This window comes from Fontibacillus phaseoli (genome assembly GCF_003337355.1).
Taxonomy (GTDB): Bacteria; Bacillota; Bacilli; order Paenibacillales; family Paenibacillaceae; genus Fontibacillus; species Fontibacillus phaseoli.
Map to the genome: position 1 here is coordinate 1 of NZ_QPJW01000015.1, position 57,671 is coordinate 57,671.

Annotated in this window: 59 protein-coding genes and 1 riboswitch (1 of these 60 running past the window's edge); of the genes, 11 read left to right on the forward strand and 48 right to left on the reverse strand. The window is 51.5% G+C overall.

The window, feature by feature from the left end:
• Positions 1–411: 411 nt before the first annotated feature.
• The 3 genes from DFP94_RS22275 to DFP94_RS22285 all read right to left on the reverse strand — a co-directional run bounded on the left by DFP94_RS22275 (position 412) and on the right by DFP94_RS22285 (position 2,747).
• Complete coding sequence (locus tag DFP94_RS22275; protein WP_114498683.1) at positions 412–1,293, reverse strand: diacylglycerol kinase; 882 nt, start codon at positions 1,291–1,293, stop codon at positions 412–414.
• 312 nt (positions 1,294–1,605) lie between these two features.
• A complete protein-coding gene (locus DFP94_RS22280; RefSeq protein ID WP_114498783.1) occupies positions 1,606–2,385 on the reverse strand; it encodes a sirohydrochlorin chelatase in 780 nt (259 codons plus the stop codon).
• 71 nt (positions 2,386–2,456) lie between these two features.
• The gene (locus DFP94_RS22285; RefSeq protein ID WP_114498684.1) at positions 2,457–2,747 is read right to left on the reverse strand and encodes a YerC/YecD family TrpR-related protein; all 291 of its coding nucleotides are present in this window, start codon (positions 2,745–2,747) and stop codon (positions 2,457–2,459) included.
• Between the two features lie 250 nt (positions 2,748–2,997).
• Here DFP94_RS22285 and DFP94_RS22290 point away from each other — a divergent pair, with 250 nt between their 5' ends.
• Positions 2,998–3,486 carry a hypothetical protein gene (locus tag DFP94_RS22290; protein ID WP_114498685.1) on the forward strand — a complete coding sequence of 163 codons (489 nt, stop codon included), beginning with the start codon at positions 2,998–3,000 and terminating at the stop codon, positions 3,484–3,486.
• A gap of 16 nt (positions 3,487–3,502) precedes the next feature.
• Here the strand turns inward: DFP94_RS22290 and corA are convergent, their stop codons facing one another.
• The 4 genes from corA to DFP94_RS22310 all read right to left on the reverse strand — a co-directional run bounded on the left by corA (position 3,503) and on the right by DFP94_RS22310 (position 7,516).
• Positions 3,503–4,462: a magnesium/cobalt transporter CorA gene (gene corA, locus DFP94_RS22295; RefSeq protein ID WP_114498686.1), complete on the reverse strand. Its 960-nt coding sequence runs from the start codon at positions 4,460–4,462 to the stop codon at positions 3,503–3,505.
• A gap of 92 nt (positions 4,463–4,554) precedes the next feature.
• Positions 4,555–5,544, reverse strand: coding sequence for an inorganic phosphate transporter (locus DFP94_RS22300; RefSeq protein WP_114498687.1), 990 nt, complete (start codon positions 5,542–5,544; stop codon positions 4,555–4,557).
• Between the two features lie 87 nt (positions 5,545–5,631).
• Positions 5,632–6,246, reverse strand: a complete 615-nt coding sequence (locus DFP94_RS22305) for a DUF47 domain-containing protein (RefSeq protein ID WP_114498688.1) — start codon at positions 6,244–6,246, stop codon at positions 5,632–5,634.
• Positions 6,247–6,436: 190 nt separating this feature from the next.
• Entirely contained in the window at positions 6,437–7,516 is a 1,080-nt protein-coding gene (locus DFP94_RS22310) for a DUF3048 domain-containing protein (RefSeq protein WP_114498689.1), read from the reverse strand.
• Between the two features lie 148 nt (positions 7,517–7,664).
• Here DFP94_RS22310 and DFP94_RS22315 point away from each other — a divergent pair, with 148 nt between their 5' ends.
• Positions 7,665–8,174, forward strand: a complete 510-nt coding sequence (locus DFP94_RS22315; protein ID WP_114498690.1) for a DoxX family protein — start codon at positions 7,665–7,667, stop codon at positions 8,172–8,174.
• Positions 8,175–8,194: 20 nt separating this feature from the next.
• Here the strand turns inward: DFP94_RS22315 and DFP94_RS22320 are convergent, their stop codons facing one another.
• From DFP94_RS22320 to DFP94_RS22330, 3 genes are all read right to left on the reverse strand, one after another.
• Positions 8,195–8,986 carry a DODA-type extradiol aromatic ring-opening family dioxygenase gene (locus DFP94_RS22320; RefSeq protein ID WP_114498691.1) on the reverse strand — a complete coding sequence of 264 codons (792 nt, stop codon included), beginning with the start codon at positions 8,984–8,986 and terminating at the stop codon, positions 8,195–8,197.
• Positions 8,987–9,093: 107 nt separating this feature from the next.
• Entirely contained in the window at positions 9,094–9,921 is an 828-nt protein-coding gene (locus DFP94_RS22325) for an alpha/beta hydrolase (protein WP_114498692.1), read from the reverse strand.
• 116 nt (positions 9,922–10,037) lie between these two features.
• On the reverse strand, positions 10,038–10,259 hold the full coding sequence (locus DFP94_RS22330; protein ID WP_114498693.1) for a hypothetical protein: 222 nt from the start codon (positions 10,257–10,259) through the stop codon (positions 10,038–10,040).
• Between the two features lie 327 nt (positions 10,260–10,586).
• Here DFP94_RS22330 and DFP94_RS22335 point away from each other — a divergent pair, with 327 nt between their 5' ends.
• Positions 10,587–11,288, forward strand: a complete 702-nt coding sequence (locus DFP94_RS22335) for a DUF1129 family protein (RefSeq protein ID WP_114498694.1) — start codon at positions 10,587–10,589, stop codon at positions 11,286–11,288.
• An 84-nt stretch (positions 11,289–11,372) separates the two neighbouring features.
• Here the strand turns inward: DFP94_RS22335 and DFP94_RS22340 are convergent, their stop codons facing one another.
• The 25 genes from DFP94_RS22340 to DFP94_RS22455 form a co-directional block, all read right to left on the reverse strand.
• Positions 11,373–12,746 carry an erythromycin esterase family protein gene (locus DFP94_RS22340; protein ID WP_114498695.1) on the reverse strand — a complete coding sequence of 458 codons (1,374 nt, stop codon included), beginning with the start codon at positions 12,744–12,746 and terminating at the stop codon, positions 11,373–11,375.
• 27 nt (positions 12,747–12,773) lie between these two features.
• Positions 12,774–13,526, reverse strand: a complete 753-nt coding sequence (locus tag DFP94_RS22345; protein WP_114498696.1) for a hypothetical protein — start codon at positions 13,524–13,526, stop codon at positions 12,774–12,776.
• A complete protein-coding gene (locus DFP94_RS22350; RefSeq protein ID WP_114498697.1) occupies positions 13,523–14,221 on the reverse strand; it encodes an ABC transporter ATP-binding protein in 699 nt (232 codons plus the stop codon). The genes DFP94_RS22345 and DFP94_RS22350 overlap by 4 nt, the downstream gene beginning before the upstream one ends.
• A 29-nt stretch (positions 14,222–14,250) precedes the next feature.
• Complete coding sequence (locus DFP94_RS22355; protein WP_114498698.1) at positions 14,251–14,625, reverse strand: GntR family transcriptional regulator; 375 nt, start codon at positions 14,623–14,625, stop codon at positions 14,251–14,253.
• 39 nt (positions 14,626–14,664) lie between these two features.
• Positions 14,665–15,429, reverse strand: a complete 765-nt coding sequence (locus DFP94_RS22360; RefSeq protein WP_114498699.1) for an ABC transporter permease — start codon at positions 15,427–15,429, stop codon at positions 14,665–14,667.
• Positions 15,422–16,390, reverse strand: a complete 969-nt coding sequence (locus DFP94_RS22365) for an ABC transporter ATP-binding protein (protein WP_114498700.1) — start codon at positions 16,388–16,390, stop codon at positions 15,422–15,424. The genes DFP94_RS22360 and DFP94_RS22365 overlap by 8 nt, the downstream gene beginning before the upstream one ends.
• A gap of 653 nt (positions 16,391–17,043) precedes the next feature.
• Complete coding sequence (gene ilvA / locus DFP94_RS22370) at positions 17,044–18,306, reverse strand: threonine ammonia-lyase IlvA (RefSeq protein WP_114498701.1); 1,263 nt, start codon at positions 18,304–18,306, stop codon at positions 17,044–17,046.
• A gap of 169 nt (positions 18,307–18,475) precedes the next feature.
• On the reverse strand, positions 18,476–18,697 hold the full coding sequence (locus DFP94_RS22375; RefSeq protein ID WP_114498702.1) for a hypothetical protein: 222 nt from the start codon (positions 18,695–18,697) through the stop codon (positions 18,476–18,478).
• Positions 18,698–18,775: 78 nt separating this feature from the next.
• The gene (gene purD / locus DFP94_RS22380; RefSeq protein WP_114498703.1) at positions 18,776–20,047 is read right to left on the reverse strand and encodes a phosphoribosylamine--glycine ligase; all 1,272 of its coding nucleotides are present in this window, start codon (positions 20,045–20,047) and stop codon (positions 18,776–18,778) included.
• 195 nt (positions 20,048–20,242) lie between these two features.
• On the reverse strand, positions 20,243–21,790 hold the full coding sequence (gene purH, locus DFP94_RS22385) for a bifunctional phosphoribosylaminoimidazolecarboxamide formyltransferase/IMP cyclohydrolase (RefSeq protein ID WP_114498704.1): 1,548 nt from the start codon (positions 21,788–21,790) through the stop codon (positions 20,243–20,245).
• Positions 21,791–21,882: 92 nt separating this feature from the next.
• Entirely contained in the window at positions 21,883–22,506 is a 624-nt protein-coding gene (gene purN, locus DFP94_RS22390; RefSeq protein ID WP_114498705.1) for a phosphoribosylglycinamide formyltransferase, read from the reverse strand.
• Entirely contained in the window at positions 22,506–23,549 is a 1,044-nt protein-coding gene (gene purM / locus DFP94_RS22395; RefSeq protein ID WP_114498706.1) for a phosphoribosylformylglycinamidine cyclo-ligase, read from the reverse strand. Before purM ends, purN begins: the two co-directional genes overlap by 1 nt.
• 683 nt (positions 23,550–24,232) lie before the next feature.
• Positions 24,233–25,711, reverse strand: a complete 1,479-nt coding sequence (gene purF / locus DFP94_RS22400) for an amidophosphoribosyltransferase (RefSeq protein ID WP_114498707.1) — start codon at positions 25,709–25,711, stop codon at positions 24,233–24,235.
• Positions 25,696–27,939, reverse strand: a complete 2,244-nt coding sequence (gene purL / locus DFP94_RS22405; protein WP_114498708.1) for a phosphoribosylformylglycinamidine synthase subunit PurL — start codon at positions 27,937–27,939, stop codon at positions 25,696–25,698. The genes purF and purL overlap by 16 nt, the downstream gene beginning before the upstream one ends.
• The gene (gene purQ, locus DFP94_RS22410) at positions 27,917–28,606 is read right to left on the reverse strand and encodes a phosphoribosylformylglycinamidine synthase subunit PurQ (RefSeq protein ID WP_114498709.1); all 690 of its coding nucleotides are present in this window, start codon (positions 28,604–28,606) and stop codon (positions 27,917–27,919) included. The genes purL and purQ overlap by 23 nt, the downstream gene beginning before the upstream one ends.
• Positions 28,607–28,609: 3 nt before the next feature.
• A complete protein-coding gene (purS, locus tag DFP94_RS22415) occupies positions 28,610–28,855 on the reverse strand; it encodes a phosphoribosylformylglycinamidine synthase subunit PurS (RefSeq protein ID WP_114498710.1) in 246 nt (81 codons plus the stop codon).
• Positions 28,856–28,915: 60 nt separating this feature from the next.
• The gene (locus DFP94_RS22420) at positions 28,916–29,815 is read right to left on the reverse strand and encodes a phosphoribosylaminoimidazolesuccinocarboxamide synthase (protein WP_114498711.1); all 900 of its coding nucleotides are present in this window, start codon (positions 29,813–29,815) and stop codon (positions 28,916–28,918) included.
• Between the two features lie 235 nt (positions 29,816–30,050).
• Positions 30,051–31,352, reverse strand: a complete 1,302-nt coding sequence (gene purB / locus DFP94_RS22425) for an adenylosuccinate lyase (protein ID WP_114498712.1) — start codon at positions 31,350–31,352, stop codon at positions 30,051–30,053.
• On the reverse strand, positions 31,349–32,581 hold the full coding sequence (gene purK, locus DFP94_RS22430) for a 5-(carboxyamino)imidazole ribonucleotide synthase (RefSeq protein ID WP_114498713.1): 1,233 nt from the start codon (positions 32,579–32,581) through the stop codon (positions 31,349–31,351). The genes purB and purK overlap by 4 nt, the downstream gene beginning before the upstream one ends.
• On the reverse strand, positions 32,578–33,084 hold the full coding sequence (purE, locus tag DFP94_RS22435; protein WP_114498714.1) for a 5-(carboxyamino)imidazole ribonucleotide mutase: 507 nt from the start codon (positions 33,082–33,084) through the stop codon (positions 32,578–32,580). The genes purK and purE overlap by 4 nt, the downstream gene beginning before the upstream one ends.
• Positions 33,085–33,436: 352 nt before the next feature.
• A riboswitch (purine riboswitch) is annotated at positions 33,437–33,538 on the reverse strand.
• 547 nt (positions 33,539–34,085) lie between these two features.
• Positions 34,086–34,520 carry a universal stress protein gene (locus DFP94_RS22440; protein WP_114498715.1) on the reverse strand — a complete coding sequence of 145 codons (435 nt, stop codon included), beginning with the start codon at positions 34,518–34,520 and terminating at the stop codon, positions 34,086–34,088.
• A 90-nt stretch (positions 34,521–34,610) separates the two neighbouring features.
• Positions 34,611–34,874, reverse strand: coding sequence for a DUF1294 domain-containing protein (locus DFP94_RS22445; RefSeq protein WP_114498716.1), 264 nt, complete (start codon positions 34,872–34,874; stop codon positions 34,611–34,613).
• Between the two features lie 106 nt (positions 34,875–34,980).
• Positions 34,981–35,118: a hypothetical protein gene (locus DFP94_RS25650; protein WP_181873264.1), complete on the reverse strand. Its 138-nt coding sequence runs from the start codon at positions 35,116–35,118 to the stop codon at positions 34,981–34,983.
• A gap of 102 nt (positions 35,119–35,220) precedes the next feature.
• On the reverse strand, positions 35,221–37,356 hold the full coding sequence (locus tag DFP94_RS22450) for a DNA topoisomerase III (RefSeq protein ID WP_114498717.1): 2,136 nt from the start codon (positions 37,354–37,356) through the stop codon (positions 35,221–35,223).
• A gap of 191 nt (positions 37,357–37,547) precedes the next feature.
• Positions 37,548–37,958 carry a DUF4183 domain-containing protein gene (locus DFP94_RS22455; protein WP_114498718.1) on the reverse strand — a complete coding sequence of 137 codons (411 nt, stop codon included), beginning with the start codon at positions 37,956–37,958 and terminating at the stop codon, positions 37,548–37,550.
• Positions 37,959–38,197: 239 nt separating this feature from the next.
• Here DFP94_RS22455 and DFP94_RS22460 point away from each other — a divergent pair, with 239 nt between their 5' ends.
• On the forward strand, positions 38,198–39,181 hold the full coding sequence (locus tag DFP94_RS22460; protein ID WP_114498719.1) for a ketoacyl-ACP synthase III: 984 nt from the start codon (positions 38,198–38,200) through the stop codon (positions 39,179–39,181).
• On the opposite strand, the gene DFP94_RS22465 is transcribed toward DFP94_RS22460, so the two are convergent.
• A complete protein-coding gene (locus DFP94_RS22465) occupies positions 39,182–39,775 on the reverse strand; it encodes a hypothetical protein (protein ID WP_114498720.1) in 594 nt (197 codons plus the stop codon). It lies immediately after the preceding gene.
• A gap of 196 nt (positions 39,776–39,971) precedes the next feature.
• Here DFP94_RS22465 and DFP94_RS22470 point away from each other — a divergent pair, with 196 nt between their 5' ends.
• Complete coding sequence (locus DFP94_RS22470; protein ID WP_114498721.1) at positions 39,972–40,184, forward strand: hypothetical protein; 213 nt, start codon at positions 39,972–39,974, stop codon at positions 40,182–40,184.
• 91 nt (positions 40,185–40,275) lie between these two features.
• Here the strand turns inward: DFP94_RS22470 and DFP94_RS22475 are convergent, their stop codons facing one another.
• Positions 40,276–41,199, reverse strand: a complete 924-nt coding sequence (locus DFP94_RS22475) for a DMT family transporter (RefSeq protein WP_114498722.1) — start codon at positions 41,197–41,199, stop codon at positions 40,276–40,278.
• A 262-nt stretch (positions 41,200–41,461) separates the two neighbouring features.
• Between DFP94_RS22475 and DFP94_RS22480 the strand changes: the two genes are divergently transcribed.
• Positions 41,462–42,319: a sulfurtransferase gene (locus tag DFP94_RS22480; protein WP_181873265.1), complete on the forward strand. Its 858-nt coding sequence runs from the start codon at positions 41,462–41,464 to the stop codon at positions 42,317–42,319.
• A 289-nt stretch (positions 42,320–42,608) separates the two neighbouring features.
• Here DFP94_RS22480 and DFP94_RS22485 read toward each other — a convergent pair whose 3' ends face one another.
• The 7 genes from DFP94_RS22485 to DFP94_RS22515 all read right to left on the reverse strand — a co-directional run bounded on the left by DFP94_RS22485 (position 42,609) and on the right by DFP94_RS22515 (position 48,042).
• Entirely contained in the window at positions 42,609–43,550 is a 942-nt protein-coding gene (locus tag DFP94_RS22485) for a phosphotransferase family protein (RefSeq protein ID WP_114498723.1), read from the reverse strand.
• 136 nt (positions 43,551–43,686) lie between these two features.
• On the reverse strand, positions 43,687–43,893 hold the full coding sequence (locus tag DFP94_RS22490) for a hypothetical protein (protein ID WP_147273879.1): 207 nt from the start codon (positions 43,891–43,893) through the stop codon (positions 43,687–43,689).
• Between the two features lie 610 nt (positions 43,894–44,503).
• Complete coding sequence (locus DFP94_RS22495) at positions 44,504–44,956, reverse strand: VOC family protein (protein WP_114498725.1); 453 nt, start codon at positions 44,954–44,956, stop codon at positions 44,504–44,506.
• Between the two features lie 336 nt (positions 44,957–45,292).
• Complete coding sequence (locus DFP94_RS22500; RefSeq protein WP_114498726.1) at positions 45,293–46,060, reverse strand: ABC transporter permease; 768 nt, start codon at positions 46,058–46,060, stop codon at positions 45,293–45,295.
• Complete coding sequence (locus DFP94_RS22505) at positions 46,061–46,822, reverse strand: ABC transporter ATP-binding protein (protein WP_114498727.1); 762 nt, start codon at positions 46,820–46,822, stop codon at positions 46,061–46,063. It lies immediately after the preceding gene.
• 12 nt (positions 46,823–46,834) lie between these two features.
• Complete coding sequence (locus DFP94_RS22510) at positions 46,835–47,698, reverse strand: pentapeptide repeat-containing protein (RefSeq protein ID WP_114498728.1); 864 nt, start codon at positions 47,696–47,698, stop codon at positions 46,835–46,837.
• 14 nt (positions 47,699–47,712) lie between these two features.
• Positions 47,713–48,042 (reverse strand): PadR family transcriptional regulator, encoded by a 330-nt coding sequence (locus DFP94_RS22515; protein WP_114498729.1) that lies wholly within the window; start codon positions 48,040–48,042, stop codon positions 47,713–47,715.
• A gap of 383 nt (positions 48,043–48,425) precedes the next feature.
• Between DFP94_RS22515 and DFP94_RS22520 the strand changes: the two genes are divergently transcribed.
• Positions 48,426–48,791 carry a hypothetical protein gene (locus DFP94_RS22520; RefSeq protein ID WP_114498730.1) on the forward strand — a complete coding sequence of 122 codons (366 nt, stop codon included), beginning with the start codon at positions 48,426–48,428 and terminating at the stop codon, positions 48,789–48,791.
• Positions 48,792–48,835: 44 nt separating this feature from the next.
• Here the strand turns inward: DFP94_RS22520 and DFP94_RS22525 are convergent, their stop codons facing one another.
• The 3 genes from DFP94_RS22525 to DFP94_RS22535 all read right to left on the reverse strand — a co-directional run bounded on the left by DFP94_RS22525 (position 48,836) and on the right by DFP94_RS22535 (position 51,432).
• Positions 48,836–49,525 carry a zf-HC2 domain-containing protein gene (locus DFP94_RS22525; protein WP_181873266.1) on the reverse strand — a complete coding sequence of 230 codons (690 nt, stop codon included), beginning with the start codon at positions 49,523–49,525 and terminating at the stop codon, positions 48,836–48,838.
• Between the two features lie 2 nt (positions 49,526–49,527).
• The gene (locus tag DFP94_RS22530) at positions 49,528–50,010 is read right to left on the reverse strand and encodes an RNA polymerase sigma factor (RefSeq protein ID WP_114498732.1); all 483 of its coding nucleotides are present in this window, start codon (positions 50,008–50,010) and stop codon (positions 49,528–49,530) included.
• Between the two features lie 126 nt (positions 50,011–50,136).
• On the reverse strand, positions 50,137–51,432 hold the full coding sequence (locus DFP94_RS22535) for a DUF1963 domain-containing protein (RefSeq protein ID WP_114498733.1): 1,296 nt from the start codon (positions 51,430–51,432) through the stop codon (positions 50,137–50,139).
• A gap of 236 nt (positions 51,433–51,668) precedes the next feature.
• Here DFP94_RS22535 and DFP94_RS22540 point away from each other — a divergent pair, with 236 nt between their 5' ends.
• Positions 51,669–52,463, forward strand: coding sequence for a hypothetical protein (locus DFP94_RS22540; protein ID WP_114498734.1), 795 nt, complete (start codon positions 51,669–51,671; stop codon positions 52,461–52,463).
• Positions 52,464–52,599: 136 nt separating this feature from the next.
• On the opposite strand, the gene DFP94_RS22545 is transcribed toward DFP94_RS22540, so the two are convergent.
• Positions 52,600–53,667: a suppressor of fused domain protein gene (locus tag DFP94_RS22545; RefSeq protein ID WP_114498735.1), complete on the reverse strand. Its 1,068-nt coding sequence runs from the start codon at positions 53,665–53,667 to the stop codon at positions 52,600–52,602.
• A 649-nt stretch (positions 53,668–54,316) separates the two neighbouring features.
• On the opposite strand from DFP94_RS22545, the gene DFP94_RS22555 reads away from it, so the two are divergent.
• The 3 genes in view from DFP94_RS22555 to DFP94_RS22565 are tightly spaced (at most 29 nt apart) and all read left to right on the forward strand, a layout consistent with a single transcriptional unit that may run on beyond the window.
• Positions 54,317–55,060 carry a hypothetical protein gene (locus DFP94_RS22555; protein ID WP_114498737.1) on the forward strand — a complete coding sequence of 248 codons (744 nt, stop codon included), beginning with the start codon at positions 54,317–54,319 and terminating at the stop codon, positions 55,058–55,060.
• A gap of 13 nt (positions 55,061–55,073) precedes the next feature.
• Positions 55,074–56,762: a vWA domain-containing protein gene (locus tag DFP94_RS22560; protein WP_114498738.1), complete on the forward strand. Its 1,689-nt coding sequence runs from the start codon at positions 55,074–55,076 to the stop codon at positions 56,760–56,762.
• Between the two features lie 29 nt (positions 56,763–56,791).
• Positions 56,792–57,671, forward strand: partial view of a toxic anion resistance protein gene (locus DFP94_RS22565; RefSeq protein WP_114498739.1) — the 5' portion only. The gene runs 260 nt beyond the window's last position; 880 of the gene's 1,140 nt are visible here — the first part of the coding sequence; it begins with the start codon at positions 56,792–56,794; its stop codon lies beyond the right edge, outside the window.

The following is a 57,671-nucleotide window of genomic DNA, read 5'->3' on the forward strand; positions in this document are numbered from 1 at the left end:
TGGAGAGAAACGAAGTAAATGCGTTTAAAATTGCCGTATAACTCCGTCTAACTAAGGTTTGATCCTAAAGTGTCCAATATTCGGGGGCCCGGCCGTATTTTTATGAAAAAAGGACTTTTGCGCGTGGATCCCTCAATTTAGCTGTAGGTTCTACAGTTAATGCTTCACATTTAGCCGATTTCTCAAAATTACCTGTACAAAATCCAGTTAATTGTCGCCCTACTTGGCCTATGGGACACAAAGCGCCCATTAACCAGCCCCAACGGCCAACATTGGCCTCGACCGGCAACCCTCGGGGATGAGAACCACCTCTCATCCGCACAGATCTAGTTAGTTTAACTAACAAAGAGCTACCTTCGCCGAGTACCAGACACTTCTAGCATAGATTACCTTTTACGCCGAACCTCTTCGCTAGGCGAAGATCCGCAAATGCTGCGGCAAAATCTCGAACACGCCTGGCAGTTCCCCGCCGAGCTCGCCGTCGAGGTTGAGCAGCACGTTATCCGGAGAAGTCACTTCCATCCGCTTCGTCTTAAAGTAAATGACGTGCGGATCATTGAAATGATCGCCGCGGAGCGCCATCGTCACCAGACGGATAAACTCCGCCAGATTGCATTTCTTCACGGCGATGACATCGAGCAAGCCGTCGTCAATTTCCGCGCCGGGAGCGAGTTTCTCGAAGCCGCCTACGGAATTGCTGTTGGCGATCAGGAACAACATGAAATCGCCCTCCATCAACTCATGGCCCTCGGCGTCGATGATGAGATGAGTCGGCGACAAGCTGGCCATCTTCTCGATTCCCTTCATGTAATAAGCCAACTGGCCGATCAGGGTTTTGAGCCGGCTCGGCACTTCATAAGTTAACTCTGTCAGGGAGCCTCCGCCGGCAATATTAATGAAGTGGCGCCCGTTCACCTTGCCGATATCGATCGGCCTGGTCTTATTCTCGATCACCAGGTCGCAATAATCCTCCCAACGCTTAGGGATCTTCATGGCACGCGCAAAATCGTTGGTCGTGCCGAGCGGAAAAATACCCAACGGGGGCAAGTTATCCTTCCCGGCCAGTCCGTCCACGACTTCATTTAAAGTGCCGTCGCCGCCGGCCGCGATAATGATGTCGTATCCGCGTTCCACCGCATCCGCCGCTTCGCGCGTGGCGTCCCCTTCCCCTGCCGTAGCATGGCAGGAGGTTTCAATTCCGGCCTTATCCAGCCGATCAAGGACGTCGGGCAATAGCCGACGCATTTCTTCCCGCCCGGAGGTCGGATTATATATTAGCCTAGCTCTCTTCATTCCATTAACGCCACCTGTTTTTTTATAGAGGTTGTTCATAAACTCATCTTTTAATCACGAGGCAGTTCGAGAAGCTTAATCGACTTCGAATCTTGAATTCAGCCGGGCCTAGCCTATGCTTTCGAAGTCGTTTTCTACGAAAACGTGTAGCTCCGCTACTCAGTTCCTAGCTTCATCCGACCTAAAGCGTTTTGAAAAAACGCTCATCGGAAGCATAAGCTTCGATGCTTAAAACCTGACTTTCTGAACTTTCATTATGGAGATTGTTCATTGTAATAGTTGTTCAGTAACTATTAACCACCTGAACTCCCATTATAAACTCAATGACTTCATTATATTCAATATTTGCCCATACATCCAGCGGGCGAGGAAAGGATGCGGCAGCAAGGCATCTCCGGAATACCGGAAAATCAGGCCGGTGAGCCTGGAAGGAATGGCCGTCTTCGTAAAATAACCCGCGCTCAGGAAGAGCGGTGCCACGATGACGTCATAGCCGCGCTCTTCGCTCCAGTAGCTCACTTTGCGGCGTAAGCTGTCGGGATTGAGCAAGGCAAAGTCGGCACCCGCCAGGCCGCTGAGTTTGCCCGTGCGCGCCGCCAGCGAGGAAATGCCCCGCTCCCAACGCTGCAGGAAACCTTCATGAATGCTGCCGTGGCCCACCAGCAGCAATATCTCCCGCTCCGGCTTGCTCGACAAGGCCTTGACCTTGTCCCAGACCATCTCGGCGATGACGGGGTCGTCGTCGACCGGATCGCCAAAAAACACGCGGGCGGAGATGCGGAGACGCTTCATGTCGGTCTCTTTCTCCGGCGTGTTCTTAACGCCAAGGGCGTATGCAATTTCATCGATATGCGTGCTTCCGGACGATACGAACAAGGGAATGACGATCAGATCGCTCACTCCCTGCGCCTCCAGCCGGTCGATACCATCCTGAATAAGCCTGCCTTCTACAATTTCAAGAAAGGAGGCTTCGACCGGCAAAGTATCCGGCAGGTCAGCCGCCGCCGCAGCGACGGCTTCATCCACCAGACCTACCCACTCAGGGTCGGGCGAACCATGGCTAATAACCAGCACGCCGGGTTTGAACGGCATGTCCGCATTTCCGGCATGGTTCCCCCCGGACAGAGTCTCCTCCCGCCCCTGTTGGCTAAAAAAATCCATACTTAACGTCCCAAACGGTCCAGCGACATTTTATAACCGTCATTGCCGTAATTCAAGCAGCGTTTGACCCGGGAAATCGTCGCCGTACTGGCGCCGGTCTCGGCTTCGATCTGGTTGTACGTGTTCCCCTTGCCAAGCATTCTCGCTACCTCAAGACGCTGGGAGAGCGATTGGATTTCATTGACCGTGCACAAATCGTCAAAAAAGATATAACATTCCTCGATGTCTTTCAGAGTAAGAATCGCTTCGAATAATTGATCAATCGTTTTATCATTCAATTTCTTAAGCTGCACTAGATAATCATCCCCTAATGTTACTGTAACCACATTCTCATTGTACTGTAGCTGAGTCCCCCTTTTCAAGCATTAACGATTTCACGCATCACAGAAAGAACGCCCAAATCCGGCAATTGCCTATCAAACCGGGACATTCGTCTATACGCCTTTACCTCCGGGCACATACAGTATAGTAAACAAACGCCTAAAAAGGCGGGTTTACCGGGTTCAAATTTCAACAAAATTTTAAAAAAAGGAAAGTGATACAATGCCACATTACCGATCTCCCCACCGGAGCGCTACGCCGCCTTCCTATCCATACAGCGACTTTTATCCGGGGATTAACTCTTTTGAATCCTCAGACTTACCGATCAAAGCCGAGGCCTCCGCACTGGCTCCCTTCTCTCCGGCGGCCGGAGGTTCACTCACTACGTTGCCCGCAGCGGCAGCCGATACGGCGGCCAGTACGGCAAGCGGATTCTCCTTGGCCAATATCGGCGGCATGATCGAACGGCTGGGCGGCATCGAAGGGATTCTTGCCACGATGGGAAAAGTGCAGAAAGTCATGCAGACCGTGCAGCAATTCGCCCCGATGGCCAAAATGTTCGCCGGATTGCTTCCAGGCGGAAAAGGGCCCAAGGTGCAGGGCGGAAATCTCGACGAGTATAAGCCTCAACGCCGTCGCCGGAGCAAAAAAGGCCGCAAGAGCTCCTCTGGCTCCCGCAGCCGCAAAAAGACGGTCAAACGCCGCCGCTGAACCTGCGGCGGCGTCTTTACTTGAACCAGCCGCGTTTCAGAAACGCGAGAATCATCCAGACACTTAGCAAGACCATGATCCCCAACACTGCAAAATAGCCGTAGCGCCAATGCAGTTCTGGCATATGTACAAAGTTCATCCCGTAAATTCCGGCGATCAAAGTCAGTGGCATAAATACGGTAGTGATGACGGTCAAGGTCTTCATGATTCCGTTCATACGGTTGGAATTCAGCGAAATATAGGAGTCGCGCAGATCGGCGGTCATCTCCCGGTCACTCTCGATCATTTCCCCCAGCTTCAGCAAATGATCATAGATATCGGCAAAATAGGCCCGCGGCTCCTTTTCCCCTTGAATATGCTGCGAATTCAAAATGCGGTACATCAGGTCCCGCATCGGCACGATTGTCCGGCGAAGCTTGAGCAGCCTGCTGCGCAGATCAAACACCTGGTTCATCAGGAGCTCGACGGACTCGCGGCTACCCCGCTTTTCCAGTTCATCCAGTTCGTCCTCGACCGCATACACGCAGGGAAAATATTGATCCACTAGCGCATCAATGACCATATAGGCCGCGGCAAAGGAACCGCGCGCCCAGGTTTTCCGGTTTTGCGCCCTTATAGCGAGACTGTCCCATGCTTCATCAATTTCTTTCAGCCTCTGATGATGGAATGAAACCAGATATTTGGGTCCGATAAACAGATTCACTTCAACCGTTCCCAGCGACTCCGGATCCAGAGCATGGAGGACAAGAAACTGGTAATCCTCATAGTAATCTACTTTCGGCCGCTGCAAAATGTGCAGGCAATCCTCGATAGCCAGCGGGTGAAAATGAAAAAAGCTGTCCAACTTCTCCGCTTCTTCGGCGCTCGGCGCATTAAAATCCACCCAGCTCCAGCCATATTTCGAATCTCCGATCGCCTCCAATGGAATTTCCGTTTCCACCTTATGGTCATGCGTAATCCCCATCACTCGAATCACGGCGACTTCTCCTCTCACTTTTCATACGTAAATACGAAGAAAAGCCAACCTCGGTCAGATTGGCTTTGTATTCATAGGTTTAATTCGCAGGTTTAGAACAGAATCTTATATATTAGGCCTGAAAGTACGGCCACGATCGGAATCGTGATCACCCAGGCAATAACGATCCGCCCGGCCAGCGACCATTTGACGGCGGAAAACCGCTTCGCCGATCCTACGCCAAGAATCGCCGAGGTGATGGCATGCGTGGTGCTGACCGGCAAGTGAAGCAGCGTGGCGCCGAATATTACCGAAGCGCCCGTTAGGTCGGCCGCAAATCCGTTGATCGGTTCGATTTTGAAAATTTTCGTGCCCATCGTTTTGATGATTTTCCAGCCGCCGATCGAAGTTCCCAGAGCCATTGCGGTTGCCGCGGAAAGCTTAACCCACAGCGGAACTTCCATATGATCCTGATACTTGGCCGTAACCAGCGCGAAGGTGATAATCCCCATCGCCTTTTGGGCATCGTTGGTCCCATGGGTGAAGCTCTGGATCGCCGCCGTAATGATCTGCATCGTACGGAAGCCTTTATTGACCGTATGCGGACTGCGTTTGGCAAAAATCCATTTTAATATCATCATAATGATGTAACCGACAACAAATGCGATAAGCGGGGAGAAAACCAAACCTTCGATAATCTTCGTAAAACCGCTCATGTTCAGCTTGTCCGGTCCGGCGCCGACATAGACGGCTCCAGCCAGGGCGCCGATCAGCGCATGCGACGAAGAAGAAGGAATCCCGAACCACCAGGTAATGAGGTTCCAGATTATCGCCGCGAGCAGCGTCGCAATCAACACTTCCAGCCCGTTGTCCAGCTTGGCGGGGTCCGCCACGCTGCCGCCGATTGTCTTCGCCACCCCGGTAAACATAATCGCCCCGAGAAAGTTCATGACAGCCGCCATCATGATTGCCGTCCGCGGCTTCAAAGCCCGCGTAGAGACTGAAGTAGCGATCGCATTTGCCGTATCGTGAAACCCGTTGATAAAGTCGAAAGCGAGCGCCAGTATGATAACGATGAGAATAATTAGTATACTCGTATCCATATCTTTTTTGCACAGACCCTGGTTTCTCTATATATGAATCCGCGCAATCCCAACCTCCCGAAAATCGATTGTAAATCCTGGCTAAACTTATGAATTGCGCATAATAATGGATTCCAGCATATTCGCTACATGTTCGCAAGCATCGGTCGTCGTCTCCAGACGCTCATAGATTTCTTTCTTTTTAATGAGAACGATCGGATCCGTCACTTTTGCAAACAATTCATTGATGCAGATTCGCAGCAGTTCGTCGCCTTGATTTTCCAGGTCATTCAAGCGAATCGTATATTCGCGGATGGCCAACAATTTCTTTTGGGAAAGCAGATGGATCGCTTTTTGGATTTCATAAGCCGAGTTGCGCAAAATTTCCGCAAAGTGGATAATATGCTCATCGGGCTCGTTAAGATGATACATGTAAAAACGGGATGTCGTCGCTTCCAAACCGTCCATGACATCGTCCAGCGTTGTCGTGAGGTTCATGATGTCATCTCGTTCAATGGGAGTAATAAACGTCTTGTTTAATTCGACAATAATGGTGTGTGTGTATTCGTCGCATTTGGACTCAAATTCCTTCATTTGCTTGGCAAATTGAGCCACATCCTTAAATTCTGTCACCTGCTGGGCGAAATAATCCGCCGAATGCACAATCGTATCGGCCATGTTCTCTAAAGTTTGGAAAAAGATGTCCTTTTTCTTCACTCGCATCTCGGTTCCCCTTTTCTCTACGTGTCATTTTTACACTCCTGTAACACACTTGAATATTCTAACACAACTCGTCATTCTATAGGAAATAATGTCGCAAACATTTCACGTTCATTTGCTTATATTTACCCTTGCTTTCCCATTCTTATCCTTGAGTCTCCACAATCATACAAGATTTTCAGACACTGACTGCCTACTTGATCGTCACATGGCTGTCGAAGTCCGGATGATCCGGAACGACATTAAAATAGGTAGTTCCAGGAACAAAGGGAACCTCCACATTGTCTTTCACGAAACGGATAACGTCATCCGGCCGGTGAATCCACTGTCCCCGGATTACCTTGCCCTGCTGGAACAACAGCGCTTCTCCTCCCAGATTGAGGTCGACGCCCAACCGTCCGACATCGTCGAGCACTTTATGCTCAGCGCCTAACACGACGACATTGGCGGCGGTCAACGTCTCCCCCGTGTCCAGATCGGTATGCGGACTGCCATTGATGGACCTTTTATATAATTGAGACCCCGTATCGTATTCATAGGTTACCTTGTAATTGTCCAGTTGGAACTTGATCTCCACCGAGCTTGCCGGCTCCCCGGTAATAAGTTCGTCCTTCTCCCGGAAAGGATAGGCCGGAACCTCCAGATCCTCGGTATCATATTTGCGCTTGGCCGCGCCTTCCAGCAGCTTCTCAACGTTCGAGTATAAATTATGCGGCGCTTTCCGCGATTTATCCCGCCAGAAATAAGCCCCGGCATTCGTGATTTCATCCAGGTCTTCTTTGTGCTGTTGCTGCAGAACAGCGTACGCGTCGTTGCTTGCACCGGCATGCACCAGAACCCCGTGATAGCTTTCACCCAACCCGATCATGTAAGGACGGATGCTGCGGATCGGACCGATTTTGGCTTCTTCGGCATGACTATGAAAAATCGACACTAGGCGGGTCACTCCACCCTCCGCCAACACTTCAAAAACGATATCCGCTCCGCCCAGACCCGACTGAGGCCGTGCGGCAGGAGCATTATTGATCATGATCGCCAGCGGGCGCCGGGTCAACGGTTCCTCCAACGGCATACCCGTTAGCGGAGCCGTATATGCAGAACCTCCGGTTTCCTCAGAATCGGCAGGCGGTTCGTTATTTTCGCTAATCACCGGGACCGAAGACTCGTCCGCCGGAAGCGAGACTCCTTTATTCTGGCCGCAAGCCGAAAGAAACAGCAGGAACGCCGACAACAGCAGGAACAAAAAACTGATTTTTGTGATGGATAATTTCATAATTCCTCCGTCTGACTATGTATTACTTTCATTATACGTCGAATAAAGTCGCGCCGAAAAGAAATAATTGTAATCGAATAGCAAGAAAAGTCGAGCAATTATTTAAAATTTTAATTATAGTATAAATATAATAAAAGGAGGTATGTAGATGTTTGTCCATTGGTTGAGGAACAACGTGATCGCTTCATGGCTGCTCGCCGTGATCCGGATCTACGTCGGATTTGAGTGGTTGACTTCAGGCTGGGGAAAACTTACAGGCGGATTTGACGCCAAGGGGTTTTTGATCGGAGCGATTGAAAAAAGCGGCGGTGAACACCCTGCCGTGCAAGGATGGTGGGCTTCGTTCCTTGAGCATTTTGCCCTGCCGGGCGTAGGATTGTTTAATGTGCTAGTGCCCGTGGGGGAAGTACTGGTCGGGCTTGGCCTGATCGTGGGGCTCTTTACCTGGACGGCCGCCTTGTTCGGCATGATCATGAACTTGGCCTTCTTGTTCTCGGGAACAGTCAGCAGTAATCCGCAGTTGCTTCTCTTGCAGATCTTTATTACTGTTGCAGGGGCAAACGCCGGCCGAATCGGACTCGACTATTTTGTACTCCCCTATTTACGGAGGCTGTTTGGCCGGAAAAGCGATTACGGTTCTTTTCCCGGAACCCGGTAACTAAAGGGTCAATCGACCCTTTAGTCCTGGCCTCCAAACATCCAACAATTTAAGCTCAGGCTCCCGTACTCGTAGTCCTGGTAAAGTTTGCGGGCTTTCCGCTCATTGTCCGCGGCTCCCATGGCATACAACAGCGGGATAAAATGTTCATTGGCATAGGATGGAACAGCTTCCTTAACGTGGGGAGCTTTTTTGTCGTAGTCAAACAAGGTGCGAAGATCCCAACGGCTCAGCTGTAACCCGATCCAGTCGTCAAAAAGGACGGCCCAGGACGACGGCGCTGCCCCTTCTGCACCAAGCAGGCGCAAATTGTGAACAAGCCCGCCGCTGCCAATGATGAGTACATCTTCCTCGCGCAGTTTAGCGAGCATCTTGCCGATTGCATATTGCTCTGCAGGGGAACGCTTCGAGTCTACGGAGAGCTCCACTACGGGGATATCGGCATCCGGGAACATGGCGCGCAGGATCACCCAAGCCCCGTGATCAAGACCTCTTTCCAAGACGGATTGGTAGGGCAAATTGTTGGACTTGAACAGGGAACCTATTTCCCGGCTAAGCTCCAGGTCTCCGGGGGCCGGGTAATGGATCGCATACATTTCATCCGGAAATCCGTAAAAATCATGTACCGTCTGATGCAACCTCTCTTCGGTGACCTGCTGAACCGGCGAATCCCAATGCGCTGAAAAAAGGATCACCGCCCGCGGCCGCTTCAGCTTCTCCTGTCCCAATTGCCGAAGAAATCGAGTGTAATTGTTATCTTTTGTCGCCAGGGTAGGGGACCCATGGGCTAAAAACAATGCAGGCTGAGCCATATGTTCGGCCTCCCGTCAATGCAAATGGTATACTTCCATTTTATCCTGAAAGGAAGTCATTTACCACTTTCATGAAAAAAGCATTTTTCGGTAGCCTATTCTTATTCTTAAATCATCCAATGCTGCCAGTCGCTTTGCTTCGCTTCAATTCCGCCAAGCCACTCGCACGTCTTCCGGAGCAGTTGTTCCCGGGTATCTGCGGAGGAATACGTATGGTCCGCCTGGAAAATGATCTCTTTGTCGCAGCGGCCTTCCGGCCGCATCCAGAACACCTTTTGATATAGGAACGCATAGTCGGTCGGAATGGAATCGTCGGAAGTACCATGAATAACCAATACATCGCCCGTAAATTTGACCGCTTCCTGAAATGGTTGATAGGTACCGAGCGATTCGAAAAACACGGGGGTCAGCCCATAGCCCAAATAATCGGCCGATCCTTCCTTGATCGACTGGTCGTACACTTTGCGTCCGGTAATTTTTACGATATCGTTAAACGGATAACCGACGGCGGACCAGAGAACAAGGTTTTTAACCCGCCGGTCCCGGGCGGCTGTGAGCAGCGCGACCATGCCGCCAAGGCTGTGACCGATCAGCGTCACCCGGGTCGGATCGATGTCGCCGATGCCGAGCGCGTAATCCAGCACCGCTCTGGTTTGGGCGATCATGGAGTCGATTCCTTCCCGCCCGTAGTCGCCGCTGCTCTCTCCGCAGCCGATATAATCGAATCTGACGACCAGGTGACCTTGTTCCGCAAGGTCCCGCGCAGTCTTCACGAACAATCGGTCTACCCCGATCCGGCTCCCGACAAATCCGTGGCAAATAACAACGAGCGGAACACGATCCTTGCACCGCCCCGTAGACTTAACAGCTGCTGCATAGTGAACGCTGGCCGCAATCTGTTCTTCGCCATGATGAATAATGATTTGCCGTTCCATTTCCATTCCCCCTGTACTTGCAATGCTAATTTTATATTAATCCGATAAGTTTAATGTGAATAATATTTAAACTTATCTTAGCATCGCCCCAACAGGGTGTCAATCCTCTTCCTAATTCATTCATACGATTGGCTAAAATAGCTCTTGGTCAGTTCATTTCCTTCCCATTGATTCATAAAGAGATAGTCCTCAGGCTGGCTCGGGCCCGCAGATAGTTCATCTCCCGTAATTGATTCCATTGTTTCTTCTTCGCCCACGACTTCCTCCAGGCCCCCCCGGGAATGGCTGTTTAATAAATAACGGCGGGTCAGTTCCGATTCATATTTATCGTTGTCCATACCTCTGATGCCTCCTTCTACTTTTGCTGTAGTTTCGACAGGGAGGAAGACATTTTATTCCCTGTTCAAAAAATAGACAAACTTCCGCCCCGCAAAGCTCCCGAACTTCTTCTTTTCCCCTGGTTATGGCTTATATATCTTACTTTGGATGCGAAGTTCCTGGATCCTGATTCTTCAGTCATATAAGGCCGACCACGAACGGTCACTTCCGAGGACCCTTGCGAAAGTGACAAAATTTGCAGTATACTACTGGAGAAAATCGGAAAATTTAAATGCAAAATGGGAGATTCAATCAAGATTTGCACAGCTTGGGAGGAGAGGAAATCATTGTACATTCATGAGATGATTCATGAAACTAAAATGTTAAGACAGCAAATGAACCCGGCTAATGAGTCCTATTTCGGGGAAATGGTCATGTACATCCGATCCGGTTCGAGTTCCTTGACGGAAGCAAAGGGAGAAGAAGTGCTGCTGGGATTGGCCAAGCAAATCATTAAGAATCAGGATAAAGGCATTTCCGCCGCAGACCTCTTTGGACCGGACGCAGCCGCCTACTGCGAACAACTCGTGGATGACGTCAACATGCGTAAACCGCGCAGTACGAAGGATAAAATCAAGTATTACACGATGATCCCCTGGGTTGCCTTGACCTGGGTGTTCTTTATCTACATGATTACCGGATTTTTCAGCAAGTGGTTCGGCGGGGAATTGGAATATACCCTGATCAGCAGCGCTTCGTTGCTGCTGATTGCCGGGCTTTCCATCGTGTTGATGGAACTGGTCACCCGATTTCTCGGTCCCACGACTAAAAAACACGAGGAGGAACAACAAGCCACGGTCGCCTCTCGCAAATTCGATCCGAAGGCTTTCGCCATGTACCTCGTCATCGCGGTCGGCCTAGTCGCCATAGGACTGCTATTGGGCCGGATCATGCCCTCCTTTACCGTGTCGCCCTGGGACAGCTTGATCATCTTTGTCATCGGGATCCTGGGGCAGAAATTCATTTTCGGGCGGCGAACCAAATCATAACATCATAACCTGTATCAAAACCTAAAAAGGAGCCCGGCTGCCATGTAATGGCTTCCGGGCTCCTTCTGTTTGCTTGCTGCACATTTATTTGACAGGGGTTGGCGCTTTAACCTTGTCAATGACGATAATTCCGTCGTATTGCTCCTTAGGGATGAATCGCATCACATTCGGCAGAACCTGCTCTGTGGTCATTCCGTCCTCGGAAGCATAGATCTGCCTGAACATCCATGAATTCTGCTGGTTCATCACTTGTTGAGTACTCAAATCAATAAATGAGTTCGCATAACCGCTCTGCATCACCAGGTGCTCGAGGCTTCCTTTTATCGCGGGCTGGATGGTAAAGGGCTTATTCGAAGTAATGGTCGCCGATGAGCCTCGATTCATGTAAAGCCCGATCACGTACATTTTGTCTTTCAGCTTCCGATGCATTAATTCGCCCATGCTCGTAAAGCTGTTAATCCATTTCCCTTCTTCCTTAACCAGCATTTTCGAAGTGTTTTTGGCCAAATGATCATTGTGGGCCCATAGAATCACTTTTTTTCCTGGATACAGCGTCTTCATTACCCACTCCAGATTTTCGGTCATTAAGATGTCCCGGGAGGAATATACGTCCTTTACATCCTCCAACCCACTCTCCAAAAAGGCGACATGATCGCTTAATGATTTCAGAAAAACATCATCGATATGAGGCTGGTCAGGATAATAAGCTTTTAGTTCGTTGCGGTTCCGCTCAACATACTTGATGACCTCCTCGTATTGAGGCACATACTTGTCGATCACGGCCTGCATTTCCTTTAAGTAAGCCGGATCCTTGCTGAAAGGGGCGCCGGGGTATTTATTGAGAACATCGTACCAATCCGTGATCGCCTGCAGTTCCATCTGGAAAAAGGCTTTCCCTTTGTCGAAGTTCAGCTTTGCGATCCCCTCGCCAATAAACTGGGTCAAATAAGCGCTCGTAAACTGGTTGTCATATCCCGCCAGGTACAGCGGGTCGTCCCCCTTGCCCTGCTCCTTGATATAATCGAACAACTCCAAGGTTTCCTTGGAATGCCAGATCGGAAATATCGAAGCGCCCATCATCTCCTCCGCAGAAAGGGAATCCTGAGTCTCGAATACGGCGACCGCATCCCCCATTCCCGATTCGAAAGCGATGACGTCAAAATCCATCTCTTCGTGCAAAAATTTGATTAGTCTTGTTTTTATGCTGCTGTACTCCGCCACGTTGTGAAAATTCTCCCCGAGGCTTACTACCGTCTTGTTCTTCAACAGCGGTTTCAGAAAGGCGAGGTCGCTAAAATCCTCGGACTCCAGCGACTTCAACTCATGAGCGTTTTGCCGCAACCATTCCTTTTGACCACGTTCAGCCGCTGCCGAAGCGTTTGCGGGGACCTGCAGTATGGAACAGGCAACAATTATAGATAACATTACTCCGACCAGTTTATTCAAACCCATTTTCATCTGATTCACACATCTCCCGGCATATCTCTATATTTTTATTTTTTTACTCAACAAATATATAACGGCATAGAACATCATCCCCGCGTACAGGGCTTCCATCAAGAACGGAGCCCAGTCCAGAATAGGACTGCCGCTCGTTATCTGAACAACCTGATCATTCGTACCCGCTTGAAAAACTTTATAGCCTAGAATGGAAGAATCGCTATTCCCGAACAGCAGACCCTCGAACCAGCTCATCAAGGTAATGATCACGAAAAAAGAGAAAATTCCAATCCAAGTTCCGGCTTTTCCCCGCACGCTGATGCTCGCACCGATGGTAATGGACGTGAACAAGATCAGTAATAGAAAAATACAATTCCACGCCATAGCCAATACAAGCAGGAGCCAATCCTTCCAGCTTGCCAGTCCCAGAAAATGATTGAACGACATGCTCGAATAATAGATATATATCAGGGCGTGTACGAGCATTATGACCCCAAACGCAGCAGCCGAAATCATGCCGAGCAGCAGTGAAGAAAGTAAGGTTCGGGCCGGGTGAACCGGCAGCAGTCTGCGGTTGTATGCTTTGATATTGGCTTCAAAGGTTTTGCAAACGAGCACCAGCAGGATAATGCCTGCCGCTAAATACAACATCACCGAGAAGGCGATCATCACCCTCTCGTCCCAACCCTTTATATTTCCGATGACTGCCAACAGGGTTTGAACAATCACCAGAACTACCGCTATGCCTGAAAAGGTATTGGCATTCCGTTTCCAATCGTATTTCAGGAGTTTCATCATTCCGCAAACACCTCTTTGAACATGTCATCCACGCTTTTTCCGTGTTTAAGCCGCAAACCCTCTACTTCTTCCTGTAGAACGACCTCTCCGTCACGGATAAAAATCACTTCATCAAAAATCCGTTCAATATCCCGAACGAGATGGGTCGAGATCAGCAGGCTGCTATCCTCGCTATAAAATTCCACGATGGCATCCAAAATTTTGGTCCGGGCTACGGGATCAACCCCGCCGATCGGTTCATCCAGCAAATAAAGCTTGGCCTGGCGCGACAGCGTTAACGTCAATTGCAACCGTTCATTCATGCCTTTCGACAGCGAACTGACCCGATCGCGTTCATGCAAATTCATGAAGTCGAGCATTTTCCTTGCCTTTTCCTCATCGAAATCGGAGTAAAAATCGCGGTAGAACCCCACCGCATCCCGGACCTTCATCCACGACTCCGTCAACGGATGGTCCGGCATGAAAGATACCACCGATTTCGTAGCGAGTCCGACCGGTACGCCCATGACGGTCGTCGTTCCCGCAGAAGCCGGCATCAGTCCCGCGGCTATTTTCATCAGCGTGCTCTTACCGCTGCCGTTCGTGCCCAGCAGCCCGATAATTTTCCCGGGTTCCACGCCGAAAGATATATTGTTTAGCGCCGACTTGGAACGGTATGACTTCGACACTCCCTTAAACTCCAATAGTTTTTCCACCCTTGTTTCACACCTCCCTTGACAGCTGATTACGGACGTTCCTCCGAATTCACGGCTTCGGCGACAATCGCCGCGATATCCTCGCTCGAAAAACCAAGCTCCTGCATCCCTTTAATGAACCGCTCCAGCAAATCGCCGGCCATCTCTTTTTTTATCGTCATAATTTTATGTTCCTCACTTGTCACGTATCTTCCGAGACCTCGTTTCGTTTCTACGACCGCTTCGCGTTCCAACTCCTGAAACGTGCGCTGCACGGTGTTCGGATTAATCTGCAGCTCGGCAGCCATTTCCCGTACGGAGGGAATCTTATCTCCCGCTTTTAGCCTTCCGGTTACAATCTCCCGTTTGATAAAATCCATTATTTGCATGTAGATCGGCAGATTATTGTCAAATTCCACAGTCACAATCGGGCCCTTCCTTTCCGCCCGTATTCAGGCCATTTATTAAGCGACATCCCGTTTTTTAAACGTAACAAAGCTTGTTCCAAGAAACAAGACCATATATACCGCAAGCACGATCAGCGAGAACGCCAGCGTCATGCCCTGAATCGGCGGAGTGCCGCCTTCCAGATATACCGACAAGTCCACGTTCGTGAAGAGAACGTACTTAATAATGTCGTATCTCGATAATAAACCGACGACCAGGCTCTCGATCAGAACCAGAATCATGCCGACTCCAATCGTAGCCCCGGTAGAACGGGTCAATACGCCGATCATAAACGTAACCGTAACATAGATCAGACTATACGCCAGTTGAACCAGTAAGGATAAAAAAACGTCATTCCATCCGAGTTCCCTGGCATGAAGACCGAACAACAATCCTCCCGTGAGAAGCGAGAAGCCGGCCGCAAACAGGGACAAAGACAAAATGTAAACCAGTACGGACACGTATTTGGCGGCCAGAATTTTGCTCCGGCTCTGCGCCCGGATCAGGAGGAGCTTAATCGTCCCCAGGCTATGTTCTTTGGGCACGGAACCGGCCGTCCCGATGATCGCCAGGAATGTAAGCAACTGCCCCATGCCGTTTTTAGTAAACATAGCGGACGTGAATTCCAGGCCTGTAGGCATTCCTTCAGCCGAACCGAATTGTTTCATCATAAAAGCTACCAGCGCAATAACAACGGCTATTGCTGCGTAAGGGATAAAGAAACTGCGTTTCTTGAACATTTTCAGCCATTCATTCGTTACCAATTTTCCGAAACTAAGCAATGCGGTTCCCTCCCGTCCATTTCAAGAACTCATCTTCAAGCGATTCCTTGATCTCCTCGATCCGATACAGGGCGATTCCTTCGGCGCCAAGCGCTCCTACCACCCTCGGAATATAAGCATCCCGGACCGAAATGATCACTTCGTTCTTTTCTTCCGACACCTTCAGAATCGAAATTTCCTCCATCCGTTCCAGCCGTGCCTTCGCCCGTTCCGCGTCATCCACCCGGAAAGCGACATTAACCCGTTCAGCCGGCGTCCCGTCTTCACCCGAAGCTCCAAGACTTTGAACCGTGACCAGCTTGCCTTCCTGAATCACCACGACCCGGCTGCACATCAGCTCCATTTCCGCCAGCAAATGGCTGGACACGAGCACCGAAATGCCTTCTTCGTTCGCAATCCGCTTCAGGTAATCGCGCATTTCGCGAATCCCCGCCGGATCGAGGCCGTTCGTCGGTTCGTCCAGGATGAGGATCGACGGTTCATGTAACAGTGCTTGTGCAATTCCTAAACGTTGCCGCATCCCGAGCGAATAGGCCTTCACTTTTTTCTTCATCGCGTTTTCAAGCCCGACCAGCTTCACTACATCACGGATTCGTTCCTCCGTAATTCCTTCCGTCATCCGCTGATACTGTTTCAGGTTATCGTGACCGGTCATATAGGGATAAAATTCCGGGTTTTCGATGATCCCGCCTACATGGGCAATCGCTCCGGCAAAATCATTCCGGATGCTCTTCCCCTTGACCAGCACGTCTCCCTCCGTCATTCCGATCAAACCTACGATCATCCGGATCGTCGTCGTTTTCCCCGCCCCGTTCGGTCCAAGCAATCCGACGATTTCTCCTCTATGCATCTCAAAAGAAAGCCGGTCAACAATGTTCCGGTTTTTAATCCGCTTGGTTACTCCTTTAACAGAAAGCACAGGTGCATTGTCCGTGTTTTCATGTAAAGAATGTTCGTTCATTACATTCACTCCTTAACTTTATTCGTACTAGTGTTATAGTTGAATAGTACACTAGTATTTCAAATTTGTAAAGCCGATTTCTGGCAATAAAAAAACTGAGACTAGTTGGCCTCAGTTTTTTTCACACGCTATGTTATGCAGGGATGCCCGGTGAACTCCGGCTGATGAGATAGCCTAATTCTGCTCAGAACCGTATTCTTACTCTACGGAATACTTCTCATTTTGTGCAAAAGCCCCACTCTGCTCTGCTGAACACACCTAATTCCGTACGATAACCACACTGTGCTCTGCTGCATACCTCTTATTTCGTGCGGCAACCCTCTCTCCGCTATGGATCCCTTCTTTAACGGACACCAGGGACCTTAATTCGCCAAAATCAGTAACTTTATCATTCTAACGGACACAGCGGACTTTATTTACTCTAAAAGAGGCCAAAATAGAGACTTTTCTTCCGGTTAAGGGCTCAGGTGTCCGTTAGATTTTTAAATCAGCGTTTTAGCATCAATTAGCGTCTCTGGTGTCCGTTAGAATCAAATCGACAGTTCAGGCCAAGTCAGATCAGATCATGGCGGATCAGTTCAGTCAGTTCAGTACAATTCAGTTCAGTTCAGTACAATTCAATTCAGTTCAGTTCAGACCAGTTCCCGTACGGATCAAATCAGCAAATTGAACAAATTCAGATCGCGGTTCAACTCCGTATAAGGGATGCCTTTAGCCGCCATCCGATCGACCAGCGCTCCGTAATCGTCCTTATCGCTTAGCTCGATGCCCACCAGGGCCGGGCCGTTCTCCTTGTTGTGCTTCTTGGTGTACTCAAACCGCGTGATGTCGTCGTTCGGACCGACAACCTGTTCCAGAAACTCGCGGAGCGCTCCCGCCCGCTGTGGGAAATTGATCATGAAGTAATGCTTTAACCCTTCGTAAATGAGCGAACGTTCCTTCATTTCCTGCATCCGGTCGATGTCGTTATTGCCGCCGCTGATAATGCAGACGACCGTTTTGCCTTTGATCTGCTCCCGGTACATGTCCAGTGCCGACACCGGCAACGCCCCCGCCGGCTCGACAACGATGGCGCTGTCATTATACAGTTCCAGGATCGTTGTGCACGCTTTACCTTCGGGAACTTTGACGATATCGTTAAGCATTCCCGCGCATATTTCAAAATTCAGATCACCTACGCGCTTTACCGCCGCTCCGTCAACAAACTTGTCGATCTTGTCCAGCGTAACGACTTTTTTGCGCTTGATCGCTTCCGTCATCGAGGCCGCTCCGGACGGCTCCACACCGATCAGCTTTGTTTCCGGGCTTACCGTTTTCAAGTAGGTGCCTACGCCCGAGATCAATCCGCCGCCGCCGATTGTCACGAAAACATAGTCGGCCGGAGTATCCAGGCTCTCCATGATTTCCATCGCAATCGTCCCGTTTCCGGCCACGATCTTGGGGTCGTCGAACGGGTGAATGAATGTCATTCCCCCTTCATTGCATGCTTTCATCGCTTCTTCATAAGCGTCGTCATACGTGTCCCCGGTAAGAATCACTTCTACCGACGTACCTCCGAACCGCTTCACCTGCTTAATCTTCTGGTTCGGCGTTGTGCTCGGCATGAAAATTTTGCCCTGGATCCCCAGCGCATTGCATGAAAAGGCTACTCCTTGAGCGTGGTTTCCCGCACTCGCGCACACAATGCCTTTGGCCAGCTCCTCCTGGCTTAAGCTGCGAATCATATTATATGCTCCGCGGATTTTAAACGAGCGGACAATCTGCAAATCCTCTCGCTTCAAATAGACTTTGCAATCGTATTTGGCCGATAGGGTCGGATCCAGCTGCAGCGGAGTACGTCTTACGACTTCTTTCAGTACATGGTGCGCACGCACGATATCTTCCATTCCGACAGTATGCCTTTCCGTATGATTCATCTCTATCTCCTTCCTTTATGTTTCTCTCATTCTTCTAAAGTTACACCCGAATCGACCGGGGTTCAAGAGGTATCTTCATAATAGCGATTTCATCGTAAAAAATCAGACAAACGCCCTTTGGCCAGCTGCGGATCAGCTTCGACCAAAGGGCGTCCTGCGCAAAACAACATCAGCGCTTTTTAGGAACGAGACTTGGTTTGGGTTGTACTTCCACCTTGTTCACATGGGCGATCTCGGTCAACTTCCATTCCGTTTCGCCCAGCACAAGATCGGCGGGAAACTCTTCTCCCTTTTGCAAATAATTCTCCCGACCGAGTTCATCGGTGTACACCCCTTCCACTTCCACCTTTTCGCGTGAAACCGGAAGCATGTCCTTATTCTCTTTGCTCACTGCAGATCGCCTCCTCTTTCGATAACATCTCCAAAAAGGCGGCTATTATCCGCATCTAAATCTCGACTAAATCCGTTATTATACCAATGCCTTGGCAGCAATGTCAGTACGGTTGTGCTTGCCTTCGAAAGCAATGCGGTCCGCCGACGCGTACGCCTGATTCCTGGCTTCGGCGATATTCCGGCCAAGTCCGACGACGCCAAGTACGCGTCCGCCGTCCGTCACCCATTCGCCGGCTTCATTCTTGGCTGTTCCCGCATGGAATACAAGCCCCTCGCTCTTTACTGCGTCGTCGAGCCCTGAAATCGGAAGGCCCTTGGGATAAGAAGCAGGGTATCCGCCAGAAGCCAAAATGACGCAAACCGCGGCTTCTTCGCTCCACTCGATCTCCGCATCGGCCAGCGTTCCGTTAACCGCCGCCAAAAAAATCTCCAGCAAATCGCTCTTCAGCCGCGGCAGGACCACCTGGGTCTCCGGATCGCCAAAGCGGGCGTTGAACTCAATCGTCTTCGGCTTTCCGTCCGGCCCGATCATCAGCCCGGCAAAAAGGATCCCCCGGAAATGTCGTCCTTCCTGAACCATCGCTTTCGCTGTCGGCTTAAGGATAGTTTCCAGCGCCTCTTCTATGATGCTGTCCGCGATATGGGGCAACGGAGAATAGGTGCCCATTCCCCCCGTATTCGGCCCCTTATCGCCGTCGTACACCTGCTTATGATCTTGGGCGGCCGCCATAGGACGCACCGTCTCCCCGTCCACGAACGACAGGATCGACATTTCCTGTCCCGCCAGAAACTCCTCGATCACAACCTGGCTGCCCGACTCTCCGAATACCTTGTCCACCATGATCTGCTTAAGGGCCAGTTCCGCTTCTTCCCGGGTAAATGCAACCGTTACGCCTTTACCCGCGGCCAACCCGTCCGCCTTGATGACGATCGGCACAGGCTGGGCCTGCAAGTAAGTCAGCGCCGCTTCGTAATCGTCAAACTTGTCGTAGGACGCCGTCGGGATTTGATATTTTTTCAGCAGATCCTTCATGAAGGTTTTGCTGCCCTCGATCAATGCCGCATTTTTCCGTGGCCCGAACACCGGAATGTCCTTCGCTTCAAATGCGTCGACAATTCCGTCAACAAGCGGATCATCCGGCCCGACGACGACGAGTCCGACCTGCTTCTCCTTCGCAAAGTCAGTCAACCGTTCGAATTCGTGGACCTGAATCGGAACCAGCTCCGCGATTTGCCCGATTCCGGCATTACCCGGTGCGCAATAAATGATGCCGGCATTCGGACTTTTGGCCAAGGACCAGCAAATCGCATGCTCGCGTCCGCCGCCGCCGATTACTAAAATATCCATACAGTTCCTCCTACGTATTTCCGGGCTCATCCCGTAGATTCATATGTTGCATTAACGACCGCGACCCTTTTCCGAATCTAAAAATTTCTTAATTAACTAGTCAGCTTTAACATGTCGCTCATCCAACATGCGGTTCAACTTCATCTCGTTAAAAAGGCAGGGCCGCCGCAGCGGTCCTGCCGTCCAGGCCTTAGCTTAATGTTTGAAATGTCTTACGCCGGTGAACACCATCGCAATGCCATACTCATTGGCTACTTTGATCGATTCCTCATCCTTAACGGAACCGCCCGGCTGAATGACCGCCGTAATCCCCGCCTTTGCGGCGATCTCCAGCGTGTCGCCCATCGGGAAGAACGCATCGGAAGCAAGCACGCTGCCTTTGGATTTGTCTCCCGCTTGCTCGATGGCGATCTTCGCCGATCCGACCCGGTTCATTTGACCGGCCCCGACGCCAACCGTCATGTCATCCTTCGCCAACACGATGGCGTTGGACTTCACATGCTTAACTACTTTCCAGCCAAACAGCAGCTGCTTCAATTCTTCTTCCGTCGGTTTGCGATCCGTTACAACCTGCAGATCGCTTTCGATCAAAGAGTGAACATCGCTTTCCTGAACGACCATGCCGCCTTCGATTGAAGTGACGACAAACTGGCTGCTCCGGCTGGCCGCCGACTCCAAACTTCCAAGCTTCAGCAAGCGAATGTTTTTCTTCTTCGTCAATAACTCCAGCGCTTCCGGCGTAAATCCAGGCGCCAGAATAATTTCAAGAAAAATTTCTTTCAGCAGCATCGCGGTTGCTTCATCAATAATCCGGTTGGCCGCGACAATCCCGCCAAAGATCGATACCGGATCGGCATCGTAGGCCTTGCGGTAGGCTTCGTAGATGCTTTCACCAACGCCGACCCCGCAAGGATTCATATGTTTTACGGCCACTACGGCCGGTTCTTCGAATTCCTTCACGATTTGCAGCGCCGCATTTGCGTCGTTGATATTGTTGTACGACAATTCTTTGCCGTGAAGCTGCTCGGCTGTCGTCAGTGTGTCGGCTGCAGCCAGCGGTTTGCGGTAGAATGCCGCTTTTTGATGCGGATTCTCGCCATAGCGGAGGTCCTGGATTTTCTCATAAGTCACCGTATAACGCTCAGGCAGCGGATCTCCGGTCACGTTCGACAAATAATCGGAGATCAGCGCGTCGTAAGCCGAGGTATGACGGAATACCTTGGCCGCCAGCCGCTTGCGCGTTTCAAGAGATGTATCTCCGCCTGCGCGGACTTCATCCAGAACGATGCCGTAATCTGCCGAATCGACAACTACGCTGACAAAGGCATGGTTCTTGGCCGCTGAACGCAGCATGGTTGGCCCGCCGATATCGATATTTTCGATCGCATCTTCATACGTAACATCCGGCTTGGCGATCGTCTCCTGGAACGGATACAGATTTACCACGACCAGATCGATGTAATCCAGCCCCAGTTCCTTCATCTGTGCTTGATGCTCCGCGCTGTCGCGAACGGCGAGCAAGCCGCTGTGAACGGCAGGGTGGAGCGTTTTGACACGACCGTCCAGAATTTCCGGAAAGCCTGTAACATCGGAAATCCCGATGACAGGAACGCCCTCCTTCGACAATAGATTCTTCGTGCCTCCTGTCGAAATGATCTCCACACCCAGCTGTGACAATTCACGGCAAAACTCCACGACGCCTGTTTTGTCAGATACGCTAACGAGCGCTCTTTTGATTCCCACGATTCGCTCCTCCTTTAAATTAAGTAATGCTGACCCCGATATTTCTCGGGAAATATCGAAACCTCTATCTGTCCGGCTGAAAAAGCCGCATTTTACTGTCGTACAGTGACTTTTCTGCCTTCCACAATAACGCGGCCGCTTGCAAACCACGACACAACCTGCGGGTACAGCCTTTTTTCCGCTTGGTGGATTCTGTCTTCCAGTGTTTGAATATCGTCATCCGGCAACAAAGGAACCGCCTCTTGCGCCACAACAGTGCCGGTATCCATGCCTCCGTCCACCAGATGCACGGTAACGCCGGTTACCTTTACGCCGTATTCCCACGCCTGCCCGATCGCATCTTTACCCGGAAACGCCGGCAGTAGCGAAGGATGGATATTGATCATTTTTCCCGCATAAGGTTCTACCAGAACCGAAGTAAGGAGCCGCATATATCCAGCAAGTACTATGAGATCGACCTGATGCTTTTCAAGCTCCGCGACAATCTCTGCCTCGTAATCTTCGCGGCGGGCATACCCCTTAGGCGTAAAAAGAAAAGTATCTACGCCCGCCTGCCGTGCGCGCTCCACCACCGGAGCCTGCGGCTTGTCGCAAACGAGCAGGACAATTTCTGTGGAGCCCAGTTTGCCAGCACGCGAGGACTCCACCAGCGCCTGAAAATTGCTTCCCTGGCCGGAAGCAAACACCGCGATCCGGTAGGAGGAAGACGACGCCATTACACTTCCGCTCCCTTAAACGTAACGATGCCTTCGCCGGATGTTACCACGCCGATTACATAAGGCGTTTCTCCTGCGGCGCTGAGCGCAGCCAAGGAAGCCTCGGCATCCTGTTCCGATACGACGATGACAAGGCCGATGCCCATATTGAATGTCGTAAACATATCCCGGTTGCTGACATCGCCCTTTTGCTGAAGCAGCGAAAAGATCGGCAAAATCGGCCACGAACCGTAGTCGATTTCGACATTGACTCCTTCCGGCAATACGCGCGGAATATTTTCGATAAACCCGCCGCCGGTAATGTGAGCCATCCCTTTGACCTTGACCTGTTCCAGCAGGCCAAGAACCGGCTTCACATACAACTTGGTCGGCGTCAGCAGCACATTGCCGAGCGCTTCGCCGCCGAGCTCCGGCAAGCGATCCTGCAGGCCGCAGCCGGCTTGCTCCAGCAGCAGCTTCCGCACCAGCGAGAAGCCGTTGCTGTGCACGCCGCTCGATGCCAGGCCGATCACCGTGTCGCCGGCAGCAATCGTGCTGCCGTTTACGATTTTGCTCTTGTCGACCACGCCAACCGTAAATCCGGCGATGTCGTATTCGCCTTCGCTGTACATGCCCGGCATTTCCGCCGTTTCGCCACCGATCAGGGCACAGCCCGATTCATGGCATCCTTCGGCAATCCCGGCCACGATCGACTCAATCTTCTCGGGCACCACTTTATCACAAGCCAGATAATCGAGGAAGAACAACGGCTCCGCCCCTTGAACGACGATGTCGTTCACGCACATCGCAACCGCGTCGATTCCGATCGTATCGTGCTTATCCATCGCGAACGCGATTTTAAGCTTCGTGCCTACGCCGTCGGTTCCCGACACCAGCACCGGTTCCTCATATTTGTCTTTGTTCAGCCCGAACAAAGCTCCGAAACCGCCCAAATCCGTCATAACCTCCGGACGGAACGTCCGTTTGACGTGCTTCTTCATCCGCTCTACCGCTTCATTGCCTGCCGCGATATCCACACCGGCGTTTTTGTAAGCTTCAGACACGTAAGGACACACTCCTTAAAATGGATTTATTGAACACGCCAACACTTGCAGCCAAACTCCGTTGTAATGCAAAGAACAAACAGTAAATCTAGAATGAATAGTGCCGAATCGCCTCTTCCGGCTCAATTAACTGGAAAACCTACAGTTACTTTCCCAATAAACGCTTCATCAACCAAAATAACTTGAAATCCTCCAGTTATTTTGCACGAAAAGCTCCCTCATGAACAAAAAGCCCGAAATTAACTGGAGAAAACCCAGCTATTTAAGAAAACCGATCCTAATTGAATAAATTAGCTGGAGGAAATACAGTTAATTCCCAGATGACATCCGCATTTAGGCACTAACTTGGTCTCTGGCATTACTCGACACGCTCGAATGGAAGTTACTCTACCTGATCTTGGCTCAGCCTCCGAGCACTGGCCTAACTCCGAACTTATCTCTCTGCTTCTTTTACCGAACATTACTCTATCCTGACCTTAACTAGGTCGTCGAAAATTAGACTTACCCGAACTAACTATCCAATCCGTGCGAAAGTAACTCGATCTCAAACCTAGCTCAGCCTCCGAACCCTGACACTAACACCGAACTTATCTCTCTGCTTCGTACATACTAGCACCAATCCGTGGTTTCTGACCCGAGACCCGACATTAATTCATCATGTGAAATACAAATGCCGTGAAAAATCAGCAGGTGCAGCCAAATTTCTCTTCGCCGTCGAAATCAGTCCGGGTCGGGTAATCGTTGTCGAAGCAGGCCATGCACAGGCCGCCTTTATAGTCGTCCCGATTGTCGCCGCCAACAGCGCGAACCAGGCCCTCCGGCGTCAAAAACTGCAGCGAATCCGCATTGATCTCCCGGCGGATTTCATCGACCGTTTTGGACGAGGCGATCAATTCGCCGCGATCCGGCGTGTCGATTCCGTAGAAGCACGGATTCTTAAACGGCGGCGAGGTGATGCGCACATGCACCTCGGTCGCCCCGGCCTCGCGCAGCAGATTGACGATGCGCCGCGACGTCGTGCCGCGGACGATCGAGTCGTCGATCATGACGACGCGCTTGCCCTCCACCACGCGGCGGACGGCGCTCAGCTTCATCTTGACGCCCTGCTCGCGCAGTTCCTGGCTCGGCTGGATAAACGTCCGTCCGGTGTATTTGTTCTTGATCAGACCGAGCTCGTAAGGGATGCCGGTCTGCTCTGCGTAGCCGATGGCGGCTGAGATGCTGGAGTCGGGCACGCCGGTGACCACATCGGCATCCACGAATGACTCCTGGGCCATCACTTGTCCCATCCGCTTGCGCGAGGCGTGCAGGTTCGACCCGTTCAGATCGCTGTCGGGACGAGAGAAATAAATGTACTCCATCGCGCACAACGCTTTGCGTTGTGGCTCGGCATAACGATCTTCCCGCAGCCCGTTCCCATCAAGCACCAGCATCTCGCCCGGCTTGATATCGCGGATCGTCTCCGCGCCGACCACCTCGAACGCGCACGTCTCGGACGAGAACAGGTAGGCGTCGCCCAGCCGTCCCATCGTCAAAGGACGCAGGCCGTTCGGATCGCTGGCGACGAGCAGCTTGTCGTTCGTCAGCAGCAGGAAGGCAAAGCCGCCGACAAGCTGACGGAGCGCGTCCTTCGCCGCCTCGACGAAATCCTTCGGCGACCGCGCGATCAAATGCGCGATAACCTCCGTGTCGCTCGTTGTTTGAAAGATAGAGCCGCTTTGCTCCAGCTCGCGGCGGATTTTCGGCGCGTTCACGATGTTGCCGTTCGTCGCCACCGCCAGGTCGCCGTCGCGGTATTTGAAGATCAGCGGCTGCGCATTGGTCAAACGGCTATCGCCGCTCGTCGAATACCGCACATGGCCGATGGACCGGTTCCCGACCAGCGTGGCCAGCTTGTCGCGGTCAAACACCTCTTTGACCAGCCCCATGCCGCGGTGGTAGTTGAACGACTTCCCGTCCGTTACGCACAGCCCTGCGCTCTCCTCCCCCCGGTGCTGCAATGCATGCAGCCCGTAATAGGAAAGAGAGGCGGCCTCCCCATGGCCGAATACGCCGAATACGCCACATTCTTCTTTTAACGTATCGAATATATCGCTTCTTCCCGTGCCTTCGTTATAATAATCGCCTGTCCAAAGCCCTTGCGGTATTATTTCATCAGACATGGAATGGTGTCCTCCCAAACCCGCTTGAGTCCCTCCACCGGTCTGTTCAGGGCGGAAGCTCCGCCTACGTGAATGACAAGGTTTTCGCCTGCCACCCGCCCGATTCTTTGTACCGGAACACCGCGCGAAACGATGAAATCCTGCAGCTTCTCCGCTTGTTCCGCAGAGGCGGAGAGCAGGATCCGGGACTGTGATTCGCTGAACAAGGCCACATCGGGACGTAGCGTGGAATCAAATTCGACAATGGCGCCCAGGCCTCCGCTGATGCAGGATTCCGCCAGCGCTACCGCCAGGCCGCCTTCCGACAAATCATGCGCGGAAGCAACCAGCCCGTGTTGGATCGCGCCAAGAACGGTATCCAGCAGCTTCTTCTCCACCACCAGATCCAGTTGCGGCGGACGTCCTTCCGTCACGCCATGTACGGTTGCCTGGAATTCGCTGCCCCCAAGCTCGCCGCGCGTCTCGCCGAGCAGCAGGATGACGTCGCCTTCGGCTTTGAAACCCTGCGTCGTAATATGATCGGTATCATGCACCAGTCCGACCATCCCGACGACAGGCGTCGGATAAATCGCTCCCTTGGCGTTTTCGTTGTACAGGCTGACGTTACCGCCGATGACCGGCGCGTCCAGCACGCGGCAAGCTTCCGCCATGCCGTCGACCGACCGCTCCATCTGCCAGAAGATTTCCGGCTTCTCCGGACTTCCGAAATTCAGGTTATCCGTAATCGCCAGCGGCTCCGCGCCCGAACAAACGATATTGCGCGCCGCTTCGCTGACCGCGATCTTACCGCCCACTTCAGGATCCAGATAAACGAACCGTCCGTTGCAGTCCGTCGTCATCGCCAGGCCCTTGCGGGTCCCGCGAATCGTAACGACCGCTGCGTCCGAGCCCGGACGAACCGCCGTGCTGGTGCGGACCATGTAGTCATACTGATCGTAAACCCATGCTTTGCTCGATACCGAAGGCGAAGCCAGCACTTTTTCGAGCGCTCCCCCTAGGTCCGTAACCTCTTCATAGCGCAATGTATCCACAGCCGCGTTTTGCTCGTAATAAGCAGGTACAGCGGACGGCTTATCATAAATCGGGCACTCGTCGACCAGCGCCGTTACCGGCATATCGCCTACGATCTCGCCATGATGGAACAGCTTCAGGCGGCCGTCGTCCGTTACTTTGCCGACTTTCGAGCAAATGACGCCCCAGCGTTCGAAAATCTCCATTGCCTGTGCTTCATCTTTGGGCTCGACGACGAACAGCATCCGCTCCTGGGATTCGGACAGCATCATTTCATACGCCGACATACCCTCTTCTCGCTGCGGAACCTGATCCAGGTACAGCTCAAGCCCGTTGCCTGCTTTGCTCGCCATTTCGGCGCTAGAGCATGTAAGCCCGGCCGCTCCCATATCCTGAATGCCGAGTACGATGCCCGTGTCGATCAGTTCAAGGCAAGCTTCCATCACGAGCTTCTCCATGAATGGGTCGCCGACCTGCACCGCCGTCCGTTTTGCTTCCGATTCCTCCGTCAGCTCTTCCGAAGCGAACGTCGCGCCATGAATGCCGTCGCGGCCCGTTGGAGGACCTACATAGAAGACCGGATTGCCGACACCTTTGGCGACGCCGCGCTGGATCTTATCGTGGTCGATCAGCCCGACGCACATTGCATTAACCAGCGGGTTGCCATCATAGCTGTCATCGAACACAACCTCGCCGCCTACCGTCGGAATGCCGATGCAGTTGCCGTAACCGGCGATCCCGGACACGACATGCTCGAACAAATATTTCACACGCTCGTTTTCCAATTTGCCGAACCGGAGAGAGTTTAACAGAGCAACCGGTCTTGCGCCCATGGAAAAAATATCGCGGATAATTCCGCCCACGCCTGTCGCCGCGCCTTGATAAGGCTCAACCGCCGAAGGGTGATTGTGGCTTTCGATTTTAAATACGACCGCCTGGTTGTCGCCGATATCGACGATCCCCGCGCCTTCTCCGGGTCCCATCAACACGCGAGGACCGCTGGTCGGAAAACGGCGAAGCAGCGGTTTGGAGTTTTTATAAGCGCAATGCTCGGACCACATCACGCTGAATACGCCGATTTCCGTATAATTCGGTTTCCGGCCGAGGAATCCGCAGATCAGTTCATACTCGCTATCCGAAACGCCCATTTGTTTGTAAATTTGCTGCTGTGCGATTTGCTCCGCATTCGGTTCCTTAGCGGACACTTGCTGACTCATGCCGATCCCTCCATGCCTTTAATATCGAAGTAAACATTTTTTTGCCGTCGTCCGAGCCAAGCAGGCTATCCACCGCACGTTCCGGGTGGGGCATCATCCCGACCACGTTCCCGCGCTCGTTGGAGATGCCTGCGATATCATCGATTGATCCGTTCGGATTGTTCACGTATTTAAAAATAATCTGGTTATTCTTCTTCAATTGGGCGTGCGTGGCTTCATCGCAATAATAGTTGCCTTCGCCGTGCGCGATCGGAATCGTAATTTCTTCCCCGGCAGCGTACTGCGTCGTAAACGGATTGCCGTTGTTTTCTACGCGAAGCACGGTATCGTGGCAGCGGAACTTCAACGACATATTGCGCCGCAACGTACCCGGCAGCAAACCGGCTTCGGTCAAAATCTGGAATCCGTTACAAATGCCAAGCACATATTTGCCTTGATCCGCGGCCTTCGCAACTTCCGCCATGACCGGAGCAAACCGGGAAATGGCGCCGCAGCGAAGGTAATCGCCATAGGAGAAACCGCCAGGGACAAGAATACAGTCATAAGCGGAAAGATCCGTGGCCGTATGCCACACGTAGTCGACAGGCTCTCCAATCGTATCTTCCACCGCTTTATAGCAGTCGATATCACAGTTGGAACCGGGAAATACGAGTACTGCGAATTTCATAAATCAGCCCTCCAGTTCGAAGCGGTAATCTTCTACCACCGTATTGGCGAGCAGCTTTTCGCACATCGCCTTGATACGGGCTTCCGCCTCGAAACGGTCATTGGAATCCAACTGAATTTCCATATACTTGCCGATCCGGACGCTGTCCACTTCCCTGAAACCCATGGAATGCAGCGCGCCTTGTACGGCAACCCCCTGCGGATCAAGTACACTTTGCTTGATGGTGACATAAACGCGAGCTTTAATCATTTCCTTGTGTTCCTCCTAGTATTGGATTGAGCGGCAATGCCGCGAATAATTGATACAAAACTACTTTAGCTCCTGACCAGTCAATCGGCTGAAAATATCACGATAGCGCCGGGTTGTTTCCTCGACCACCTGCGGCGGCAGCGGATCAGGCCGGCTGTTCTTGTCCCAATCCGACCCGGCCAGATAGGTCCGGACCGGTTCTTTGTCCATGCTGTCGATTTCTATATCGAGCGCATAGTTTTCTTTTGCCCAGAAACGAGACGCATCCGGCGTGAAAATCTCGTCGATCAGGATCAGCTTATCGTCAATCAGGCCGAATTCCAGTTTGCAATCCGCCAAAATAATGCCGCGCTCCTCGCAGTAATCGCGGGCGAAGCCGTAAAGCTCCAAACTTCGCGCGCGAAGCTGTTCCGCCAAATCCGCGCCTACCAGCTCCGACATCGCCGCGAACGAAATATCCTCGTCGTGTCCGACGTCGTTTTTGGCTGCCGGGGTGAAAATCGGCCGCTCCAGCTTGCTGTTCTTGCGGAGCCCTTCCGGCAGCTTGATCCCGTTGATTTCGCCGCTGCTCTCATACTGGCGCCAGCCTCCCCCGGTGACGTATCCGCGAACGACGCATTCGATATCGATCCGCTGCGCTTTGCGGGTCACCATAACCCGGTTCCTAAACACATCCCGATGCTCTTTCGGCACGACATCGCCAAGTCGTTCGACATCCGTATGAATCACGTGATTGTCCATCAAATCCAGGGTCTGCTCAAACCAATACGCGCTCAGCCGGTTCAGCACATTGCCCTTGTCGGGTACGGCCGGCTCCAGCACATAATCGAATGCGGAGATCCGGTCCGTGACCACGATCAAATAATGCTCCCCCAGATCGTAGAGTTCCCGGACCTTGCCTTTGTAAAGCAGCGGAGCCTGGATCAGTTCGGCCCCCGTGGAAATTGCCGCTGTTGACATGTTCGCTTCCTCCTGTCTCCTTCTTCTCCCATAAGTTCAAGAGATAACGCTAAAAAATATCCCTACTTCAAGCCTTTTCTCAACTTACCGGCCAACATGGCCTAACGCCGATCAAAAACGCTGCATCGGGCAAAATAACGATATTTTTTATCGCTATTTCTAAAAATAGAGCCGGACAGCCGGCGTCCCGGACCTGCTAATCTAACTCGGTCAGGCTTCGGCTGTCCTCATGCTCCTACTTTTCAACCAATCCCAGCTTGCGGAAAATTGTATCGACATGCTTCAAATGCCATGCCGGGTTAAAAGCGTCGTCGATTTCTTCCTTGCTCAGCACCGAAGTGATTTCCGGCGTCTCTTCGACGATGTCGCGGAATTGACGCTGGGTCTCCCATGCCTGCATCGCACGCGGCTGCACGGTATCATAAGCCTGCTCGCGGCTGAAGCCTTTATCGATCAGCTTCGTCAAGACGCGGCCGGAGAACGGTACGCCGAACGTACGACCCATATTGCGCTTCATGTTCTCCGGGAACACCGTCAGATTTTTCACGATATTGCCGAAGCGGTTCAACATATAATTCAGCAGCATCGTAGCATCCGGCAAAATGATGCGCTCCACGGAGGAGTGCGAAATGTCGCGTTCATGCCACAACTGCACATCTTCGTAAGCCGAGATCATATGGCCGCGGATAACGCGGGAGAGACCGGAAATGTTCTCGCAACCGATCGGGTTGCGCTTGTGCGGCATGGCGGACGAGCCCTTTTGCCCCTTCGCGAATGCTTCCTCCACCTCGCGGAATTCACTCTTTTGCAACGCTCGGATCTCGGTGGCAAACTTGTCGAGCGACGTGGCGATCAGCGCTAGCGTCGCCATGTATTCTGCATGGCGGTCACGCTGCAGCGTTTGCGTGGAAATCGGTGCCGGACTTGTACCGAGCTTACCGCATACGAACTCCTCGACAAACGGGTCAATGTTCGCGTAGGTGCCGACGGCACCGGAGATTTTGCCATACTGTACATTGTCCGCCGCGCGGCGGAAACGCTCCAAGTTGCGTTTCATTTCTTCGTGCCAGAGCGCCATTTTGAGCCCAAAGGTGGTCGGCTCCGCATGCACCCCGTGCGTGCGTCCCATCATCGGCGTATCTTTGTAGGCCAGCGCTTTGTCGCGCAGGATTTCGATAAAGTTCACGATATCTTTTTCGAGAATTTCGTTCGCCTGTCTCAGCAAGTAACCCAGCGCCGTATCGACGACATCGGTCGAGGTCAGGCCGTAATGCACCCATTTACGCTCCGCTCCCAGGCTTTCCGATACGGCCCGTGTAAACGCAATAACGTCATGGCGGGTTTCCTGTTCGATCTCATAAATCCGGTCGATGTCAAAAGTCGCATTCTGCCGCAGCAATGCTACGTCTTCCTTTGGAATAATGCCCAGTTCCGCCCAAGCTTCACATGCGCAAATTTCAACTTCCAGCCAGGCTTTGAACTTGTTCTCCTCGGTCCAAATCGCTCTCATTTCCGGTCTGCTGTAACGTTCGATCATGAGTCTTGATTCCTCCAAATCTTGGTTTGCTGTATAAAATCCAGTCCGTCCCGCACATCCCCGCACAGTAAATTAATATGCCCCATTTTCCGTTTGGGGGCCGAGCCGTTCTTTCCATATAAGTGTACTTTCGGGATCACGTTAAATCCAGTCGTTGCCGAAGATTCCGTCCCGCCAAACCAATCGCCGCTTGCCACGGCTTCCGTCACCGCCTCCATATGCTCGCCGAGCACATTGACCATCACAACCGGCGTCCGCAGCGACGTTTCGCCCAACGGGAGATTGCATACCGCCCGCACATGTTGCTCGAACTGCGAGGTTGTGCAGGCTTCCAGCGTGTAGTGGCCGGAGTTATGCGGGCGCGGCGCCAATTCATTGACGTAAAGTTGTCCGTCTTCCGTCAAAAACATCTCCACCGCAAGCAGTCCGACCGCTTCCATCGATTCAGCGATCCGGGCGCCCAATATTTCCGCTTCCCGCTGCACCGCTTCGTCCACCCGGGCCGGAACGATGGACACATGCAAAATGTTATCCACATGCATGTTCTCCGCGACCGGGAACGTGACGATTTCGCCGCGTGGGCTGCGGGCCGCAATGACCGACAGTTCCTTCACGAACGAAACGAACTGCTCCAGCACCAGCTCCGTCCCTGCCCGGCTCAGCTCGGCATAGGCCGGACCAATCTCGCCTTCAGAGCGGATCACCCACTGACCCTTGCCGTCATAGCCGCCGGTAGCCGTCTTCAGCACGGCCGGCAGGCCCAGCCTGGACACGGCGGCCCGCAGGTCCGCCTCGCTGCCGATCTCCGCATACGGCGCTACCTTTACGCCCGCCGCCTCGACCGCACGTTTCTCGCGGAGCCGGTGCTGAGTCGTATAAAGCAGGCGACTGCCTTGCGGCACGTACGACTGCTCCGCCAGCAGCGCGGCCACCCCGGCGTCCACGTTCTCGAACTCGTACGTGATGACATCCGCTCGCTCCGCCAGCGCCCGGGCCGCATCCTTATCGCTGTATCCCGCGACGATCTGATCCGCCACCTGTCCGCACGGCGATTCCGGCGTCGGATCCAGCGCGATGAAGCGGTAGCCGAGGTTGCTGCCGGCCAGCGCCATCATCCGACCAAGCTGGCCGCCGCCGAGTACGCCGATCGTGGAGCCCGGCCCAATCACCGGAGCTTCTTCCTTCGGCGCGTCCCCGCCAAGCGTATTCCGCTGCTCTGCCGCGCTCATTGTCCCTCCGCTCCCGACACCAGCTCGCTGCTGCTTTCCAGCACTACGTCGCGCAAGTTGTCGCGGCGCTCTTGTAGCCGAGCGGCCAGCTTCGGATCGAACGCGCCCAGCATCTGGGCTGCCAGCAATCCGGCGTTAATCGCGCCCGCTTTGCCGATCGCTACGGTCGCCACCGGGATGCCGCCCGGCATCTGCACGATTGACAGCAGCGAATCGAGGCCGTTCAGCGCCGCCGATTTGACCGGAACACCGATGACCGGCAGCACGGTTTTCGCTGCAACCATGCCGGGCAAATGAGCCGCTCCCCCGGCCCCGGCGATAATGACCTTCAACCCGCGTCCGGCCGCATTTTCCGCAAATTCAAACATAAGATCCGGCGTGCGATGAGCCGACACCACCTGTTTTTCATAAGGGACTTCCAATTCCTCCAATACGGCGCATGCGTGGGACATCGTCTCCCAGTCCGATTTGCTGCCCATGATTACTGCAACCTGTGCTGACATGGCTATAACCCACTTTCTATATTTAATCTCGTTCCGGAATATAAACATTTCCCGGTCCGGGTAAACAAGTCACTACACAGCCGCCATGCATAAAGCGGCGCAATATGTTGCTATTGGCTTCCTTCCGTTCCAATAAAAAAAGTCCGGGACACCATGAAAATAACATGTATTTTCAAAGATCCGGACCCGGGTGTGAACGCGCCGCTGCCGCTTTGACCTGCGATCCCCCAAAACTATTTCTTCGGGCCATCGCCAAATAAGGTGTTCGCGCGGAGCAACTTATCTTTAAAGTGTCGGTTTTAAAAGTCATCCATGCTCCGTGCTGCAAGCCGGCCGACCTTTAACCCGCACTCAAAATGACGTATTCACTCGTAGTCCGAAAATTTACGGTTCTCAGGTAGAAACTTCCGGGCCATATTCCCGGCTTTATACGAGATAACTAACTAATATTCAACTGATATCGCGGTTTCCCGCCGTGCCCTTCTAGTGTACCAATCCCGGACAAAGGATGTCAACTAAAACACGAACATTAAAATAATGCCAATTCCGAATGTTCGTCTTTAGCGGATTGCGGCCACAAAACCCCTGTGCTCTGGGCGCATCAGCTTGTCTTATTTGCCGACGAGGTAGTGAAAAAGTTTGTCGTATCTCGGGTCATCGAGTCAGCAGAATCAGCAGAGTCAGCAAAGTCAGTAGCGTCGGCAGGTTATCGAGTCATCGGGTCATGATGCCACGGTTCGATCCATCCTAACTGACACAGGAGACGTTAAATCGCAAAAAAGTCCTCATTTCCTGCTCTAACGGACACAGAAGACCTTAATTGCCTCTCCGAGCGCAAAATAGCGCTCATTTTCCTAACTTAAGAGCCCTGGTGTCCGTTAGATTTTGAAATCAACATTTTCGCGCTGTTTAAGGGCTCCCATGTCCGTTACGTAAGCCATGCCGCCGCAAAACCACAAAAAAGGAACACCGATAACCGGCATTCCTTCCGACTTTTCTAATTATTTGATGACGAGCACAGGAATGCGCGCATGCTGAACGACGTTATGGCTGACGCTGCCGAGCACGAATTCGCGGATGCCGCCAAGACCACGGCTGCCAATGATAATGACGTCGTTGTCGTGTTTTTTCGCATAATCGAGAATTCCTTCCGCCGGAGCTCCCTGGATCAGTTCAACCTTGGCCGTTACGCCGGCCGCATCCAGGCGGTTTTTCGCTTCTTCCACCGTCTTCTCGGCCAATTCGTAAAAATCCTGGTTAACCGAGGCCGGCACGGGCGCGAACCCCTCCGCTACATAAAACCGCGGGAAATCGAACACGTGCAACACCTCAAGACTCGCTCCCGGCGAGATTTTAACCAATTCAATCGCCTTATCAAGCGCTTTGTTAGAAGCTTTGGAACCGTCATAGGCGGCTACAATTTTAGAAAATAACATAGGAAGCACCCCTCTTCTCTAAAAGTATGTACACCATTAAACCCTATAAACCCGGAATGAAACGAAGGCTATCCCGAATGCTTAAGCAACTCAGGTTAAAAAATAACCATAGAGCACGGCGTTCAAAAGAAGCAGCAGCGGAACCCCGACACGGAAACTGGCATGTTTCGTTTTGTGGCGTTTCATGTTCATGGCCAGCAGCACCCCGAGCGCTCCCCCAATGGCGGCGAGCAAGAACAGCGTCTTTTCGGGAATGCGTTCTTTCCTCTGCCTGGCACGCCGTTTGTCGTCGGACATGACGATATATGCCACGACATTGATAAAAATAAACCAGACCAGTAGCCCCGTCCTTATGTCGATCGCCCCCTCGCATCCGACTTCCTTGGCATAAGCCTTCCTGATTCCATTATACTGCTAATGCTTGTATTTAAAAAGCTCCCCTCGCGGGGAGCTCATTCTATCACGATTCCTGCTTCGCAATCTCATTCAGGCTTGGAGGGTATTCCGCCTGCTTCTTGGGTTTCAGCGAAACGGTTTCCTCCAGAATACTAGATTTATTTTGCCGGTTCTGGGTCTTCTCAGCTTTGTTGTGCGGCACAAAGATCACCTCCCGGGTTTTAGCATCCCGAGCGTTTTCGCAATTTATACGGAATGTAAATATCGGGTACCGGGCACGTTACCGGTTTCCAAGCCTCACGGATTAATCACCCTTTTTCTCCATGGCGGCCTTGAGCAGTTCACCCAGATTGGAGCCGAGCGTTTCCTGCTTCGCATATTGCTGGACCAGCTTCTGCTGTTCCCGCTTGTTTACGTGCTTGGAATCCTTATTCACGGCTTCTGTAATGCCGCAAGGCAGACATTGAACGTAAAGCCCGGCCTTGCCTTCCTTCAGCTCCATCTTCTTGTGGCACTGCGGGCAGCGGCGGTTGGAGAGGCGCTTTTCTCCGGACCGGCGGTAGCCGCAGTCCTCGCTCGGACAAATCAGTAGCAGGCCCCGCTTCGTTTTCTTCTCGAGCAGCTGCGTCCCGCAGTCCGGACAATGGCTATTCGATACATTATGCGGTTTGTAGGTGGCCTCGCTGTTTTTGACTCCGCGCACCAGGCTCACGGCCATTTCCCGGATCCCTCCGAGGAACGGCTCCGGTTTGCCTTGCCCGCGGGCGATCCGCTCCAGTTCCGACTCCCATTTCGCCGTCAGTTCCGGCGACCGGAGATCGGCGGGAGCCAGATCGATCAACTGCTTGCCTTTGCCCGTAGGATGCAAGGCGGAACCCTGACGATCAATCGTGTCGGAACTCACCAGCTTCTCGATGATGTCCGCGCGCGTCGCCGGCGTGCCGAGACTATGCTTCTCCATCTGGGTGAGCAGCGCAGCTTCGGTATACCGCTTCGGCGGCTGGGTCCGTCCGCTTTGGATGCGGCAGAGCTTTACCGTGACGGTCTCGCCTTCCTTCAGCTCCGGCAGCGAAGCCTTGCCGTTCTCTTCCCGGTCTTCCCGGTCATCGTCTTCGTCAGACTCGTCGATCGCTTGCCCGTCATAAACGGCTCTCCAACCGCTGTCCTTCACCGTAACGCCTTTGGCATGCAGCTTCTCTCCATTGACGTCCAGGACGACGGCAACGCTATCGAACCGGGCCGGCGGATAAAACAGGCTGATGAACCGCCGCACGATCAGATCATACAACTTGCGTTCTTCCGCATTCAGCGCATTCAAGATGACGGTCTGCTCCGTCGGGATAATCGCATGGTGATCGCTGACTTTACCGTCGTCTACGATCCGTTTGCTTACCGGAAGCGACTTACGTAACAAGGGTCTCGCCAGCGGAGCATAAGGCCCGATGGCGACGCTGGTCAAGCGCTCCTTCAGCGTATCGACCATATCCGTGGTCAGATAACGCGAATCCGTACGCGGATAAGTAACCAGCTTGTGCTGTTCATACAGCCGCTGCAACACATTGGACGTTTGCTTTGCCGAAAAGCCCAGCAGACGGTTGGCATCGCGCTGCAGTTCGGTCAAGTCGTAGGCCTGCGGGTGTGGCACCTGCTTCTCGCTCTTGTTCAGCTTGAGAATTTTGCCGCTGCGCCCCTCCAGCTTCCTCTGCAGGCCGGCGGCCTTGTCCGCCTCGAAGATGCGCGAGTCGCCGCCGCTTCCGCGCCATACGGCTTCGAAGGCACCCAGATCGGCGCGAAGCACCTGATACTCCTCCGATTGAAAGGAGAGAATCTCGCGCTCGCGCTGCATGATCATGCCCAGGGTCGGCGTCTGCACGCGCCCGGCCGACAGCGGGGCGCCGAATTTGCAGGTCAGCGCCCGCGTCACGTTCAGGCCGATCATCCAGTCGGCCTCGGCCCGGCAGCGCGCCGAATGGTACAGCCGCTCGAACTGCGCGCCCGGCTTCAGCGAAGCGAAGCCCTCTTTGATCGCCTTGTCGGTTTGCGAAGAGATCCAGAGCCGTTGGAACGGCTTGTTCCACTTCGCCATCTCCATAATCCATCTCGCGAGCAATTCGCCCTCCCGCGCCGCGTCCGTCGCGATAATCAGCTCGCTAATGTCCTGGCGGCGCATAAGCTGCTGTACAGCTTTATACTGATGGCTGCTCTCCCGCAGCACCTTCAGTTTCATTTTTCCGGGAAGAATCGGAAGATCCTCCAGGGACCACGTCCCGTATTTGCCGTCATAATCCTCGGGCTCGGCCAGTCCGACCAAATGGCCGAGCGCCCAGGTCACCACGTATTTCGGTCCCTCAAAATGGCTCTTATGCTTATCGCGGCTTCCCATCACCCGTGCGATTTCCCTTGCAACGGACGGTTTTTCCGCCAATACCAACGTTTTCATAAATGTAATGATGCACTCCTTTCTTTCCTGCCTACATTATATCATCCCCGCGGGCTCCCTGCCCCCGCCCGGGCAATCGCTAAAATCATACCGCCCTATGTAATGCATCCATCCCGCCATAGTTTCACGGCCTCACATAGAGACCGGGGCGGAAGTGCAATAATATAACAACCATCCGTAATCAACGGAAGTCAATATTGTATTAACGTAGATACGGACAAGCCGTTCGTCGTAACCGAGGTGGAAGCAGATGAAAAATTAACGACCTCGATCGTCACGGTTACTCCGATGACCAGCACACTGTTGATCGTTAAATTCGCCGTGATTAACGAGCTCAGTCCCCCTCTTTGCATCACGCCGTTAACATATAGGTTGTAATAACCGTTCACTCCCGGTACTACGAGTCCGCCCGCCGGAACGGCTTCATTGCTATCATTCGTAAAACTCGTCGCCGGGATCACCGTAGTGCTTCCGAGGATGTTGCCCAGTACGACCGTAGCCGTGTATCGATTTACAGTCGGTACTGTGTTTGTATTCGTCGAAGTGTTCAGCACACCAGTCACGATGCTCTGCGCATTTAAGTGCAGCTTGATTACCGGCATAGGGATCCCTCCTTATCATTCAATCAAATAGTTTTGCAGCGTTTAATATACATTATGGAGCAAACCGATTATTGCTTGGACACAACATGCAAAAAAGGCCGAATTCCCTCCCGGCCGACCTATTTACCTTTGCCATGCTTAAATAGTACTTGGAAAAAGTTCGGAATGCTGTTAAAATCCTAAATAACACCTGGTATTAGTATCAGGTACTAAATCGATTGAAAAAGGAGCGATACGTCTTGATCCCGACTTCAAAAGCCCGGATTACCGCACTTGGAACGTATGTGCCTGAAAAGATCCTTAGTAACGAAGATCTGGAGCAACTCGTCGATACAAACGACGCATGGATTGTCCAACGCACCGGCATTAAAGAGCGGCATATCGCCGCCGAAGCTGAATTTACGTCGGATTTATGCATTCGGGCCGCTGAAAATCTGCGCGATACGCATAATGTTAGCCTAGATGACGTCGACCTCATCATCGTTTCAACGACGACGCCCGACTATTCCTTTCCCACCGTTTCCTGCCGGGTACAGAAGCACTTCGGAATGGAAAACGTCGGGGCCATCGATCTGAATGCCACCTGTGCCGGCTTTACTTATGCGCTTCACGTGGCTAACGGGATGATCAGCTCAGGCCTCCATAAAAAAGTGCTGGTCGTCGCCGGAGAAACGATGTCCAAAATTACGGACTACACCGACCGCAGCACCTGCATTTTGTTCGGTGACGGAGCCGGAGCCGCCCTTGTGGAATACGCTCCCGATCAGCCGGGGTTTGAATCGGCCATCATGGGAACCCAGGGAAGCGGCGGCATCCAAGTTTACCGTTCCGGCCTGTCGTCCCGAATGGACGGCACCGAGTTAGAGGGCGAAGGCCGGATCGTCCAGAACGGACGCGAAGTGTTCAAATGGGCGGTCCGCACCGTATCGGCCGGCATTGACCGCCTGCTTGAGCAAGCGGGAGTCACGCTGGACGATATAGACTGGTTCGTTCCGCACAGCGCAAACTTAAGAATGATCGAATCGATCTGCGAAAAAAGCGGTATCCCTTTGGCCAAAACCCTGCAAAGTGTGCAGGATATGGGTAACACTTCCTCCGCATCGATCCCGCTCGCCCTACAATCAGGAATTCAGGCAAAACAATTAAACCCCGGTGACCGGATTTTGCTCTACGGATTTGGCGGCGGCTTGACGCACTGCGGTCTGATCGTGACCTGGGGCTAACTAATTAAACTCCCGGAACAACACAAACGTATACTCATATTTGCTGAAAGGATACTTGAAGGTCAGCACCAAACCCGCATCCTCGATTTTTACCGATTTCAAGGCGAGGGTTTTGATCCGGCAGCGAACCAGGCGGGCAGCGGCCCGCCGGTCATGCCGGCGTATCGCGCGGGCTAGTACCGACGCGTATCGTGACCGGCAAACTAATTCCCGGAAAAAAGGCAGCAGCGCCCGAGCGATTAGCCGGTGTACCTTCGGATTGAAATAGAACTGCACTCTCCCCGGCGGAATTGTAATTCCGCAAGAATAGTAAGACCCTAGTGCCTTAAAAGAAATGAAGTAACCGATCCCGTTGGTCCCCATTCCATGATCTGCAATCCGCGGCGCTACCCTGTACAACAACTTCCGCATACGGTCCAAATCGGCGCCTACCACCGCTTGGCTCCAGGCGTCGGCAAACCCTTGGCTGTAGACTATTGCCTTATAAAACGGCGCCATCCCGAACGCCACCTTACGCAAAAGCCCTGCTGTGGGAAGCTGTCTTTTTAACCCCCGCCGCGAAATTCTCCGCTTGCAAGCCCTGTACTTCTGCATATTTATCCTCTCCCTCTGAAAAGATTGGACGTCCTATACGCAATTCCTTATTGCATCATATGCATGCGCCCGCTTCCAGGGGTGGGCGTTTGTCCATGTCGGCTTCGAATCGCACCGCCATGACTGGACAAATCGATTTGAACGTTGATATGCTTATCCCTAAACGAGCAAAACAAAAAAAGGAGATTCAAACGCCGTGCCAACGATTAGACGTTTATTGACGGAACAGGATTTTCAGGAAGCGCTGGACCGGCAGCTTCGCATCCGCGTTTTCCGTAACGATCATATGGTGGATAACAACACGCTGATCATCCGCTTTACCGATGAGACCGTGATCACGCAAACCGGCGTGAGCGAATTAACGTACCATTCCCGCCGGGACAGCCAGTTTTTCGAGTTGAAAAAATAAATACGGGTTGTGACCCGGTCCATTAAAAAAGACGCCTCTCGGCGTCTTTTTTTGGCATATTTATCCCATTCTCGGTTATTAACGGACTTGATTAAGCCGATTCTTTAAGCGTACTCAACTTCGGCTCTACGGCCGGGGTTTCTTTTCCGTAACGGATAAAAATCCATACCCCGCACAAAATGACGACCCCTGCAATCATTTGTAACCAGGTCAAGCTTTCCTTAAGCAGCATCCACGCCAGCAAAGAAGCGAATACTGGCTCGCCCAGAACAGCCATGGAGACGGCGGAGGCGCTGATAAACTTCATCAGCCAGTTGAACAAATAATGGCCGAACAAGGTCGGCACGATGGCCAGCAGCAGATATATCCCCCATTCCCGCGGCGCATAACCGGTAAACTCAAACCCGCGGACTGCGTTATACCCCGCAAGCATCGTCGCTGCGGTGAAGAACACCCAGAAGTTATAAACGAATGCGCTCATGTTCGTAAGGAGCTTTTTGCCGACAAGCATATGAGCCGCTACCGCGACCGTGCCCAGCAGAGACAGCAAATCGCCCTGGAGCGCCGTGCCGGACAGTTTGAAATCGCCCGAGCCGATAGCCACGGAGCCGATCAGGGCCAGAGCCATTCCCGCCAGCATGGGCCGGTTTATTTTTGCGCCGAACAGAAAGAAAGAACCGAACATGACGAGAATCGGCTCCAGCGTAAGGATTACGGTCGAGCTTGCCACCGTGGTCAAACGTAAAGAAGCCATCCAGAAGAGGAAGTGCAAACCGAGCATCGCTCCGGCTAACAACAGCCCCTTCCATTGCCCCGAGGTTAAGGAGAACATCTCCTTCCTGTACTTCCATGCCAGCGGAAGCATCAGCAAATTCGTCAGATATAGACGGTACATACCGACGACGGACACCTCGGCGTTTGACCAGCGGATAAAGATCGAGGAAAATGAAATCGCGATAATCCCGATGATATAAAGAAGCTCGAATGAGACGAAAGATTTGGATTTGAGGTTCATGGTGCTGCTCCTGTCTTGTAAGTTAAAAGATTCGTGCGTTCCGGCAAACCGTCCCTAATTATAGACTATTGCCGGGAGCTCCTACAATGGGATTGTGAATTTGAGTTGAAAATTTTGATCAATAAGCGGATTATTCAACTTCGGTTTCCGTTTTTTCATCGGAAATTTACGTTTTGAAGTGTTTCGCGGGGTGTGCTACATTGGGAGTAAATTTGAGGCCAGAAAAATATCAATTCACCTTTGATCAAGGAGGGCATTATCTATGAATCATATCGATCCTGTTGTTTCGCCGAAATGGCTGCTCGCCCGGATGTACGAGCCGGATCTCGTCATCGTCGACTGCCGCTTCGCGCTCGGAAGCCCGGAAGAGGGCAAACATTCCTATCTTGCTTCCCATATTCCCGGCGCCGTCTTCCTCGATGTGGAGCAGGACCTCTCGGCGCCGGTCGGGCCGCACGGCGGCCGCCATCCTTTGCCCGACCCGCAGGAGCTTGCCGCCCGGCTAGGACGTACGGGCATCGGCCATGATACCCGAGTCGTCGCTTACGACGACCAGGGCGGCTTGTACGCCGCGCGGCTGTGGTGGATGCTGCGCTGGCTGGGCCATGACCAAGCGTATGTCATGGATGGGGGCTTCGCCGCCTGGCAAGCCGGCGGCTTTCCCGTGACCGACGCGCAGCGCACCCTGGTGCCTGCCGCGTTCGTGCCGAACGTCCGCAGCGGTATGCTCGCGGACGTGAACGAGGTCCGCCGGACGCTAGGCGATCCCGGCGTCCTGCTGGTGGACTCCCGCGACGCTTCGCGTTACGCGGGAGAACAAGAACCGATTGACGCCAAAGCCGGGCATATCCCCGGCGCGGTCAATCGGTTCTGGAAGGGCGTGCTGGATGACCAGGGGGCCTGGCTTGCGGAGCCCGCGCTCCGCGAGCGGCTCGCCCCGGTCATCCGGGCGCTAGACGATGGCCGCGAGGCCATCGTCTACTGCGGCTCCGGCGTCAGCGCCTGCCCGAACGTGCTGGCGCTGCACCGGCTGGGCTACCCGCAGGCGAAGCTCTATGCGGGCAGTTGGAGCGATTGGATTTCGTACAGCGAGAACCCGATCGCTACGGGGGAAGAGTAAGAGCTGAGAGGCCGCGTCGGACGCGGGCTTGGGGGCTGTAACAGGTTGTGAGCTTGTGACCTGTTGCAGCCCTCTTTGGGTTGTTCTGCAAACAGTTTGCAAACAAGAACCCGAGGAAAACAGTTGCAAGCGACCCGGACCCACCACAGTCACGCAGTCGGGTCAGATGGCGGAATGGCATCAGGAGCCTTGCTTTCGTTCGTACTGTAAGCAAGTGATACCGAAATATCAGTTTTGCTAGTCCGTCTGTCTATAAACAGGGGCGGTATATCCTTTTGTAGCACAAATGTTAAGCCATTTCTTGCAATTCTTTCGTTAGGCTGGCGAGTGTCTTTTTTCGTTCATGCGTCTCCTGTTGGTCGAATAATAGCTGTTCTATCCATTCCCAAATATCCTCTAGTCTGCGTCTTACTTGATAAAAACGCAGAACGTCGGGTTTCAGAGCAAAATCAGGGTGTCGCTTCCGATAGACATCTAAAAACGTATCATAATAGGGTTGATCAACAAGGAACATGAAATCCGCCTCGACGGGTGCCAGGCGCAATCCTTCCCAATCAATTAGGATAAGCTGTTCTTCTGCTTGCATCAGATTCCAGTTATGGAGGTCTGTATGGCAGAGTACATTTCGTAATGGTCGTTGCGGCAAATTCCGAGACAGCTTTTCAATTTCGTCGATTAGATTATTCATTTGCCCTCTATACTGGCCTATCGCTTCGCTCATGTCTGATGGAATAGGCGACGCTTGCCCTTTCATCAGCTGATTTAATTGCCTGACAAAGGGAATGGAGAAATCCTCTTTAAGATGCTCTGTATTAACCGGTAATTGTTCGCCGTACGAGTGAAGCTCCGCAATAATGTCCGATAGTTGTACCACCTGATTTTCTGTTAAATCTCGAGGCCCAATTGTTTCTCCGTCAATGTAATTATAGAGCAGAAAAATGCCATCAGCGTTAGCGCATTGGTAATCGCCATCCCTTGTCGTTAGGGGAACAGGGATTTTTCTATTTAACCTGCTATAATGATGGAGCCAGATCAGGACGGGAGCATATTCGTTTATCAAGGCAGTCCATTTTGGAGTGGATGCTCTGTTTTTCTCGTATATTTTTAAAAAGTATGAGTAGTTGTCTGCAATCATCTTGTAGGCAAGTGAGGACCAGCCTCCTTGTTGTGGTTTAAGTTGCGACACATTTAGCCCATAATGCTCATATATCGTTTCCTCAATCCTTTTCATAAGTCCTCCTGTTGGAAAATCGCAAAGACATCGTTTGTCCACATTGTAAAGGATGCCGCACTGATTGTCATCTCGGGGCGTTCGCAAACAACCTACCAACAAGTTGCAAACGGCCCCCAGCCGTCCACACCCCAACTCATCCATCCTTCCGGGTGCTACCTTGCTTCACTTGGCCTTTTGTTGGCGATCCGTCCGGCTTGACCCAGCCACAGGGGTATACCTCGCCTTGGCTCGAACCATACAGTTTCGCGAGGCCCCGTCCTTCACAGGCTTCTTGCTCCACAAGTCCTCCCAAGCGTAGCCAAGGGAGGTCGTTGTACATGAGCGTTGGCATGTTCTCCAAGGCATTCCCGCCGCGCTGCTCGGAACCCCTACTTTTTGACTTTGAGACCCTCGAAGCATGGGGGTTCATGGGGGAGTAAGAAGCTGGAGCGACCGGATCAGTTATGCGGAGAATCAGGTGGCTACAGGGAACGAGGGGGAATTTTAAGCGGTCTCGGGACCAAATTATCGCCCCAACCAACGATCCGTTCGCGGAAACGTCTTCCTAAGCGCCCACGTGGATCCTGCTTCAAAAAAACCAAGGGGGCGTCCCAAGCAGCCATTTCATGGCTTTTGGAACGCCCCCTTACGCCATTTCAAGAGACAGTTCAAGTTAAGAGGGACAACAAAAGTCAGGTCTCTCGATAATAACCTAAAGTTCATGCATCACGAAGTCCCACCGAGTTAAGGCAGCTTGCTGCCGGCCGCGATGCGGTTAGTCGGTGCGGATGTGTCCCGGCAATTACTTCCTCGTTCCTTGTTTCCGGGACCGAGGGTCGCCCAGACCCGGAGCATGAATGCGGTGTTTATATGCTGCACCCGACTTCTTCGAGATACTTTCACACTGCTTTTCTGTTTCTATTTTTACCCTAGTAATGTATATTTCAGTTAAGTCATCTTTTAAACGTCACTTATTTATTACCGAGTTGTTCCGCCAAACCGATTAGAAGTCCTTCATTTCCACGAATGTAACAGAGCCGATACGAGTCCTCGTACTGAACCACTTCGCCAACGAGCTGAGCACCATGCTTAGCGAGTCTGGATACCATTTCGTCAATGTCTTCAACGGTGAACATGACGCGTAGATAACCGAGGGCATTTACAGGTGCAGTTCGGTGATCTGATATAGTAGATGGATTGAGAAATCGCGAAAGTTCAAGTCGGCTGTGGCCATCTGGGGTAACCATCATAGCAATCTCTACACACTGTGAACCCAGCCCGGTTACGCGACCTGCCCATTCACCTTCGACAGTAGCTCTCCCTTCGAGCCTCAAGCCAATCTCCTCGAAGAAAGAGATTGCGTCATCAAGGGATTCTACAACGATGCCAACATTGTCCATTCTTAGTAATTTGTTTTTTGCCATAGTTTTATCCCCCTATGCGTACAAATTTATTACCTGATCATCTTCATATTTATTCTATCAAGAATTACCAATTCCCTCCAAACAATTAACATCTTGTACAGTTCATGATAACAAAGATAAGTCACAGTATAGTAAAATGTTGGTTTTCGGATATGTCATATTAACTTTTATTCTACGAAATCAATTCGTAATTACCGTAATAAGATCGTTTTACGTAATAAAATTACGTACTCTAAGATTGAAATTAACTGGAATTACTGTATAGCACGATGTCTTCCGTAGACAGCGTATCATCTGCCGTCCGGATGCTCTAAAGGAAGACGCTGTCCTTTTATTTTACACCCGCTTTTTATACACCCGCATTGCAAAGAAATACGCGACAAGCATAATTCCAACGCACCACGCAAGCGCGACCCATATATCATTACCAACCGGCTGACCTGACAGCAGCGCACGAATGGCTTCCACGATCGAGGTCACCGGCTGGTTGTCGGCAAAGGCGCGAACGACCGATGGCATCGACTCGGTCGGTACAAACGCCGAGCTGATAAAGGGAAGGAAGATCAGCGGATAGGAAAAGGCGCTTGCGCCTTCCACCGATTTTGCGGACAGTCCGGCAATCGCCGCGATCCAAGTCAATGCCAGCGTAAACAGCACGAGTATACCGGCTACGGCAAGCCAAGTCAGTACCCCCGCCGATGAGCGAAAGCCCATAATGAGCGCTACGAGAATAATGACGACTACAGAAATAACGTTGGATACCACCGAAGTCAGCACGTGCCCCCACAGTACGGCGGAACGCGAAATCGGCATGGAGTGGAACCGCTCGATAATGCCCCGTTGCTTATCCAAAAACAGGCGGTAAGCCGTATAAGATATACCGCTTGCAATCGCAATCAGCAGGATACCGGGCAGCAGGTAGTTCACATAGTTATCCGTACCGGTTTGGATTGCGCCGCCAAACACATAGACGAACAGCAGCATCATCGCAATCGGAGTGAAGCAGACCGTAATGATGGTATCCATACTTCGCAAAATATGGCGCATGGAACGTCCAAGCATAACGCTCATATCGCTGAAAAAATGATTTTTTGCCGCTTCCATTTAAATAGCCTCCTTTTTGCCGATGATTGCGAGGAAAATTTCCTCCAATGTCGGTTGTTTTTCCACATATTCCACTTCGGCGGGCGGGAACAGCTCCTTTAGCTCTGCGAGTGTGCCACTGGCGATAATCCTGCCCTCGTGCAGGATGGCAATTCGATCGGCAAGTTGTTCAGCCTCATCCAAATACTGGGTGGTCAGAAATACCGTCGTACCACCGTCAGCAAGCTCCTTAACAATCTTCCAAGCCTCAATGCGTGCCTCGGGGTCAAGCCCGGTGGTTGGCTCATCGAGGAAAATAAGCTCTGGTTTTCCTATAAGGCTCATGGCGATGTCAAGCCTGCGGCGCATACCACCCGAATAAGAAGAGGCCTTACGGTCGGCAGCGTCAGTTAAGCCGAAGCGTTTCAGCAAATCGTGCGCAACTTGACGCGGATGATTGAGATGCCGCAGCTTGGCAATCATGATCAGATTTTCCCGCCCGGTCAAAACCTCATCCACCGCTGCAAATTGCCCGGTTAGGCTAATGGACTGCCGGACGCGGTCTGGCTTTGACGCAACATCGAATCCGTTTACGATGGCGGTTCCGCTATCTGGTTTGAGCAGCGTGGTGAGGATTTTGACAACCGTCGTCTTGCCCGCCCCATTGGAGCCGAGTAACGCGAAAACACTCCCCTTTTCTACCTCGAAATCGACGCCCTTCAGCACTTGAAGCTGTTTGTAAGATTTTTGCAATCCATTTACTTGAATTGATTTGTTTGGCATGTTTTCCCCTCCTTAAATAACCGTAACCTTGGTCAAATCGGCACCCATGCCTTTAAGGGAAGCATAGGTCAACTTATCCATCATCGCGCCGTCGAAGCAGACGGTTTTGATGACGCGGTAATACTTCTTAGTTAAGGACGACACAGGGAAAGACACATTTTTAAGTGTCGCGCCCTTAAACGTAACTTCGTTCAATGCCGACTTGCCAAACTTGACGCCGATAAAGGTTTGCCCGTCAAAACATAGCCCTCCCAGATTGGAAGAATTGAACTCCACGCCGTCAAAGATACAGTTTTCGAAGATTGTTTTACTGAGGTCGGTCGTGTTCAGCTTGACGTCGGTCATTTTTACACCTATGAATTTTGCACCGTCTAGCATCGACGAACTGAAGTTGGTGCGTACAAGGATCGTCTTATTGAAGCTTGCATTCCTCAGGTCAAGGGCGGACAGACTGCAGTCCGTCAGATTCGCGCCGTCAAAATTGGCTTCGCGCACATCGCTGCCCTTAAACGAACTGCCGGTCAAATCTGCCCCCGCAAAGTCGGATCCGTGAAGCGCGCTGCCTTTAAACTGTCCTTTACGCGCGGTAACACCTGCAAAGTCGCTATCCGGCAAGTTGCTTCCGCTAAAGTTTGTAACCACCTGCCGCTCCAGCGTGCGGGAGAGGTTAGCGACCTCCTGTACCGTTTGCTCAATGTCCCCGATGCTGTCAATGGTCATCTCAAAAGCGGTTTCATCATCCTTGCCCTCGGCTTTGAGTTCACGGAACCGCTCCTGCAAATCGTAGAGCAGGTCGGCCTTTAATTCGGTGACGCTTTTTACCTCCTCGTACGGTGCGAAAACGCCGTTCAAATAGTTGGTCAATTTCTCATTCATAACCTCAACACTCCTTATAATAAATTCTCAAGCACGCGCTTTGCGTACTCCCAGTTGCTTTTGTTGCGGGCGTAAGCAGACTTTCCCTTTTCGGTAATCCTAAAATATTTACGTCGTCCGCCCTGAGTTTCATCGCCCCAATACCACTCGATATCACCATCCGCCTCAAGCCGCCGGACGCTGGAGTACATGGTGGCTTCCTTCAATTCGTACTCACCACCCGAGCGTTCGGCAATCAACTTCACAATCTCGTACCCGTAGCGGTCAGCCTCGGATAAGAGCCGTAAAATCATCGTATCGGTATGTCCTCGCAGCAGGTCGGATGTAATTTTGTTCTCGCTCATGTAATCACCTCCGTATTTGTATAGTACGACATAGTACTGTGACTGTCAAGGTACTATTTTAGTTTTAATACTTTGTTTGAAAAACATGCTATATATTCATAGCGGGAAACCGCTTCGTGGAGAGTTCTCACCAGCCCCCCCTTCTAAGATTCTTCATCCTCTTTCAGGAACAACCGAAGCAGACAAAAAAGCCGCCACAATGATGGCGGCGTCAAACGATGATCTATAATTAAATCCGGAGACTAAATGAACAGCCCGGTTGTTGATTTAAATCTCTTGGCTACTACGTTACGTCATAGTACATAATTTCCTCTATAATAATGAAGAGGTGGAAGATATAAATATAAAATCATTACACTTATTATAGAAAGGACAGTACCAACATGGAACACGTATCTAATGTAGATCAATTGGAATCCATAAAATCTTTACAATCTACAATCGGTAAACTCGAGAATGCCTTGTCCAAGATGACTCGAAATGGCGCAAATACTACCCTGGTAAAGAAACGACTCAAAGCTGTTTACATCGGCTTAGCCATGCTGGAACATGGTTGGAATCAAAGACCTCATCATTACACCCGGGAAGAATTAGCGGAAGCCCGCCATGTTATCACTGGTTTATCTCCATCCATTGAAAACAGCTATGCTAAGTCAAAGGCTGGAAGCCCTCAAAGAACGCTTCTGGAAAGAAGAATTAAAGCGTTGGAACTGGCAGTTCAAGCAATTGACGATCATTCCGCTAAATAACTCATACTGCAAACAGCCCCTCCGTACCGTCCCAGTCCATCCTTTTACGGTTGAAACCAAGCCTCCACCTTCTCGCTGGCCGCGGGAACATCGCTTCCTTTTTTCCAGACCAGTACGCTATCCTCCGGCTTGCCGTAGTACAGGGCGCTGATCTCTTTGCCGTCGTATTTCTCACTATAGACATAGTTTTCATAATCCAAAGTGCTGTAATAGCTGACCGCAATATCCACTTTCGCCTTGGATTTAATGAGGGGACGATACGGGACAACATAAAAATTGCCTTCTTCGTCCATTTCGAATTTAGCCCGGTTGGACTCGTATCCGTCGGTCAGCGCAATATGATACGCAATCTTGCCGTTCTCGAGCCGGCCTACGTCCGAGATCGCGATGACCTCGGAAGGAACGGGAACGATGCTCCAGCGGAATAAGCCGATGTAACCCAGCAGCAATACGCCACACACCAATACGGAAATGGCCGCTCCCTTCAAAAAGGACTTCCATTTCGAACGGTTCCAAAACCGCGAAATCTCCTTGATCGTCTCCGCATCTTTGCGGTTCTCCTGCCTCTCATCCCGGGGGATCCGCAAGTCGGCCCGCATTTTATCGAGCTCTTCCCGTAGTGATTTGGAAGTCTCCAAATGCGCCTCAACCATGGTTATGGTTTCCTCGCTGCATACTTTGTCGATGTATAAAGGCAACAGATCTCTGATGATGTTGTCATGGACTTTGCTCATGTTCATCCTTCCTCCTTCAGCAGTTCCTGGATTTTTTGTTTCGCCCGATAAAAAGTCACCCTGGCCCAGCCCTCGCTTTTTTCAAACAACCCGCCGATCTGCGCAAAAGATAACTCACCGAACACTCTCAAGGTAAACACCTCCTTGTAAGGTTCCTTCAGCCTGTGCAGCGCCCGGTGGATTCTCATGGTCTCGTCTCTTTTCAGCAGCGCTTCTTCCGGGTTTCCCCCGCTCGCTACAGTCCCTTCATCTTCCGGCGCATAGCGTTTTTGCTTGTCGAGGTGGGTAAAGTAGGTGTTCTTGGCGATTTGGCAGAGCCAGACGCTGAGCTTGCAGTTGCCCTTAAAGCTGTCGATGCTTTTTAGCGCCTTGAAAAACGTCTCTTGGGTAACTTCTTCCGAAAGCGTCTCGTTCCGGCTTAAGGAATACACAAACTGGTAGACATCGCGAAAATATTGATCATAGATTTGTTCAAAGTCAGCCACGCCTTCACATCCTCACGACTATATGACCGGCCTAACCGGAATTCGTTACAAAGGCTGCGGTAAATTCAAAAGGAGAGCTCAGTAACGGCTCTCCTCTTCGATTTGCCCAGCCTGGATTAGATTAAATTAGCTTTGCTGATACACCGTGGCGGTCAACCTGTCCTCTTGGCAAAGAAACATATAATAAATGCCTTCCCCGTATTCTTCAAAGTCCTCCCAGTCCAGTTGCCCGATAAAGACCATGCTCTTGGCGCAGCAAGGACAAGCCGGATACTCCGCATCCTGAACCCAGCTTGGATGTCCCCCGATTTGGGAATTATGCTGCGATAACCCCCATTCTGTCGTATAAAATGCGGAATGCGGCTGAGATGATAGCGTCAGTAATGGGCCCGCCGCCAAATATTCCCCGTCATATTCCTCCGGACTGAGGTCTTGCAGATAGTCCGGAATCCGGTTAAATCGGCTCCAGCCCGGAACGCCGCTGGAATCGTACTCCATGTAAATCACGCCGTAACAGCCGCATCTCACGCAGGTTTGTATCTGAAGCCGCTCTTCGGCCAGTTCCAAATAAGACAGCGACGGATGAGCCGTATCCACATCCATCAGCGTGTCCAGTTTCCCGCCGCACCACGGACAGTTGCTGTCGGCCGGATTCAGGAAGCGGGCAACCCCCTCCATTTCTGAGTTGGACGGTTGCTCCCTTTTTGCGATGGAATAGGCAAGGCTATGAATCAAATCCCGGCGCTCTCCTCCCGGCGTCAGTTCCCAGCCTGCTTCCCGGGCATACGTCTCCGGTGCGACATACAACCGCTCCGCCCACGACGGTTGGTTTTCCCGCCATTCCCGGAACCGTCTCAAAACCTGTTCGTCTCCGATCCAACTCAACGCCAGCAGCATGGAATTCCGATGATCATCATCCCAGTCCAACCGCTGCAGCAATCGGTCCCGGATTGGAGCAGCGGCATCTTTATACAACACTCCGGGATGTAACATTCCGCACTCCATAAGCTTTGACAAGGCTGCGGCAATATTATGGTTTCTATAACAGACCAGTGAGGATAAGATATCCCGGCTCGTCTCCAGATCTCCTGCTGCCAAAAGCTGCAGCGCGTAATCCAGCATTTCTTCGGCTTCCTCCACCGATAATGCGGCATAAATCGTCTCTTTCTTTAACGGATATGGCACGTATTGAATGAGCGGATCATGCCGTCTGGGAGTATGTTTCAGTTTAAGAATCTCCACGGGGGCGGTTAAACCCTCATACAAATTTACCGTTTTCCGGTGTTCTTCAATATATGCCTGCCGCTTTCTCCGCTCTTGTTCTTGAACGCAGGGCATGCAGTACCCGCCTGTTTTGGCCGCTGTCGCAGGCAAAATCGTTGCCTTGCAGCCCTCGCTTTTACAGGGAAGACGTTCGGTCATGAATTTCTCCTCCTTCACTCACAGCCTATAGTAATAAAACTGATTCATCCCTGTCTAGCTCAGCTGCAAACCAAAAATAAGAACAAATGTTCTTGAAAAGTATTGACATTTCTTTCGATCAAATATATATTTATATCAAAATGAACGAAAAAGCGAGAGAAGCACCTCGCAGGACAGGCCGATCGGCCTTCTTGCAGGTGCTTTTTTGCGTTTTCGTCGCTGAGGAGTCGATATAGTTGTTAAATCAACATCGTGGTAAACTTTGCGCTTTGCGGGTCTTCATTTTTATGTTTATCCTGAGTTTCGTCTTTTGGATATCCGGCCCTACCTTGGTCCAAGCCTCAGATATCGGGTGGACTACCGCATTAGACGACATTGATCGGTTGTATGACAAGTTCTCGACCCTGAAAGCAGCCAATGCATTAGAAAAGCAACAGATCCAGTCCTTGAACAAAGAGAATAACGACAAGTTAAAAGAAATCAATAAAAACGTACGGCTTATTGATAAGGCTAAGCTGGATCAATTGAAATCAACATCGGATCAGGCCCAGCAGAAATACGGTCCGCTGCTCAAGGAATATACCGAACTTGGAAAAAAAGCGGCCGAAGCAAGGAAACGCAAGGACCAAAAATCAGCCCTACTCTATGATCTCAAACGGAACGCTATCAAAACCTCCGTTAATCATGCGCGCCAGGAGATTGCCGCCAAGAAGAAGACCTTAACCGCCGCAAGGAAACAGACTACGGCTAAAGCTAAAGTAGTGAAAGATACTTTACTTGGCGTACAAAGCCTCAAGAAGCAAGTCACTGCAGAAAATCATTCTATCGCGGAGTTAAACAAAACTAGAACGGCGGCGGATAAACGCTATAAAATAGCCGTTAAGCAAGGGAATGCCGTAGCGGCGGCTGCCGAACTCGGACTGATGGTTGATGCGCTTACGCAAATTCAGGCTTCCCAACAGAAAATCTATGCCTGGCAGCAAACTATCGCTAACACCCTGAAGCTTGCGGAATCTAGGCTTCCTGACTGAAAGGTCCTATACATTAGATTCGGCATGCCTACATGTGTGTTCCATTCCAGAGGAAGAGCCCGCGATGAACGGAGGCTATTTGGGACAATACTTCAATTAATAAATCCTTCGTTCATCCGGCCCATGATCACTCACCTCATCCGATAGTATGCACTACGTTTCCTTCGTGATCGGTAATATGTGTTTTCACGATTTGAACGGCTACTCCCCTTAATGAGGTCAGCTCAAACCGGCTTTCTTTGGGTACTAATTTACCGGAGAGCTCCGCGGCCGTCTTATCGTCCAGCCTGAAGGTGGTCTCATTGTCGGCGCCGGTTTCATATCCGGCTTCATCCCCCGGCGTGAAAACGACCCGGACGTCGCGGCCGACGAGACTCAATTTCTTGTCTTTCAAAATACGGCCCCGGAGCAATTTGCCGACGATTTCGGCTTGTTTGGCCCCTATTTTCAGCGTGGCAGGGGTCTTGCTTAAGAAGCCTTTTTTCGCCGGCTCGAAAGCGAGCTGGTCTACAAACAGAAAACCGGTATTCGAGCCGTCTCGTTCCATCCCCGCCTGGACTGCCGCAGAAATGGCCGGAACCTCGAGAAGCGATTCCCGTGTCAGATCAGTTATGTATTTAGGCAGATACACCAACCCGGTCGAGAGAACACCCAATGTATTCCAGGTTTGCATCGCCGCCAGCTCATCGCCCGTGATTCCCACCATCTGCAAAAACTCCACGCGGCCGTTCGGCGTATCTATCGCCGGAAGTTGTGGATCTTCCACAAAAGCCAGCGCGGTCAGCTCCGTATCCGCGTCCATGCAAATGGGGCCGTTAGCGTCCAAGTAATCCCCTGCTTTAAAGACGTTGCCACTGTTAAACACGTATCTTCCCATATTTTGAAGCAGATTCAGCGCCCAAGCAGGCGGCTCCTCCTCCTCATTCTCCCGGACCAGCCGAAAAGTCAGTTCAAATCCGTATCCGCTATCCTCGGCATGCTCCGATTCTTTTTCATATAGCTCCGAAAATCCGTAAGTCACGAAATGCCAATGGGGAATCGGCTCTTCCGCCTTATACGCACTAATTCCGTCCAAGGGATCCGGCCCGCCCAACGCATAAGAAATAAGCGTCCCGTAATGCTTTGGCTCCTGATCCCCGTAAATTTTGCCCATCTCCCGATCAATGGCATCCCAGCCTGTTGTTACCTCCACTTCCTCACCCATCTTATATTCCTCCTTTTTCGTATCTACTCGTTACTCGCTAGCAATGGATTAATGTGATTAATGCTCATTATAAAGGAAATTTTGGAAAGCGTATGTTTAGCGATTGGTTTATAGTAAAAATTAATACTTTTGTCCTAATGGAAATCAAATAACGAAAATTAAAATCGAAACTAGATGTACAGGGCACTTTTTTCCACCTTCAAGTGCTATACGGAATAAAAGAGCCTCTTCAGAGGAAAATTTGTTCAACAGTGTTAAAAGAGATTCCATCAGCTTTCATTACCTAAATTGGTACAACGAAGAGCAAGATGCCTACTACACTCCGTCATAAAAAAAGCCGATAAACACGCAGAAGCTGGTGTTTATCGGCTTTTGTCTGTCCTGATACCCCGATACGAGTCCACCCTCGCTGGCATCCCGTAGCATTTTGAGGGACGAAATTAGAATCCCGGAAAGTATATTTTTGAAACAATTTCCACAGTATCCCCGTAATAACACAGAAATAGCTTCATTTTTATCATTTTTAATTAGAAACATTTGGGGCCCCCGAAGTGATTATCTGATAAAATTAGCAAAAAGATCATTCCGCTCATTGATTGAGCGAGTAACGGCCGGAATACCTTAGGTAATAGCGAAGGAGGTGTGAATTTTGAATAGCTCGAGAATTTTCAAGCTGTTTGGACTTATGGTCGGAGTGGTTCTCCTGAATATTGTGGTATTATCGCCCGGTTTATTAGGGGTCCAAATCGGCGGGGATAGCGTGATCCTGACTGCATTCGGCGTAACCTTGCTGGTGGTCAGTTTCCTTGTGCTGATTTACGGGAGCTATGTACTGCTGTTTAAGGCTTCGGCCCCTCCGCCCGTAAAAGACATAAAAAGTCATGAGGATTACATAAACGCACTGTATCATTACAAAGACATCAAAGTGCTGAAGAAGGATATCATTCTTGCCTTGGATCAACTAGAGCGAATTGACAAGAAAAAGGCGACCCTGCTGGATGTGCTAAGCCAGCGATTTGACCCAAACGAATTAAGCTACCAAAAATTCAATTCCGTCATTTTCGAAGTCGAAAAACTGTTCTACCTGAATGTCAGGGGCATTCTGAATAAGCTCGGCGTTTTCGACGCTTCGGAATTTTCCGCTTTTGCCAGCCAGGAAAGTTCGGGGAGATTTTCCAACAAGCTGGTGCAGGAAAAAACAAAACTATACAACGAGTATCTAGCTTATGTGTCCGGATATCTCGGCGCAAACGAAGAAATTTTACTCAAGCTGGATAAGCTGCTGCTCGAAATGTCCCTCTTGGGCAGCACGGACTATAAAGAGATCGAGGATATGCCCTGCATGAAGGAAATCGATGCACTGATTAACCAGACTAAATTTTATAAGCAATGAAGGGGAGATGAGAATGGCAAAGAAGGGTAAAGCTTTTCTGGTGTTGGCAATCATCGCCGCGGCGGTTTTTGCGCTCGTGTATTTTGGAATCACGTTAACGTCTAATCTGGGCAAATCCCAGACTCAGGTCACTACCGAAGATGCGGCAAAAAAGCTGGATAAACTCTTTAAGGATATTTCCGTAGCTTCCGCAGAGCCGGTTAAAGGCCAGATCGACCTTGACCCTGTAGCTGTCGGCGACTCTTTGCCCGACATCTCCAAATTCCCGATCTCCGTTGAGAACACGACAGACAGCTTTGTCGAAATTTTCTCCTCCACGGAAAAATCCGGCACGGGGATCGACGGGTGGCTGAATGAAGTCGCAACCGATTTCAACGATGCCAAAATTACGGTTAACGGGACCACGGTGTCCGTCAAAATCAGAAATATCGCTTCCGGCACGGCTACGGATTACATTAAATCCGGCAAGTATGTACCGGATGCTTTTACTCCATCCAATGAGCTATGGGGCGAAATGGTCAAAGCTCAGGGCATCAAAACCGAGCTGGTATCCAAACGACTCGTCGGTAATGTGGCCGGAATTGTTTCGAACAAGGCGAAATATGATGAACTGGTGGATAAATACGGTTCGCTTAACGTCAAAACGATTACGGACGCCATCGCGGAAAACGAATTGTCCATGGGTTACACCGATCCATTCGCCAGTTCAACGGGATTGAATTTTCTGGTGACAGCCCTGAAGACGTTCGACAACAAGGATTTACTTGGAGACAAGGCGGTTCAAGGATTTGAGAAATTCCAGGCCAATGTACCCTTCATTTCCTCCACGACCTTGCAGATGCGGGAAGCGGCCAAAACGGGAATGCTGGATGCTTTTGTCCTGGAATACCAGACTTTTGTCAACGCGGCGGATTTCAAGAGCGGTTATGTCTTTACTCCGTTTGGAGTCAGACATGACAGCCCGCTATACGCTCTGGGGGATATGCCTCAAGAGAAGCTGGACATTATCAAAAAATTCGCCGAATTTGCCGGGCAGGAGAAATATCAGAGCTTGGCCAAGGAAAAAGGGTTTAACGGACTAGAGGATTATCATTCCGAAATGGAAGCGGTTGACGGCAGCCTTTTATCCTCGGCACAAAAGGTTTGGAAAGAGAAGAAGGATGTAAACAAACCGATTGCCGCCGTATTTGTGGCCGATGTATCCGGCAGCATGGACGGTGAACCGCTCAATCGCCTGAAAGAATCGTTATTAACTGGCCAAAAGTATTTAGGACGGGACAATAGCATCGGTTTCGTATCTTACGCCGACAATGTAACGATCAATCTTCCGATCGGGAAGTACGATACGAATCAGCAGTCCATGTTCGTAGGCGCGATCAATAGTCTTCAGGCTGCTGGGGGAACGGCGACGTTTGACGGCATTGTGGTAGCCATGAAAATGTTGCAAGATGAATTAGCCGCTAATCCTGACGTGAAGCCGCTCATTTTCGTGTTGAGCGACGGGGAAACCAATGAGGGCCATTCGCTCAAAGATATCCGGGGATTAATCGAAACTTATAAAGTCCCGATTTACACGATCGGATATAACGCCAATATCAAAGCGCTTGAAAGCATTTCGAGCATTAACGAGGCGGCCAGCATCAATGCAGATACGGACGATGTGGTTTACAAGATCGGCAATTTGCTCAACGTTCAGATGTAATTATTTTCTTTTACAAGAGGAGGGGTTATATGTCATTTACGATGGAAGTAGTAAGTCCGGAGAGACTTAAAACAGCGATTGAGGAACAGATTCAACCCGAGCCCGAGGAAGTAACGCAGTTGAAAGAGCTGGCATCGAACAACGTTTCGGCAATTTTGGACCTCGATATCGAGTCCCTGGAAAAACGGAAGGAGATTCTGCAATCCATCGACAGCTTCGGTATGAACACAATGAAATCGTCATCGGAAAAGAACTCCCTCCTGCAAGTGTCGGTTGGAAACTTATCCAAAACCGGCGACGACGGCGGCCAGGTGGCCAAAGGGCTTACGGAACTGCATCTCCAATTGAAGGATCTGGATCCGAGCATTGTCGATTTTGCCAAAACCGGCTTTTTGGGCAAGCTGTTTAATCCGCTCCGAAGTTATTTTGCCAAATATGAAAAAGCCGACTCCGTCATTTCCGGCATCATCAGTTCATTGGATAAAGGCAAGGCCGTATTAAAAAACGACAATACTACGCTGGAGTTTGAACAACAGGCGCTGCGGGAGCTCACGAAGAAGCTGCAAAAAGAAATCCAGCTCGGGATGCTGATGGATACGGAAATCGAATCCCAGCTTGAAGCGGCGAAACTGCGCCAGGAATCCGAAGACAAAATCCGCTTTATCACCGAGGAAGTATTATTCCCGCTGCGTCAGCGCGTTATGGACCTGCAGCAAATGCTGGTCGTGAACCAGCAGGGCATTATGGCAATCGAAGTCGTAATCAGAAACAACAAAGAACTGATTCGTGGCGTGGACAGAGCCCGAAACGTCACGGTATCCGCCTTGAGAATTTCGGTCACCGTCGCCAGCGCGCTCTATAACCAAAAAATCGTGCTGAAAAAGATAGAACTCCTAAATCAAACCACGG

Bases quoted from the DNA above. Each gene is read 5' to 3' on its own strand.
- DFP94_RS22305 (WP_114498688.1), bottom strand. From the start codon at position 6,246: ATGCGAGTGAAGAAAAAGGACATCTTTTTCCAAACTTTAGAGAACATG.
- DFP94_RS22280 (WP_114498783.1), bottom strand. From the start codon at position 2,385: ATGCCGTTCAAACCCGGCGTGCTGGTTATTAGCCATGGTTCGCCCGAC.
- DFP94_RS22275 (WP_114498683.1), bottom strand. From the start codon at position 1,293: ATGAAGAGAGCTAGGCTAATATATAATCCGACCTCCGGGCGGGAAGAA.
- DFP94_RS22505 (WP_114498727.1), bottom strand. From the start codon at position 46,822: ATGCCAAACAAATCAATTCAAGTAAATGGATTGCAAAAATCTTACAAA.
- DFP94_RS22480 (WP_181873265.1), top strand. From the start codon at position 41,462: ATGAATCATATCGATCCTGTTGTTTCGCCGAAATGGCTGCTCGCCCGG.
- DFP94_RS22300 (WP_114498687.1), bottom strand. From the start codon at position 5,544: ATGGATACGAGTATACTAATTATTCTCATCGTTATCATACTGGCGCTC.
- DFP94_RS22325 (WP_114498692.1), bottom strand. From the start codon at position 9,921: ATGGAACGGCAAATCATTATTCATCATGGCGAAGAACAGATTGCGGCC.
- purB (WP_114498712.1), bottom strand. From the start codon at position 31,352: ATGATCGAACGTTACAGCAGACCGGAAATGAGAGCGATTTGGACCGAG.
- DFP94_RS22310 (WP_114498689.1), bottom strand. From the start codon at position 7,516: ATGAAATTATCCATCACAAAAATCAGTTTTTTGTTCCTGCTGTTGTCG.
- DFP94_RS22340 (WP_114498695.1), bottom strand. From the start codon at position 12,746: ATGAAAATGGGTTTGAATAAACTGGTCGGAGTAATGTTATCTATAATT.
- DFP94_RS22535 (WP_114498733.1), bottom strand. From the start codon at position 51,432: ATGACCGAACGTCTTCCCTGTAAAAGCGAGGGCTGCAAGGCAACGATT.
- DFP94_RS22330 (WP_114498693.1), bottom strand. From the start codon at position 10,259: ATGGACAACGATAAATATGAATCGGAACTGACCCGCCGTTATTTATTA.
- DFP94_RS22475 (WP_114498722.1), bottom strand. From the start codon at position 41,199: ATGAACCTCAAATCCAAATCTTTCGTCTCATTCGAGCTTCTTTATATC.
- DFP94_RS22320 (WP_114498691.1), bottom strand. From the start codon at position 8,986: ATGGCTCAGCCTGCATTGTTTTTAGCCCATGGGTCCCCTACCCTGGCG.
- DFP94_RS22455 (WP_114498718.1), bottom strand. From the start codon at position 37,958: ATGCCGGTAATCAAGCTGCACTTAAATGCGCAGAGCATCGTGACTGGT.
- purQ (WP_114498709.1), bottom strand. From the start codon at position 28,606: ATGAAATTCGCAGTACTCGTATTTCCCGGTTCCAACTGTGATATCGAC.
- DFP94_RS22545 (WP_114498735.1), bottom strand. From the start codon at position 53,667: ATGGGTGAGGAAGTGGAGGTAACAACAGGCTGGGATGCCATTGATCGG.
- DFP94_RS22440 (WP_114498715.1), bottom strand. From the start codon at position 34,520: ATGTTATTTTCTAAAATTGTAGCCGCCTATGACGGTTCCAAAGCTTCT.
- DFP94_RS22345 (WP_114498696.1), bottom strand. From the start codon at position 13,526: ATGATGAAACTCCTGAAATACGATTGGAAACGGAATGCCAATACCTTT.
- purK (WP_114498713.1), bottom strand. From the start codon at position 32,581: ATGAGCGCGGCAGAGCAGCGGAATACGCTTGGCGGGGACGCGCCGAAG.
- DFP94_RS22515 (WP_114498729.1), bottom strand. From the start codon at position 48,042: ATGAGCGAGAACAAAATTACATCCGACCTGCTGCGAGGACATACCGAT.
- DFP94_RS22520 (WP_114498730.1), top strand. From the start codon at position 48,426: ATGGAACACGTATCTAATGTAGATCAATTGGAATCCATAAAATCTTTA.
- DFP94_RS22510 (WP_114498728.1), bottom strand. From the start codon at position 47,698: ATGAATGAGAAATTGACCAACTATTTGAACGGCGTTTTCGCACCGTAC.
- DFP94_RS22420 (WP_114498711.1), bottom strand. From the start codon at position 29,815: ATGTCAACAGCGGCAATTTCCACGGGGGCCGAACTGATCCAGGCTCCG.
- purF (WP_114498707.1), bottom strand. From the start codon at position 25,711: ATGTCTGATGAAATAATACCGCAAGGGCTTTGGACAGGCGATTATTAT.
- DFP94_RS22465 (WP_114498720.1), bottom strand. From the start codon at position 39,775: ATGCAGAAGTACAGGGCTTGCAAGCGGAGAATTTCGCGGCGGGGGTTA.
- DFP94_RS22525 (WP_181873266.1), bottom strand. From the start codon at position 49,525: ATGAGCAAAGTCCATGACAACATCATCAGAGATCTGTTGCCTTTATAC.
- DFP94_RS22290 (WP_114498685.1), top strand. From the start codon at position 2,998: ATGCCACATTACCGATCTCCCCACCGGAGCGCTACGCCGCCTTCCTAT.
- DFP94_RS22560 (WP_114498738.1), top strand. From the start codon at position 55,074: ATGGCAAAGAAGGGTAAAGCTTTTCTGGTGTTGGCAATCATCGCCGCG.
- DFP94_RS22495 (WP_114498725.1), bottom strand. From the start codon at position 44,956: ATGGCAAAAAACAAATTACTAAGAATGGACAATGTTGGCATCGTTGTA.
- purS (WP_114498710.1), bottom strand. From the start codon at position 28,855: ATGATTAAAGCTCGCGTTTATGTCACCATCAAGCAAAGTGTACTTGAT.
- DFP94_RS22485 (WP_114498723.1), bottom strand. From the start codon at position 43,550: ATGAAAAGGATTGAGGAAACGATATATGAGCATTATGGGCTAAATGTG.
- purE (WP_114498714.1), bottom strand. From the start codon at position 33,084: ATGTCAGCACAGGTTGCAGTAATCATGGGCAGCAAATCGGACTGGGAG.
- purL (WP_114498708.1), bottom strand. From the start codon at position 27,939: ATGAGTCAGCAAGTGTCCGCTAAGGAACCGAATGCGGAGCAAATCGCA.
- DFP94_RS22315 (WP_114498690.1), top strand. From the start codon at position 7,665: ATGTTTGTCCATTGGTTGAGGAACAACGTGATCGCTTCATGGCTGCTC.
- DFP94_RS22450 (WP_114498717.1), bottom strand. From the start codon at position 37,356: ATGAAAACGTTGGTATTGGCGGAAAAACCGTCCGTTGCAAGGGAAATC.
- purD (WP_114498703.1), bottom strand. From the start codon at position 20,047: ATGGATATTTTAGTAATCGGCGGCGGCGGACGCGAGCATGCGATTTGC.
- DFP94_RS22365 (WP_114498700.1), bottom strand. From the start codon at position 16,390: ATGAACGAACATTCTTTACATGAAAACACGGACAATGCACCTGTGCTT.
- DFP94_RS22500 (WP_114498726.1), bottom strand. From the start codon at position 46,060: ATGGAAGCGGCAAAAAATCATTTTTTCAGCGATATGAGCGTTATGCTT.
- ilvA (WP_114498701.1), bottom strand. From the start codon at position 18,306: ATGAATCATACGGAAAGGCATACTGTCGGAATGGAAGATATCGTGCGT.
- purN (WP_114498705.1), bottom strand. From the start codon at position 22,506: ATGGCGTCGTCTTCCTCCTACCGGATCGCGGTGTTTGCTTCCGGCCAG.